The organism is Kitasatospora sp. P5_F3, from assembly GCF_054049135.1.
Genome location: NZ_JBFUMY010000016.1, coordinates 57,672 through 114,855, shown reverse-complemented (window position 1 = coordinate 114,855; position 57,184 = coordinate 57,672). Strand labels below are relative to the sequence as shown.

The window sequence follows — 57,184 nt, the reverse complement described above, 5'->3', positions numbered from 1 at the left end:
GGCCTCGCCCGCGAACGGCAGGTCCACCCGGATGGTGGCCACCGCGTGCCGGTCGACGGCGGGGCGGCCGGGGAAGCGCACCTTGAGCAGTTTGCGGACGGTCGAGCGGGCCCCGTCGCAGCCGACCAGATGACTGCCGCGCCACCAGGTGACGGCGTTGGTCTGCGAGTTGACGCTACGCGCGCTGACGCCGTCCTTGTCCTGCTCCAGCTCGACCAGCCGGGTGAGCGGGCTGAGCTGGATCAGCGGGGTGGCGGTGACCGCGTCCCGCAGACCGCGGTGCAGCCGGTGTTGCGGCAGGTGGGTGATCCCGTCCAGCGGCATCCTGAGCACCTCGGTGCGGCGGCGCCAGATGGTGAAGGCGTCCCAGCTCGCGGCGTCGGAGGCGGCCCGCTGGTAGCCGAGCCGGGTCAGGAAGGCGGTGCTGTCATGGGTGAGCACGACGCTGCGCGGGCCCTCGGAGCAGACCCCCGCGCCTTCGTCCAGGACGACGCTGGGCACGTCCTGCTTGGCCAGCGCGAGGGCCAGGGCCAGGCCGACCGGACCGGCCCCGACGATGATCACCGGGTCCACGGCGGGACCTCGCACATGGTCGGAGGAGCCGAAAGGGCGGCAGAGCCCGACCGCATATCCGGCCCGGGCATGCGGCCCGGATATGCAGTCAGGCTCTCAGAGGTCCCGGGTGGTGTCACGAAGAGCAATGCAACAGATCACCTGGGTGTCCGTCAAGCAGCGGCAGGTGTACGCCGGTTCGCGCCGCGGCGGCTCCGGCCCTCGAGCCACTTGGCGAGCGCCGTGAGAAGAAGGCACAGCGTGATGTAGATCGCGCCGATGATGATGGTGACCGGGATGTACGGATAACCGTCCGGAGTGGCCGTGGTGCCGGCGATCAGCTTCCCGACGTAGAGCAGCTCGGGGTAGGTGATGACGAAGCCGAGCGAGGTGTCCTTCAGGGTGACGACCAGCTGGCCGATGATGGCCGGCAGCATCGAGCGGACCGCCTGCGGGACCAGCACGGTGCCCATCACCTGGGTCTTGCGCAGGCCGAGCGCGAAGGCGGCCTCGCCCTGTCCGCGCGGCACGGCGTTGATGCCGGAGCGGATGATCTCGGCCTGGACCGCGCCGTTGTACAGGGTCAGCCCGATCACCAGGCCCCAGAACGGGGAGGTGGTGAAGAGCGACTGGTACAGCGCGAAGATCATGATCAGCAGTGGCATCGCCCGGAAGAACTGCACGATCGCCGTGCACACCGCCCGGACCGGCTTGTGGTCGGAGAGCCGGCCCGCCGCGAGCAGCGCGCCGAGGATCAGCGAGAGCACGGCCGCCGTGGCGAAGGCCTTGAGGGTGTCCAGCAGGCCGGTCAGGATCTTCTCCTGGGCCACCTTGTACTGGAACGGGTCCCACATCGCCGCGGTGAACTGGTTGGCGTCGGCCAGGCTCCGGTAGACGTACCAGAGCAGTCCGAGCAGACCGACACCTGCCAGCACCCCGAGGATCAGGTTGCGAGCCTTGGCCCGGGGGCCGGGGACGTCGTAGAGAACGCTGCTGCCGCTCATCGGGCCACCGCCAGTCGGGTCTCGAGGAAGCGGAAGATCAGGGCCACGCAGGCGCTCAGGAAGAGATAGGCAAGCGCCACCCAGAAGAAGATCAGGAAGATGCCGTAGCCGAGGTCGGTCATGGTCTGCTGGTAGTGGTACAGCTCCGAGACGCTGAACGCGCCCGCGATCGCCGAGTTGCGGGGGAGCGCGATGAACACACTGCTCATCGGCCCCAGCACCGTCCGGCCCGCCTGCGGCAGCACCACCTGGGTCAGGGTCTGACTGAACGTCATCCCCAGACTGCGGGCCGCCTCGGCCTGGCCGACCTGGACGGTGTTGATGCCCGAGCGGAGCACCTCGCAGACGAACGAGGCGGTGTACGCGGACAGGGCGATCACCGCGAAGGTGAAGTTGTCGAAGTGCACGCCCAGCCGGGGGAGTCCGAAGACCACCGCGAAGAACAGCACGGTCAGCGGGGTGTTCCTGAAGGTGTTCACCCAGACGGTGCCGAAGAGCCGCAGCACCGGGACCGGGGAGACCCGGAAGGCCGCCAGCAGGGTGCCCAGCAGCAGGGCGAACAGCGCACTCAGCGCGCTGAGTTCGACCGTCTGCAGGAAGCCGTCCCGGAACAGCGCCAAGTTGCCGTTCTCGAACAGTCTGCCCATACCGGCGGCCCTCCTTTCGTTACTGGACGGGTCAGTTGGTCAGGGCCGGGATCTCTGGAGCCGCAGCGCCCGAGAGACCGAGGGTGGCGTCGTACGCCTTCTTCCAGTCGCCGTTGTCCTCGTGCGCCTTCAGCGCGGCGGCCACGGCAGTCTGGAAGGCCGTGTCCTCCTTGGCGAGGCCGATGCCGTAGGGCTCCTTGGAGAAGGTCTTGCCGACCACCTTGAGCTTGCCGGCGTTCTTGGCGGCGAAGCCCTTGAGGATCGCGTCGTCGGTGGTGACCGCGTCGACCTCGTTGGTGAGCAGCTTGTCCACGCACTGGGCGTAGGTGTCGTACTGGGTGACCGGCTTGACCGGCTCGAACTCCTCGATCTTCTTCACCGAGGTGGAGCCGGTCGCGGAGCAGACCTTCTTGCCCTTGACCGACTCGGGGCCGGTGAACTCGGCCTTGTCCTTGAGCACCAGCAGGTCCTGGCCGGCGACGTAGTACGGGCCGGCGAAGGAGACCTTCTGCTTGCGGGTGTCGTTGATGGTGTAGGTACCGACGTAGTAGTCGATCTGGCCGCCCATGAGCGAGGTCTCACGGTTGGCCGAGTTGATCGTCTTGAACTCGATCTTGTCTGCCGCGAAGCCCAGGTCGGCCGCGATCATCTTGGCGATCTCGATGTCGAAACCCTCACGGGCGCCGGTGGCGGTGTTCTCGAAGCCCAGGTACGGCTGGTCGGCCTTGGCGCCGATGACCAGCTTGCCGCGCTTCTTGGCCTCGTCGAAGGTCTTCGAGCCCTCCACCTTGGCGTCGGTCTTCACCGTGTAGGTCGGCAGCTTGGCGGCGGTGTCGGCGGCCACGGGGGCCTCCTTGCCACAGGCCGCGACGGCGGTCAGGGCCAGCACGGACATGGCGGCAGCGATGGTACGACGAGTCCTCATGGAAGGAGCTCTCCTCTGGAATGGCCACGGAGTGTCCGGGCACGGGGAGTTCAGGGCATGACAGAAGACTGACGCTAGGTCAGTGGGGGCCTCAGTGGTGCAGGATCTTCGAAAGGAAGTCCTTGGCACGGTCGCTGCGGGGCGCGGTGAAGAACGCCTCCGGGGTGTTCTCCTCGACGATCTTTCCGTCGGCCATGAAGAGCACGCGGTTGGCGGCGGAGCGGGCGAAGCCCATCTCGTGGGTGACCACGACCATGGTCATCCCCTCGGCGGCCAGACTGCGCATGACCTCCAGCACCTCGTTGATCATCTCCGGGTCGAGCGCCGAGGTGGGCTCGTCGAAGAGCATCACCTTCGGGTTCATCGCCAGCGCGCGGGCGATCGCCACCCGCTGCTGCTGGCCACCGGAGAGCTGGGCCGGGTACTTGGCCGCGTGCGCTGCCAGCCCGACCCGCTCCAGCAGTGCGTGCGCGGTCTTCTCGGCCTCGGCGCGGGCGACCTTGCGCACCTTCACCTGGCCGAGCACCACGTTCTCCAGCACGGTCTTGTGCGCGAAGAGGTTGAAGCTCTGGAACACCATGCCGACCTCGGCCCGGAGCTTGGCCAGCTGCTTGCCCTCGGCGGGCAGCGGGCGGCCGTCGATCGAGATCGCGCCCGAGTCGATCGTCTCCAGCCGGTTGATGGTCCGGCACAGGGTCGACTTGCCGGAGCCGGACGGGCCGATAAGCACCACGACCTCGCCCTGGCGGATCTCCAGGTCGATGTCCTGGAGCACGTGCAGGGCGCCGAAGTGCTTGTTCACACCGCTCAGCACCACCAGCGGAGCGGCGGTGGAGTCACTGACGGTGGTCTCGGTCATCGCGCCTGGCTCCCTCGTGGGCGAACCCCTGAGGTTGTCCTCACAGGGGGCGGTGCTGATCCCGGGGGCTGTTCGCCGGCGGAGCTCGCAGCCCCCGGTTGGGCCGACCTTAGGGCGCTGACCAAGCCACGTCAGCCGATCTGAGGATTACTTGAGCATCACGATCCGGCCACGCTGTGTCGCCGACCGGTCCGGCCGTGACAGACGGAGCGGACTGGACAATACTCCGCAGGGATCGGACACCGAACGGAGGCCCAGGATGCGACTGCTGCTCGTCGAGGACGACGAACGGGTGGCCGCCGCGCTGGTCGCGGTGCTCGGCCGGCACGGCTTCCAGGTCAGGCACGCCCGCAGCGGGCACGAGGCGCTGGACGCGCTGGTGCCGGACGGCAGCGACCCGTACCGGGTGGTGCTGCTCGACCTCGGTCTGCCCGACCGGGACGGCTTCGAGGTGTGCAGCCGGATCCGTGCGCACAGCGGCGTCCCGGTGATCATGGTGACCGCGCGGGCCGACATCAGATCCCGGATCCACGGCCTCAACCTCGGCGCCGACGACTACGTCACCAAGCCGTACGACATGGGCGAACTGCTCGCCCGGATCCACGCGGTGGCCCGCCGCGGCCTCGCCGCCGAACCGGCCGAGCCGGTCAGCCAGGCCGGGCCGCTGGAGGCCCGCGGCATCCTGATCGACCGCGAACGCCGCCGGGTCAGTGTGCAGGGGCGCGATGTCCCGCTCACCCGCAAGGAGTTCGACCTGCTGGCGCTGCTCGCGCAGAGCCCTGGCGTGGTCTACCGGCGGGAGCAGATCTTCAGCGAGGTCTGGCGCTCCGGCTGGGAGGGCAACGGCCGGACCCTCGAGGTGCACATCGGTTCGCTGCGCACCAAGCTCGCGCTGCCCGGCCTGGTCGAGGCCGTCCGTGGGGTCGGCTACCGCCTGATCCCCGAACAGCCGGCCGGCTGATCCCCCGTGCGTACCCGTCTGCTCGGCATCCTGCTCTCCCTGATGACCGCCGTCCTGGCCGCTCTCGGGGTGCCGTTGGCGGCCGCGATGGCCGCTGCCGAGCAGAGCAAGGTGGTGGTCGACCGGATGGACGACGCCGCCCGGTTCGCCCAGAGTCTGCCCACCCAGGGTCGCCCCACCGCGGGCACCGCCGTCAAGGGCGACCCCACCCCCGTGGACGGCGACGGCGGCCGGCTGCACGCCCTGGTCGGCGAGGTCCAGCGCTACCACGAGCTGTACGGGATCAAGGTCGGCATCTTCCACCGGGACGGCAGCGCGGTGGCGGTGGCTCCCGCCGACTGGCAGGGCCCGACCACCGGCTCCGGATCACAGGCCTTCCAGGAGGCGGTGGACGGTCGCCGCAGCCAGAACCCGCCGCAGGCCTGGCCCTGGACACCCGACCGCACGCTCACCGTGGCCGCCCCGGTGGTCCGCGACGGTGACGTGATCGCGGTGGTGATCACCGAGTCGCCCACCGGGGCGCTGCGGCACCGGATCCTCTACCGCTGGCTCGGCATCGGTGCGGGTGAGTCGCTCGCCATGATCGCGGCCATCCTGCTCTCGATGCGGCTGACCGGCTGGGTGCTGCGCCCGGTCCGCACCCTGGACCGGGCCACCCACGACATCGCCACCGGCCGGATGAACGCCCGGGTCGCCCCCAGCAGCGGTCCCCCCGAACTCCGGCGGCTGGCCCGGTCGTTCAACGACATGGCGGACAACGTACTGATCTCCCTGGACCAGCAGCGGGCCTTCGTGGCGGACGCCTCGCACCAGCTGCGCAACCCACTGGCCGCCCTGCTGCTACGGGTCGAACTGCTCGGTCTCGAACTCCCGGAAGGCCACGATGCGGAGCTCGGCGCGGTCCGGGAGGAGGGCGTCCGGCTGGCCCGGGTGCTCGACGACCTGCTCGGCCTGGCCACCGCCGAACACGCCCGCCCCGAACCCGAGCACGTCGACCTCGCCGACCTCGCGCTGGCCCGGATCGACGCCTGGCAGCAGGTCGCCAACCAGCGCGGCATCCAGCTCGGTTGGGACGGTCCGGCCACCGCGGTCGGGCTGGCCGACCCGATCGGGTTCGGCAGCGCGCTCGACGCGGTGCTCGACAACGCGCTCAAGTTCACCCCGAGCGGCGGGGCCGTCCGGCTCGGCGTCGAGCGCGGCAAACGCGAGGTCACCCTCACCGTCTCCGATGCGGGCCCCGGCCTCACCGAAGAGGAACTCGCCCGGATCGGCGACCGTTTCTGGCGAAGCCCCCGCCACCAGAACGTCGACGGCTCCGGCCTCGGCCTCTCCATCGCCCGCACCCTCCTGCTGGCCGGCGGCGGCTCCCTCGACTTCGCCCCGGTCACCCCGACGGGCCTCTCGGTCCACCTGACGGTCCCTCGGCCGCGGTGACTTTTCGCAGGCGCTCAGCCAGCCACGGTCAGGGGCTCGGGGAACTGCGACGCCGACCCTTGCAAGGTGATCCGTACGTAGGTGGTCAGGAACTTTCGCAGGTGACCCCGGCGCCAGATCTCCTCGCAGTTCCCCGAGCCCCTGGGTAGTGCAACTTACGGTTTGACCGACAGGTAGTAGCGCCGGGCACCCTCGTGCAGCGCCAGCGGGTCCGTGTAGACGGCCGTGCGGAGGTCCACCACCTGGGCGGCGTGCACTTCGGCGCCGATCGCGTCGCGGCTGTCGATCACGGCCTGGGTCATCCGCTCCACCAGGGCCGGGTCGACGTCATCGCGGGTGATCAGCAGGTTGGGGACGGCCAGGGTCGCCACCGGCGTCGCGGCGGGGTGGGCCTTGGGGTAGGCGTCGGCCGGGATGGTGGCGGCGCGGTAGGCGTCGGCGCCGCCGCCCTCGCCGTGGCCGACCGACTCGGCCAGGTCGCCGAGCGGGACGATCCGGATCGCGAACTGGTCCGAGAGATCGCTCAGCGCGCTGGTGGGCAGCCCGCCGGACCAGAAGAAGGCGTCCAGCTGACCGTTCTTCAGTTGGTCGGCGGCGTCACCGACGCCGAGGTTCGCGGCGGCCACGTCCTGGTCCGGATCCAGTCCGGCCGAGGCCAGCAGACGCTTCGTCACCAGCAGGACGCCGGACCGGCTCTGCCCGACCCCGACCCGCAGGCCCTTGAGGTCAGCGGCCCGCTGCACCTTGGAGTCGGCGGGCACCACCAGTTGCAGGTAGTCGTCGTACAGCCGGGCTATCCCGCGCAGCCGGTCCTTGCCGTCGCCCCGGTAGCTGGCCACCGCGTCGGCGGTGGCGATCGCGAACGCGTCCCGGCCGGAGGCGACCCGGTCCAGGTTGTCGATCGAGCCCTGCGAGTTGTCCAGGCGCAGTTCGACCCCGGGCATCGCGGTGTGCAGGTAGCTGCGGAGCAGCTGTCCGTACCGGTCGTACACACCTCGCTGGACTCCGGTGGCGAAGCCGACCTCGCCGCGCGGGTAGTCCGTGTCGTCGGCCGCGGCCAGCCACCAGCCGCCCAGCCCGCCGATGACCAGCAGCAACGCGGCGGCCGTCCGGCCGAGCCGGCTGCGGGCCACTGCGTTCGGCAGGGCGTCGGGTCTCCAGGTCATGGGGTTGGATACTGCCAGGCCGGGCCCGGGAAAGGGAGAGGGTCACGGAGCCCGATCCGGTTCTCGTACTCTTGGGTCCGTGGGTACGAGCCAGGATTCCAAGAGCTACAAGGTCGTCACGTACGGCTGCCAGATGAACGTGCACGACTCCGAGCGCCTCTCCGGGCTGCTCGAGGACGCCGGGTACGTGAAGGCCGACCAGGAGGGTGATCCCGACCTGGTGGTCTTCAACACCTGCGCGGTGCGCGAGAACGCCGACAACAAGCTGTACGGCAACCTCGGCCAGCTCGCCCCGGCGAAGACCCGGAACAAGGACATGCAGATCGCCGTCGGCGGCTGCCTGGCCCAGAAGGACCGCGACACCATCGTGAAGCGGGCCCCCTGGGTCGACGTGGTCTTCGGCACCCACAACATCGGGCACCTGCCGGCGCTGCTGGAGCGGGCCCGGATCGAGCAGCAGGCCCAGGTGGAGATCCTGGAGTCGCTGGAGACCTTCCCGTCCACCCTGCCGACCCGGCGCGAGTCGGCGTACGCGGCCTGGGTGGCGATCTCGGTCGGCTGCAACAACACCTGCACCTTCTGCATCGTCCCCGCACTGCGCGGCAAGGAGGAGGACCGCCGCCCCGGCGACGTGCTCGCCGAGATCGAGGCGCTGGTCGGCGAGGGCGTCATCGAGGTCACCCTGCTCGGCCAGAACGTCAACGCGTACGGCTCCGACCTGGGCGACCGGGAGGCGTTCTCCAAGCTGCTCCGGGCGGCCGGGCAGATCGAGGGCCTTGAGCGGATCCGCTTCACCTCGCCGCACCCGCGCGACTTCACCGACGACGTGATCGCCGCGATGGCGGAGACCCCGAACGTGATGCACCAGCTGCACATGCCGATGCAGTCCGGTTCGGACACCGTGCTGCGCGCGATGAAGCGCTCGTACCGGCAGGACCGTTTCCTCGGCATCATCCGCAAGGTCCGCGAGGCGATGCCGGACGCGGCGATCTCCACCGACATCATCGTCGGCTTCCCCGGCGAGACCGAGGAGGACTTCGAGCAGACCATGCACGCGGTCCGCGAGGCCCGCTTCACCAACGCCTTCACCTTCCAGTACTCCAAGCGGCCCGGCACCCCGGCCGCCGAGATGGAGGGGCAGATCCCCAAGGCCGTGGTGCAGGAGCGCTACAACCGGCTGATCGCCCTCCAGGAGGAGATCTCCTGGGAGGAGAACAAGAAGCAGGTCGGCCGCACCCTGGAGATCCTGGTCGCCGAGGGCGAGGGCAAGAAGGACGACCGGACGGACCGGCTCTCCGGCCGCGCCCCCGACAACCGGCTCGTTCACTTCACCCGCCCCACCGAGTCGGTCCGCCCGGGCGACACGGTGACGGTCGAGATCACCTACGCCGCCCCGCACCACCTGCTCGCCGAGGGCCCCACCCTGGCCGTCCGCCGCACCCGCGCGGGCGACGCCTGGGAGAAGCGGCAGGGCCGACCGGCCCCGAAGCCGGCCGGCGTGATGCTCGGCCTGCCCACCATCGGGGTTCCGGCCGCGCTTCCGGTCGTGACCGGCTGCGGCGACTGACGTTCGGCAGACAGGGGCTCGGGGAACTGCGACGCCGGCCTCGGAAAAGGTGATCCGTGCGTAGGTGGTCAGGCACTTTCGCAGTGACCCGAACGCCAGATCTCCTCGCCCCGCGGCGGAGCCGCAAATCAACAGGGCCCCGAGCCCCTGGGTAGTGCAACCGAGCGCTCTGCAAAAGGCTCGGTAAGGTGATCGTCATGCTCGTTGCCGCTGCCGTCGTCCCCTGCCCGCCGCTGCTGGTCCCCGAGGTCGCCTCGGGTGCGGCGCCCGAACTGGAGCCGCTGCGGGCCGCCTGCCTGGCGGCGGTGCGGGAGTTGTCGGCCTCGGGGGCGGAGCTGATCGTGCTGGTCGGCGCCGGACCGGAGGCCGGGGTGTGGACCGAGGGCGGGGTGGGTTCGTTCCACCGGTACGGCGTGCCCCGGGTGGTGCGGCTGCCCTCGGGCGGGGTGGACGGTCCGGAGCTCGCGCCGTCGCTGGCCGTCGGGGCCTGGCTGCTGGAGCAGGCGGGGGCGACCACCCCCACCCACGCGTGTGCCGTCCCGGCCGATGCGCCGACCGAGCGGCTGCTCGGCCTGGGCGGCGGGCTGGCCGAACTGGCCGACCGGGTCGGTCTGCTGGTGCTCGGCGGCGGCAGCGCCTGCCGGTCGGTCAAGGCGCCGGGCTATCTCGACGACCGCGCCGAGGGCTACGACGCCGCAGCGGCCCGGGCCCTGGGAGCGGCGGACCTGACCGCGCTGGCCGCGCTCGACCCCGGGGTGTCGGCGGAGCTCCAGGCGGACGGACGGGCGCCCTGGCAGGTCCTCGCGGGAGCTGCTCAGGGCGCCGGGTTGAACGGGAGGCTGCGGTACGACGAGGCCCCGTACGGGGTGGGCTACTTCGTGGCCTCCTGGAGCTGACAGCGGGTCAGCTCCGACCCTCGTCCTTGGGCTTGGCGGCGAAGTGGTCGACCGCGCCCTTGGCCTTGCTCGTGCCGGTCTCGATCTTGTTGCTGTACTTGCCCTTGGTGGCCTTGTCCACGGCGCTGCCGGTCTTGTCGACCATGTGGTCGATCTTCTCGTTGTGCTTGCCCGCGAGTTCGCTGGCCTTGTCCTTGAGCTCCTCGGCCTTGCCCTTGAGGTTGTCCATCAAGCCCATGGTCCGTCGCTCTCCTTCGCTGGTCCGCCCGGCGGACGGAGAAAATAGGTCATACCGTTCATATCCTTCCCCAGAGTGACGACCCGAGACACGGCGCCACTCCCGATCTTTGCGAGACTTGGCCCGTGAGCAGCTCTCCCGTCATCCAGCCCCGCGTCGTCTCCGTGGTCGGTGCGACCGCCGCGGGCAAGTCCGACCTGGCGGTCGCCATCGCCACCGCGCTCGGCGGCGAGGTGATCAACACCGACTCGATGCAGCTCTACCGGGGCATGGACATCGGCACCGCGAAGCTCACCACCGCCGAGCGCGGCGGCATCCCGCACCACCTGCTGGACATCTGGGACGTCACCGAGGCCGCCAGCGTCGCCGAGTTCCAGCGGCTGGCCCGGGCTTCGATCGACCGGCTGCTCGCCGAGGGCCGGACGCCCGTGCTGGTCGGCGGCTCCGGGCTGTACGTCCGGGCGGCGATCGACGAGATGGAGTTCCCCGGCACGGACCCGGCGGTCCGGGCCCGGCTGGAGGCCGAGTGCGAGCAGCTCGGCAGTGGTGCGCTGCACCGGCGGCTGGCCGAGCTGGACCCGGCCGCCGCCGAGGCGATCCTGCCCAGCAACGGCCGCCGGGTGGTCCGGGCGCTGGAGGTCATCGCGATCACCGGCCGTCCGTTCACCGCCAGCCTGCCGACCAACACCGCCGTGTACGACACGGTGCAGATCGGCGTCCAGGTGGAGCGTCCGGAGCTGGACCGCCGGATCGAGCTGCGGGTGGACCGGATGTGGGAGGCCGGCCTGCCGGCCGAGGTCCGCGCGCTGGAGGCGCAGGGCCTGCGGGACGGGCTGACCGCCTCCCGGGCGCTCGGCTACCAGCAGGTGCTGGCCCACTTCGCGGGCGACTGCACCGAGGACGAGGCGAAGGCCGAAACCGTGCGGGCGACCAGGCGGTTCGCCCGCCGCCAGGAGTCCTGGTTCCGCCGGGACGACCGGATCCACTGGCTGGCCCGCCCGACCGGTGCGGACCCGACTGCGCTGCTGGAACGGTCCCTGGAGCTGATTGTCCGTCAGATCTGAGCGGTTTCCGGCCATCCGGCCGGTGCAGCTGCAAGTGCACGACCAACTGAGGGTTACAGGCGCATCACGTCCTGGCCACGGATCACCCGACGGCCCGATGGGACCCGCGTCGGCGGCACCGGACATGCCATTATCGAGAACAACCAGGGGTCGGCCGCGCGGGCCGCTCCTACACCCGCGAGTCCGTTGGCTCGTGTCGAACCGTCAGGGGAGGCCGCGTGTCCATGGGAACCGGCCCCGAAACCGAGGAACTGCCGAGCAGCGTCAGCGCCGAACTGGTGCTGTCCGAAGCCCAGATACCCACCTCGTACGCCCTGGCGCTGCCCGCCCTCGCCGACCTGGCCGCACCCGGCGTGGTCCACGAGCGGGAGATCCGGCCGCTCCGTCGGCTGCGCTGGTGGCAGATCCTGCCGATCGTGCTGGTCGGCGCCGCCGGTGCGCTGATGTTCGCCTTCCCGCTCGCCTTCGGCTCCGGGGACGGCGCCTCCGCGATGATCGGGATGCTCGGCCTGCTGCTCACCGCCGCCTCGGTCGGCTGGGGCGCGATGGCCGCCCGGATGGCCGGGTACAAGTGGCCCGGCGTCCCGCGCCGGGGCAGCGGCCTGCGGGCCGGTCGCAAGGCGATCGCGCTCTACACCCTGGCCGCCGCGGTAGCGGTCGGCCTCGCCGTCTGGCGTGTGGTCCACCTCGCCTCCTGACGGGGCGGCCTCAGTACCATCGGCTCTGTGAGCGCATCCAAGACCTTCGGTCTCCCCTTTCTCAAGGGCCACGGCACCCAGAACGACTTCGTGATCGTCCCGGACGGGGACGGTCTGCTCGACCTCGGCCCGGCCGAGGTCGCCGCCCTGTGCGACCGCCGGGCCGGTATCGGCGGCGACGGCCTGATCCGGGTGGTCCGGGCGGCGGCCGACCCGGCGGCGGTGGCCATGGCCGACCGGGCCGAGTGGTTCATGGACTACCGGAACGCCGACGGCTCGATCGCCGAGATGTGCGGCAACGGCAGCCGGGTCTTCGCCCGCTACCTGGTCGAGGCCGGGCTGGCCAAGCCGGGCCTGATCCCGATCGCCACCCGGGCCGGTGTGCTCACCGTGCGGGTCGCGGAGGACACCACCGACGGTCCGGGTCTGATCACGGTCGACATGGGCAAGGTCCGGCTGCCCGGTCCCGACGGGGTCGAGGTGACGGTCGGCGATCAGGTCTGGCCGGCGCTCAACGTCAACATGGGCAATCCGCACGCGGTCGCGTTCGTCGACGAGCTGGCCCAGGCCGGTGACCTGTTCACCGCACCCGGCGTCACGGCCGGTGTGTACCCCGAGGGGGTCAACGTCGAGTTCGTGGTGGAGCGCGGACCGCGGCACGTCGCGATGCGGGTGCACGAGCGGGGCTCCGGCGAGACCCGCTCCTGCGGTACCGGCGCCTGCGCGGTGGCCGTCGCGGCGGCCCGCCGCCACCACCTCGACCCCTCGGTCACCGGCCGGGCGGTCACCTATACCGTCGACCTGCCCGGCGGCACCCTGCTGATCACCGAGCACCCGGACGGCCGGATCGAGATGGCGGGGCCGGCGGAGATCGTCGCCACCGGGACGCTGCACATCTAGGCAGGCGCGGGTCACTGCGAAAGTGCCTGACCAGCTACGTACGTATCACCTTGTACGAGGTCGCGTCGCAGTTCCCCGAGCCCCTGGTGGTTGATGCAGTAGCAAAAAGGTGCGGCTGTACTTCCCCGTCGGGTGCGGAGCGAATCCCCCCGTTCGGGTGGAGTTGGTGACGGTGCGGGAGCAAGGGGTCGCGGAACGTGCTCTGCTCGGTAGCATGGACCATCGCTGCCGGAGGTGCAGATGACCGTCGATGCCGAGGCTGGAAAGCGCTCCCGGGGCAGACTCAACCGAGCCTCCCTGGGCCGGGCAGGCCGTGCCGCCGTACTGGCCACCGGCCGCGCCCCGCTCCCGGACGCGATCGAGCCGATCGTGGAGGCGCATCGGCGCCACCACCCGCAGGCGGACCTGGCGCTGCTCGGCCGGGCGTACCGGACGGCGGAGGCCAGTCACCGGGGGCAGACCCGGAAGAGCGGGGAGCCGTTCATCACCCATCCGCTCGCGGTGACCATGATTCTGGCTCAACTCGGGGCCGGGACAACGACCTTGGTGGCGTCGCTGCTGCACGACACGGTCGAGGACACCGAAGTGACGCTGGCTCAGGTGGCCGAGGAGTTCGGGCCCGAGGTGGCCTATCTGGTGGACGGCGTCACCAAGTTGGAGAAGGTGGACCTCGGTGCGGCGGCCGAGGCGGAGACCTTCCGGAAGATGCTGGTGGCCACCGGCGACGACATCCGGGTGATGGTGATCAAGCTCGCCGACCGGCTGCACAACATGCGGACCATCCGGCACATGAAGCCCGCCAGCCGGATCAGGATCGCCAAGGTGACCAGGGACGTGCTGATCCCGTTGGCCGAGCGGCTCGGGATCCAGGTGCTGAAGGCCGAGTTGGAGGACATCGTGTTCGCCACTCTGCACCCGGAGGAGTACGCCCGCACCGGTGCGCTGATCGCGGCGTACGACGAGCGGCCCGAGGAGCTGCTGCAGCCGTTCGCCGAGGCGCTGACCCGGCAGCTGGCCGAGTCCGGGGTGACGGCCACCGTCACCGTGCGGCCCAGGCACTGTGTGTCCGTGCACCGGGTGCTGCTCAAGCGGACCGCCGCCGCCGGGCTCGACGGTCTGCCGCAGGATCTCCAACCCGCCGACTTCGGGCGGCTGTTGGTGGTGGTGGAGGAGAACGCCGACTGCTACGCGGTGCTCGGCGAGCTGCACACCTGCTGGACGCCGCTGCCCGGGGAGTTCAAGGACTTCGTCGCGGCACCCAAGTTCAACCTGTACCAGTCGCTGCACACGGCGGTCGCGCTGCCGGCCGGCGAGGTGGTCGAAGTCCTGGTCAGGAGCCGGGAGATGCACCGGGTGGCCCAGTTCGGCGTGGTCGCCCTGGGCGATCCGCACCAGGACGGCCCCGAGGACCCGGAGCGGAACGACCCGGCCCGGCCCGGCTGGCTGAGCCGGCTGCTGGAGTGGCAGCAGGAGACCCCGGACCCGGACACCTTCTGGTCCGCGCTCACCTCGGACCTGTCCGACGACCGGGAGGTCACCGCCGTCACCGAGCAGGGCGAGACACTGCACCTGCCGTCCGGCGCGAGCTGCGTGGACGCCGCGTACCTGCTGGGGGAGGAGACCGGCCACCGCTGTCTGGGGGCCCGGGTGAACGGGCGGCTGGTCGCGCTCTCCACCACGCTCCGGGACGGTGACGTGCTGGCGGTGCTGACCGAGCAGGCCGCCGAGGCGTCCGGGCCGGCCGTCGAGTGGCTGGAGTACGTCCGTACCCCGGGGGCCAGGCTGGCGATCGAACGCTGGCTGGCCGACCGCCCGGCCGGGGCGCCTCAGCCGGATGCGGGGGCGGCCAAGCCGGCGCCCGCCGGTGTCCCGTCCGCCGGGCGGCGGCAGGCGCCGGTGACCGTGCCGGGACGCTCGGGCGGGGTGGTCCGGCTGTCCCGGTGCTGTACGCCGGTGCCGCCGGACGAGCTGACCGGCTACCTGATCCGGGGCGGGGCGGTGGCCGTGCACCGGACCCACTGTCCGGTGGGCGAGCAGCTGCGGGAGGCCGGCCGGGAGCCGGTCGGGCCGTGCTGGGTGCCGGGCGCCGCCCCTGCCGACGGCTTCCGGGCGACCCTGCGGGCCGAGGCGTTGAACCGTCCCCGGCTGCTGGCCGATCTGACGGCGGCGATCTCGGCCGAGGGTGTCGGCATCATTGCGGCCGAAGTGGAGCCGCCGCAGCAGCTGCGGGTCCGGCACAGCTACACGGTCGAGCTGCCGGCGGCGGCCACGCTGCCGCTGCTGATGCGGGCGATGCTGCGGGTCTCCGGGGTCTACGACGTCTACCGGCCCGGTCCGGAGCGGGGAAATCGGGATGACCCGGTCGGGGCGGGCGTGCGACCATCGTGGGGAATTCACGGCCGGTCCGTGGCGTTCACCGGACGTAGTGGTTCCGGTGCCGGCCGCGGCCTGCAGGGGTAGCTCGGCTCGCCACCTGGTATCGGGGCGTCAGACGGGGCACACTCCCAGGTGCGCATGGCGCACCGGCCCCTCCCGATCTACCTAAGGATGAGATTGACCTCCACGTTCGAGAGCCGCAGCAATTCCGACAGCCAGGGCAAGCGGCTGACGGACCTCCGGGCGGAAGCCCTGATGGACGAGGACCTCGCGGCGAACGACGAGGCCTTCGACCGATATGACGGGGAGCAGTACGACCGGAGCGAGCGCGCCGCGCTGCGCCGGGTCGCCGGTCTCTCCACCGAACTGCAGGACGTCACCGAGGTCGAGTACCGCCAGCTCCGCCTGGAGCGCGTGGTGCTCGTCGGTGTCTGGACCGACGGCACGGTCGAGGAGGCGGAGAACTCGATGGCCGAGCTCGCCGCCCTCGCCGAGACCGCTGGCTCCGAGGTGCTCGACGGCGTGATCCAGCGCCGCGACAAGCCCGACCCCGCGACCTACATCGGCTCCGGCAAGGCGCGGGAGCTGCGCGACATCGTCGCCTCCACCGGCGCCGACACCGTGGTCTGCGACGGTGAGCTGACCCCGGGTCAGCTGATCCAGCTGGAGGACGTGGTCAAGGTCAAGGTGGTCGACCGGACGGCCCTGATCCTCGACATCTTCGCCCAGCACGCCAAGTCCCGGGAGGGCAAGGCGCAGGTCTCGCTCGCGCAGATGCAGTACATGCTGCCGCGGCTGCGTGGCTGGGGTGCCTCGCTGTCCCGGCAGATGGGTGGCGGTGGCTCCGGTTCCTCCGGTGGCGGTATGGCCACCCGTGGTCCCGGTGAGACCAAGATCGAGACCGACCGTCGGCGGATCCGCGAGAAGATGGCGAAGCTCCGCCGGGAGATCGTCGACATGAAGAAGGGCCGCGACACCAAGCGCCAGGAGCGCCGTCGCAACCAGGTCCCCTCGGTCGCCATCGCGGGCTACACCAACGCGGGCAAGTCCTCGATCCTCAACCGCCTGACCGGCGCCGGTGTCCTGGTGGAGAACTCGCTGTTCGCCACCCTGGACCCGACGGTCCGCCGGGCGCAGACCCCGAGCGGCCGGGTCTACACCCTGGCCGACACGGTCGGCTTCGTCCGGCACCTGCCGCACCACCTGGTCGAGGCGTTCCGTTCGACCATGGAGGAGGTCGCCGAGGCGGACCTCATCCTGCACGTGGTGGACGGTTCGCACCCCGAGCCGGAGACCCAGCTGGCCGCCGTCCGGGAGGTGATCGTCTCGGTCGAGGCACAGAACGTGCCGGAGATCGTGGTGATCAACAAGGCCGACGCGGCCGACCCGCTGGTGCTCCAGCGGCTGCTCCGCCGCGAGCCGCACGCCATCGTGGTGTCGGCCCGTTCGGGGCTGGGCATGGAGGAGCTGCTGCAGCTGATCGACAGTGAGCTGCCGCGGCCGGCCATCGAGGTGCAGGCGCTGATCCCGTACACCCGTGGCGACCTGGTCTCCCGGGTGCACGCGGAGGGGGAGCCGATCTCCACCGAGCACACGGGTGAGGGCACGCTGCTGCACGCCAAGGTGGCGGCGGAGCTGGCGGCCGAGCTGGAGAAGTACGCGGTGGTCACGCAGAGCTGAGTTCAGCCATTTACGGTCCAGGGGCTCGGGGAACTGCGACGAGATCTGGCGTGCGGGTCACAGGCGAAAGTGCCTGACCGTGCACGCGGGAGAGACCTTTTACGAGGTCGGCGTCGCAGTTCCCCGAGCCCCTGATGGTTTCCGGGAGAAGTAGTCCAGCGCCTGGCGGGCGACGTCCTCGAGGTACGGGCCGTTCAGGGCCGTGTGGGCCAGGTTGCCGATCGAGGTGTTGCTGACCAGGGCCTCGCGGCCGTCCGGCATGGTGGCGAACCAGCCGCCGCCGCTGGAGCCGGCCGTCATGGTGCAGCCGGCCGAGAGCATCGGTGGCCGGGTCGCGTCGAAGGACAGCCGGGCCGGGCGGCCGGCGTCGCAGCGGTACAGTTCGCGGCCGTCGAACGGTTTGGCGGAGGGGTAGCCCCAGACCGAGACGGCGAGCTGCTCGCGCGGGGCGTCGAACCAGACCGGGACGGCGGTGCCCACGGTCTCCTCCAGCGAGCGGCCGCTGCCGTCGGGGTTGTGCACCTTGAGTACGGCGAAGTCGTACTGGTTGGCGGCGTTGCCGCTGTGGCCGCCCTCGGCGATCCACTGCGGTGAGCTGATCACGTTGTCCGCCCACCACTGCCCGAGCGGGGCGACCTCGGCCAGCGTGGCCTTCTTCCCGGCGGCCGCGCCGGAGCTGTTGTAGGCCGGTACGAAGATCAGGTTCTTGAACCAGCCGCCGCCGCTGCCCTCGTGCACGCAGTGCCCGGCCGTCCAGACCAGGTTGCTCCGCCCCGGGTGGGCCGGGTCGGCCACCACCGTGGCGGAGCACTGGCCGGTGCCACCGCCCGGTGCGGTGGAGAACACCTTCCCGGAGGCCGGGTAGCGGGTGTACGGCCGGGGCACCGGGACGGCCTGCACCGGGCCAGGCTCCACCTCGGGGGGAGCGGCGGTGGGGGACGGCGCCGGGACCGGCTGCTGCGGTGGGGCGTCGACCATCCGTTCCGGACCCCAGAGGTCCCGGACCACCGGGTTCTCGAACAGGTGCTGCTTGGCCCAGCGGTCCCAGTCCTCGTCCCGCCAGGTCTTCAACTCCTGCCAGCGTTGGGCCAGTTCGCCCCGCCACTGGGTCGGTACGGCGGTCGGCAGCCGCCAGTCCTCCGGCGGTGCGTCGCTGCACCCGGTCAGCAGCACCAGCCCGAGCAGTACCGCCGCCGTGCTTCTGGATATCGACCGCATGACTCCCAGCCCCCCTGTGTCGAACGCCGATTCTTCCACCGACGGGCGGCCCGGTCCGCCTGCGGTGCCCGTGTCGATCCGGAGCGGACCACTCCAACGGGTGAGTGATCCGCAGGGATTCACCACAACGAGTGAGCTGATCTTGTGATCACCCGTCAGTGGCCAGTTCCCTTGGGCTGTCTGACCTGTCGGCGCCCTCGGTCTCGCGAGTCACGGCCATCCCCCCAACTCCCGGCGCCCGCACCCTCGCTCGCCCCAAGGAGCAGCCTTGAGCACCGTCGCCCTCGCTGGAGTCCCGCCCGTCGTCCATCCACAGCCCCAGGACAGACTGCTCGACGCCGACCCGGCGGTGGCCGCCGAACAGGCCGGGGTGGAGAGCCTGCTGCGCTGCTGGGCCCGGGAGACCGGGGCCCGGCCAGGACCGGACGGGACGCTCCGGGTGCCGGTGCTCGGCGGTGCGGTCGAGCTGACCGCGGTGGTCCGGTACTGGTCGCCGACCGGCTGGCACCGGTTCGGCGAGGTCACCCTGGCCGGGCTGCCGGTGGACGTGGTGACGGTGGCCACCCTGGTCGCGGGCGCCACCGCCGAACGGCCCGAGGCCGGTCAACTGACCGACCTGGCCGCCCGGGTGGCCGACTCGGTGCTGCGCACCGCCGAGGTGCTGGAGCGTCGCCGGACCGCCGCCGGCCCCGACTGGCCCTTCCTGGCGGGGGAGCAGGCCCTGCTGCTGGGCCACCCGCTGCACCCCACCCCGAAGAGCCGCGACGGCCTCGGCCCGGCGCAGAGCGCCGCGTACTCGCCCGAACTGCACGGGTCCTTCCGGCTGCACTGGTACGCCGTCGACCGGGACCTGCTGGCCTCCGGCTCGGCGGTCGGCGTCCCGGCCGAGCAGCTCACCGCCCGGCTGCTCGGCGACCGGGTCGCGCTGCCCCCCGGCACCGCCGCACTCCCGCTGCACCCCTGGCAGGCCCGCGAGCTGGCCCTGCGCCCCGAGGTGGCCGGGCTGCTGGCGGACGGCGCGTTGCACGACCTGGGCGAGCACGGCGAGGAGTGGCACCCGACCTCCTCGGTACGGACCGTCTGCCGCCCCGGCACGCCGTGGATGCTCAAGCTCTCGCTCGGCCTGCGGATCACCAACTCCCGCCGGGAGAACCTGCGCAAGGAGCTGCACCGGGGCCTGGAGGTGCACCGGCTGCTGGAGGCCGGGCTGAGCGCCGAGTGGCGGGCCGCCCACCCCGGCTTCGACATCGTCCGCGATCCGGCCTGGATCGGCGTCGACCTGCCCGGCGGCGCCGACCCGAACGGCCTGGACACCGTGCTCCGCCAGCAGCCGTTCGGCCTGCGCGAACGCGCGTTCTGCGTGGCGGGCCTGGTCGCCGAGCAGCCGTTCGGCGAGCGGGTCGACTCGCTGCTCGGCCGGACCGTCCGGAGGCTCGCCGAGCAGTGCGGGCGCCCGGTGCACACCGTCGCGACCGAGTGGTTCCTGCGCTACCTGGACGCCGTGGTGCTCCCGGTGCTCTGGCTGGACGGCCGGGCCGGGATCGCCCTGGAGGCGCACCAGCAGAACAGCCTGGTCCTGCTGGACGAGGCGGGCTGGCCGGTCGGCGGCCGGTACCGGGACAACCAGGGCTACTACTTCCGCAGTTCGTTCGCTGACCGGCTGGACGCCCGGCTGCCAGGTGTCGGTCAGGCCAGTGACACCTTCGTCGCGGACCGGGTGATCGACAAGCACTTCGCCTACTACCTCGGCATCAACCACGTGCTCGGCCTGATCGGCGCCTTCGGCTCCCAGCGGCTGGCCGACGAGAGCGTCCTGCTGGCCGCCCTGCGCGGATTCCTCGGCAGCCGGCCGGCCGCCACCACCGGCTCCGGGCTGCCCGCCCTGCTGCTGGACAGCCCCGAACTGCACTGCAAGGCCAACCTGCTGACCCGGCTGAACTGCATGGACGAGCTGGTCGGCCCGGTCGCCACCCAGTCCGTCTACGTGGACATCCCCAACCCGCTGGCGGTCCGGTGAGGACCTCCGCAGGCGAGTTCGAGCTCCGGGAGGTCGACCTCGCCACCGACCTCCCGCTGCTGGCCGAGTGGATGAACGACCCGGCGGTGGCGGCGTACTGGGAGCTGGCCGGGCCCCCGGAGACCACCGAACGGCACATCGCCCCGCAGCTCGGACCCGACAGCCCCAGCTGCCCGCTGCTCGGGCTGCTGGACGGCATCCCGATGAGCTACTGGGAGCTCTACCGGGCCGACGCGGACCGGCTCGCCGGGTACTACCCCGCCGGGCAGGGCGACCTCGGGCTGCACCTGCTGCTCGGCCCGCCCGGCCACCGCGGCCGGGGGCTCGGCACCGTGCTGCTGACCGCGCTGGCCGACCGGCTGCTGACCGAGCCCGACTGCGAGCGGCTGGTCGCCGAGCCAGACCTGCGCAACACCCCGTCGCTGCGGGCCTTCCGGCGGGCCGGGTTCGACCTGGTGGCCGAGCTGGAGCTGCCCGAGAAACGGGCCGCCCTGATGCTGCGTCAACAATGAACCCGTCAACGCGAACGCTAGGACGAAATGGACAATCCGCAGCCCGAGCCGTCCGACGATCAGCCCGAGGCGTACGACCTGCTGGGCGTCGGCCTCGGCCCGTTCAACCTGTCCCTGGCGGCGCTGGCCGACCGGGTCAGCGGGCTCGACTCGCTGTTCTGCGAGGCCAGGCCGGAGTTCCGCTGGCACCCGGGGATGCTGGTGGACGGGGCCCGGATGCAGGTGCCGTTCCTGGCCGACCTGGTCTCGCTGGTCGACCCGACCAACCCGTGGTCCTTCCTGAACTACCTGCGGGACCAGGACCGGCTGTTCCCGTTCTACTTCGCCGAGCGCTTCCAGCTGGCCCGCCGGGAGTACGACCACTACTGCCGCTGGGCGGCCGAACGGCTGGTCAACTGCCGGTTCGGGGCCGCCGTGACCGAGCTGCACTGGCACCCCGGGCACCGGCTGTTCCGCGCGCTGGCCGGCGGCACCGAGGTCTGGGCGCGGAACGTGGTGCTCGGCGTCGGCACGGCTCCCGTGCTGCCGGAGGCGTTCGCCGCGCTGCGCGGCCACCCGCAGGTCTGGCACTCCGCCGAGTACCTGGACCGCAGGGCGAGCCTGGACCGGGCCAGGGACATCACCGTGGTCGGCTCCGGGCAGTCCGGCGCCGAGATCTTCCTCGACCTGCTGCGCAACCGGGGTGACGACGGCACCCGGCTGCGCTGGCTGACCAGGACCAGGGCGCTGGCCCCGATGGAGTACTCAAAGCTCGGGCTGGAGCACTTCACCCCCGACTACACCCGCCACTTCCACGGCCTGCCCCCCGCCGTCCGGGACCGGCTGGTGCGGGAGCAGTGGCAGCTGCACAAGGCGGCCAGCGCCGAGACGCTGGCCGAGATCCACGACCTGCTGTACGAGCGGACCATCGGCCGGCCGATGGATGCCGACCCGGTGGAGATCCGGCCCGGCACCGCCGTCACCGAGGCGCTGGCCGGGCCGTGCGGCGGCTTCGAACTCGCCTGCCGCCAGGTCGACTCGGGCGTCGAGCAGGTGGTCCGTACCGACGCCGTGGTGCTGGCCACCGGCTACCGGGCGGTCCGCCCGGCCCTGCTCGACCCGGTCGCCGAGCTGGTCGACTGGGACGAGCAGGGCCGGTTCCGGGTCGGCCTGGACCACCGGGTGGCCACCAGGCCCGAACTGACCGGCGGCCTGTACGTGCAGAACGCCGAACTGCACACGCACGGCGTCGGCACCCCCGATCTCGGGCTCGGCGCCCACCGGGCCGCCGTGATCCTCAACGCGGTGACCGGCCGGACCGTCCACCGGCTGCCCAGCCGGACGGCCTGGACCAGCTTCGCCCCGCCTGCCCCCACCGCTCCCGCCTTCCCGCGCCCGCAGGAGGGCACCCGTGCCACCCCAGTCACCCGCTGAACTCCTCCGGAGGGCCACCGTGCCGCAGCCTCCCGCCGAGCTCCACCTGCCACCCCAGCTCACGGCCGCGCACTGGCGGCGGGCCCGCCGGGCGATGCTCGCCAAGATGCTCGGCGAGTTCGCCTACGAGCAGCTGCTCACCCCGGTGCCGGACGGCGCCGGCTACCGGCTCGACCTGCCGGACGCGGTCTACCGGTTCACCGCCCGCCGTGGCGCGTACGGGAGTTGGCAGGTCGACCCGGACTCGGTGGACTGCCAGGCCGACCCCGACGGGGACCCGCTGCGGCTGCTCCAGCTGGCCCGGGAGGTGCTCGGGCTGCCCGGCGACACCCTGGGCCACCTGATCCGCGAGCTGACCGCCACGCTGCTCGCCGACGCCCGCCAGCTGGCCACCGAACTGACCGCCGCCGAGCTGGCCGACCTGGACCACGTCGCCCTGGAGGGACGGCAGACCGGGCACCCGTGGATCGTCCCGAACAAGGGCCGGCTCGGCCTGTCGGCCCGCGACCTGGCCATCTGGGCCCCCGAGGCCCGCAGCCCGCAGCGGCTGCCGTGGCTCGCGGTGCACCGGCGGCTGGCCGAGTTCCGGGGCCAACCGGATCTCTATGAACAGGAGTTGAGCCCGGAGTTCCGGGCCGGAGTGGGGGCGGACTACCTGCTGCTGCCGGTGCACCCCTGGCAGTGGGACGAGGTGATCCTGCCGCTGTTCGCCCCCTGGATCGCCTCCGGCGAGATCGTCCCGCTGCCCAGCGACGGCGATCTGCGGCTGCCGCAGCAGTCCGTCCGCAGCTTCTTCAACCTCAGCAGGCCCGAGCGCTGCACCGTCAAACTGCCGCTCTCGGTGCTCAACACCCTGGTCTGGCGCGGCCTGCCGACCGAACGCACGCTGGCCGCCCCCGCCGTCACCGCCTGGATCCACGGCCTGCGGGACGGCGACCCGTTCCTGCGCGACGAGTGCCGGGTGATCCTGCTCGGCGAGATCGCCTCGGTCACCGTCGACCACCCGCTCTACCGGGACCTGCCGGAAGTCCCGTACCAGTACAAGGAGTTGCTCGGCGCGATCTGGCGTGAACCGCTCGGCCGGTACCTCGCCCCGCACGAGCGGGCCCGTACCCTGGCCGCGCTGCTCCAGGTCGGCTCGGACGGCCGTGCGCTGGTCGCCGAGCTGGTCGGCCGCTCCGGCCTGCCCGCCCGGGACTGGCTGCGCCGGCTGTTCGCGGTGATGCTGCCGCCGCTGCTGCACTTCCTCTACCGGTACGGCACGGTCTTCTCCCCGCACGGCGAGAACGCCATCGTGGTCTTCGACCAGCACGACGCGCCCGCCCGGCTCGCGGTCAAGGACTTCGTCGACGACGTCAACATCAGCGACCGCGACCTGCCCGAACTCGACGGCCTCCCGGCCGAGGTGAGCGAGGTGCTGCTGCGCGAGCCGCCCGAGTACCTCTGCCAGTTCCTGCACTCCGGTCTGTTCGTCGGGGTCTTCCGCTACCTGGCCCCGCTCTTCGACGCCCAGCTCGGGGTCTCCGAGGCCGAGTTCTGGGAGCTGCTGCGCGAGCGGATCACCGCCTACCAGCGGCGCTTCCCCGAGCTCGGCGAGCGCTTCAAGCTCTTCGACCTCTTCACTCCACAGATCGACCGGCTCTGCCTGAACCGCAACCGGCTGCTGCTGGACGGCTACCGGGACCGCCCGCACCGCCCGCACGCCGCCGTGCACGGTGAGGTGGACAACCCGCTGCACTACGGCGGGACGACCGGGCTGCCACCGCAACAGAGCCGGATTGTCACCCCCACGTCGTAGGCTGGGCGGGCCATGACGAACGACTCCGCACCCCAGGCCCTGCCCGGCACCGCCGAGGCCCCGGCACCTGTCTCCCGCGCCGCGCTCCCCGAGCTGCTGCACGCCGCCGTGACGGCCGTCGGGGGCGTCGAGCGCCCCGGCCAGGTCGCGATGGCCGAAGCCGTCGCCGACGCGGTCGGCAGCGGCGAGCACCTGCTGGTCCAGGCCGGCACCGGCACCGGAAAGTCCCTCGCCTACCTGGTCCCCGCGCTCGCGCACGGGGACCGGGTGGTGGTGGCCACCGCCACCCTCGCGCTGCAACGCCAGCTGGTGGAGCGGGACTTGCCCCGGACGGTGGACGCGCTGCACCCGGTGCTGCGCCGCCGCCCGCAGTTCGCGATGCTCAAGGGCCGGTCCAACTACCTCTGCCTGCACCGCGCCCACGAGGGCACCCCGAGCGACGAGGGCGAGGGCCTGTTCGACCCGGTGGACGCGCTCGGCGGCCCGACCGGCAAGCTCGGCCAGGACGTGATCCGGCTCCGCGAGTGGGCCGACGAGACCGAGACCGGCGACCGGGACGACCTCTCGCCGGGCGTCTCCGACAAGGCCTGGGCCCAGCTCTCGGTCACCTCCCGGGAGTGCCTGGGCGCAGCCAAGTGCACCTACGGGCAGGAGTGCTTCGCCGAGGCGGCCCGCGAGCGGGCCAAGCTGGCCGACGTGGTGGTGACCAACCACGCGATGCTGGCGATCGACGCCATCGAGGGCACCCCGGTGCTGCCCGACCACGGCCTGCTGATCGTCGACGAGGCCCACGAGCTGGTGAACCGGGTGACCGGCGCCGCCACCGCCGAGCTCACCGTCGGGGCGGTCAACCGGGCGGTCAAGCGCGCGGCCCGGCTGGCGAACGAGAAGTCGGTGGACGCCCTCCAGGCCGCCGCGGAGAACTACCACGGCCTGATGGAGACCGCCCAGCCCGGCCGGGTCGAGGGCGAGCTGCCCGAGTACCTGGCCTACGCGGTCACCGCGATCCGGGACGCCGCCCGACTGGTCATCACCTCGCTCGGCGAGACCAGGGACAAGGCGCTCACCGACGAGGACGCGGCCCGCAAGCAGGCGATGGCCTCGGTCGAGTCGCTGCACGAGACCGCCGACCGGCTGCTCACCGAGTCCGCGTACGACGTGATCTGGATCGAGCGCAGCGACCGCTTCGGCCCCGGCACCGCCTCGCTCCGGGTCGCCCCGCTGAACGTCTCGGGCCTGCTCAGGGAGAAGCTCTACAACGAGCGCTCGGTGGTGCTCACCTCCGCCACCCTCAAGCTCGGCGGCGACTTCAACGGCGTGGCCGCCTCGGTCGGCCTGCCCGGGGACGGGCGGCTGCCGGACGAGCGCAAGCCCGACGAGCCCGAGCTGGTCCAGAACGAGGACACCCCGCCGTACTGGCGCGGCATCGACGTCGGCTCGCCGTTCGCCTACCCCAAGCAGGGCATCCTCTACGTCGCCCGGCACCTGCCCGACCCCGGCCGGGACCCGGAGCGCCCGGAGATGCTGGACGAGCTCACCGAGCTGATCGGCGCGGCCGGCGGCCGCACGCTGGGCCTGTTCTCCTCGATGCGCGGGGCGAAGGCGGCCGCCGAGGCGCTCCGCGAGCGGCTGGACCACAAGATCCTGCTGCAGGGCGAGGACACCCTGGGCGAGCTGATCCGGGAGTTCGCCTCGGACGCCGGTACCTGTCTGTTCGGCACGCTGTCGCTCTGGCAGGGCGTGGACGTCCCCGGCTCGGCCTGCCAGCTGGTGGTGATGGACAGGATCCCGTTCCCGCGCCCGGACGACCCGCTGATGAGCGCCCGTCAGAAGGACGTCGAGGAGCGCGGCGGCAACGGCTTCATGGCGGTCGCGGCCACCCATGCCGCGCTGCTGATGGCCCAGGGCGCCGGCCGGCTGGTCCGCGCGGCCGAGGACCGGGGAGTGGTCGCGGTGCTCGACCCCCGGGTGGCGACCAAGCGGTACGGCAGCTTCTTCAAGTCCTCGATGCCGGACTTCTGGTACACCGACGACCGTAACCAGGTGCGCCGCTCGCTGGCCGCGATCGACGCCTCGGCGGCGCCGGTCCGCCCGGTGCCCAAGCGCGGCTGAGGCGCCGTCAATGGGAAAGGGCCACCCCTCGGGGTGGCCCTTTCCCAGTTGTCCGTACGGTGCGTCAGAGGCGGCGGAGCACCGCGACGACCTTGCCCAGGATGGTCGCGTTGTCGCCCGGGATCGGGTCGTAGGCCGGGTTGTGCGGCATCAGCCAGATCTTGCCGTCCTCGCGCTTGAGCCGCTTGACGGTGGCCTCGCCCTCGATCATCGCGGCCACGATGTCGCCGTTCTCGGCCACCGGCTGGCGGCGGACGGTGACCCAGTCGCCGTCACAGATGGCGGCCTCGATCATCGAGTCACCGCGCACGGTGAGCGCGAACAGCTCGCCCTCGCCGACCAGCTGACGGGGCAGCGGGAAGACGTCCTCGACCGTCTGCTCGGCCAGGATCGGACCACCGGCGGCGATCCGGCCGACCAGCGGCACGTACGAGGTGGAGGGCCGCCCGGCCGCCTCGGCGGTGTTCGGACGGGCCACCTCGACGCCGCGCACCTCGTAGGCGCGCGGGCGGTGCGGGTCGCGCCGCAGGAAGCCCTTGCGCTCCAGCGCCATCAGCTGGTGCGCGACCGAGGAGGTCGAGCTGAGGCCGACGGCCTGGCCGATCTCCCGCATCGACGGCGGGTAACCCCGGCGCTGCACCGAGTCCCTGATGACCTCGATGACCCGGCGCTGGCGCTCCGTCAGCCCGGCCTCGTCGGTGCGGATGCCCGGCGGCCGCCCCGCCATGGAGCGGGTCGGGGTCGGCTGGCCGAGGACGTCGTCCTGGGCGGCGGAGTGCTCGATGGGCTGGCTCCGGCTCATGGTGGGGTCCACGCTCTCCTGCTCAGCGGTGCGCGCGGGGCGCTCCTGCACCGGGATGGAGGTCTTGGCTTCGACGGTGTTCACGGCGGTCCTTCCGACAGGTCTCCCTTTGCCCAGCTCAACTGGTGCCCCTATCGAAAGGTTGCGCCAAACACACGTTCGAGTGAATTTATTCGAGTCGGGCTGACTCGATCAAGACTCTGGGTGTACATCGCTTAAGTGTTCGACTTGCGCAGTCTATTTCACGGCTCGGAGAAATTTCACCCGGTAGCGGCGCGTCGGCTCCACACCACTACATGTAGGGGCCTAGGTTCTCCGGTGGGCCCACCCCTAGTGGTCCGTGTAGAGTGTGCGAGTCCGTTGCGATGTTGTCAGAGAGGGAGTCCCCCGGTGCACTGCCCCTTCTGTCGGCACCCGGACAGCCGCGTGGTCGACTCCCGGGCCAGCGACGACGGAAGTTCGATCCGTCGCCGCCGCCAGTGCCCCGACTGCGGCCGTCGATTCACCACGGTCGAGACCGCCACTCTGATGGTCATCAAGCGCAGCGGCGTGACCGAGCCGTTCTCCCGGTCGAAGGTGATCAGCGGAGTCCGCAAGGCCTGTCAGGGTCGCCCGGTCACCGAGGACGCCCTCGCCCAGCTCGGCCAGCGGGTCGAGGAGTGCGTCCGGGCTTCCGGTAGCGCAGAGCTCTCGACACACGACGTGGGTCTGGCCATACTCGGCCCACTCAAGGAACTGGATCTGGTCGCGTACCTGAGGTTCGCCTCGGTGTACCGCGCCTTCGACGATCTCGAAGACTTCGAGGCCGCCATCGCGGAACTCCGCGGTGAGCGTCCTCTCCCCACCGAGGACGCTGTCGCCGTCCTCTCCACCGCTACCTGACCGACCGGCCCGTGCCAGTCGTCCGGGGCGGTCCGGCGTGCCCGAAAACGGCCCGCTGAACACTGTCGTCCGCCTTCGGTGCCCACGCATACTGGGATATTGAGGGATTTGCGCAAGAGGAGAAGCGAGAAGTGACCGACACCACGAGCGGGTCTGCACGCGGGTCGAAGGCTGCCAAGGGGGCCGGCAAGGCTCCCAAGGGCGGCCTCCGGATCGAGCGCATCCACACCACTGCGGGCGTGCACCCCTACGACCAGGTCAGCTGGGAACGCCGCGATGTCGTGATGACCAACTGGCGTGACGGCTCGATCAACTTCGAGCAGCGCGGCGTCGAGTTCCCCGACTCCTGGTCGGTGAACGCGGTCAACATCGTCACCTCGAAGTACTTCCGCGGCGCGGTGGGCACCCCGCAGCGCGAGTGGAGCCTCAAGCAGATCATCGACCGGGTGGTGCTGACCTACCGCGCCGCCGGCGAGAAGAACGGTTACTTCGCCACCGCGGACGACGCCGAGGTCTTCGAGCACGAGCTGACCTACGCCCTGCTCCACCAGGTCTTCAGCTTCAACTCGCCGGTCTGGTTCAACGTTGGTACCAAGCAGCCGCAGCAGGTCTCCGCCTGCTTCATCCTGGCCGTCGACGACTCGATGGACTCGATCCTGGACTGGTACAAGGAAGAGGGGATGATCTTCAAGGGCGGCTCCGGCGCCGGCCTCAACCTCTCCCGGATCCGCTCCTCCAAGGAGCTGCTCTCCTCCGGCGGCAACGCCAGCGGCCCGGTCTCCTTCATGCGCGGCGCCGACGCCTCGGCCGGCACCATCAAGTCCGGTGGCGCCACCCGCCGCGCGGCCAAGATGGTCGTGCTGGACGTGGACCACCCGGACGTCGAGGCCTTCATCGAGACCAAGGTCAAGGAGGAGGAGAAGATCCGCGCCCTCCGCGACGCGGGCTTCGACATGGACCTCGGTGGCGACGACATCACCTCGGTCCAGTACCAGAACGCCAACAACTCGGTCCGGGTCTCCGACGAGTTCATGACGGCGGTCGAGAACGGCACCGAGTTCGGTCTGCGGGCCCGGATGACCGGCGAGGTCATCGAGACCATCGACGCGAAGAAGCTGTTCCGCAAGATGGCCGAGGCGGCCTGGGCCTGCGCCGACCCGGGCATCCAGTACGACGACACCATCAACCACTGGCACACCTGCCCGGAGTCGGGCCGGATCAACGCGTCCAACCCGTGCTCCGAGTACATGCACCTGGACAACTCCAGCTGCAACCTCGCCTCGCTGAACCTGATGAAGTTCCTCCGCGACGACGACTCGTTCGACGCCGAGCGCTTCGCCAAGGTGGTCGAGCTGGTCATCACCGCGATGGACATCTCGATCTGCTTCGCCGACTTCCCGACCGAGAAGATCGGCGAGACCACCCGCGCCTACCGCCAGCTCGGCATCGGCTACGCCAACCTCGGCGCCCTGCTGATGGCCACCGGCCACGCGTACGACTCCGAGGGCGGCCGCGCGCTGGCCGGCTCCATCACCTCGCTGATGACCGGCACCGCCTACCGCCGTGGCGCCGAACTCGCCGGTGTGGTCGGCCCGTACGACGGCTACGCCCGCAATGCCGCCCCGCACCAGCGGGTCATGCAGCAGCACGCGGACGCCAACGCCGTCGCGGTCTCGTACGACGACCTGGACGCCCCGATCTGGGCCGCGGCCACCTCCACCTGGGCCGAGGTGCTGACCCTCGGTGCGCAGAACGGTTTCCGCAACGCGCAGGCCTCGGTGCTCGCCCCGACCGGCACCATCGGCCTGATGATGGACTGCGACACCACCGGCGTCGAGCCCGACCTCGCCCTCGTCAAGTTCAAGAAGCTGGTCGGCGGCGGCTCGATGCAGATCGTCAACAACACCGTGCCGCGCGCCCTCAAGCGCCTCGGCTACCAGCAGGAGCAGGTCGAGGCGGTCGTCGCCCACATCGCCGAGCACGGCAACGTGGTGGACGCGCCCGGTCTGAAGCCCGCGCACTACTCGGTCTTCGACTGCGCGATGGGCGAGCGGGTCATCTCCGCGATGGGGCACGTGCGGATGATGGCGGCGATCCAGCCGTGGATCTCGGGGGCCATCTCCAAGACGGTCAACATGCCGTCCGTGGCCACCATCGAAGAGGTCGAGGAGATCTACTTCGAGGCGTGGAAGCTCGGCGTCAAGGCGCTCGCCATCTACCGCGAGAACTCGAAGGTCGGTCAGCCGCTCTCGGCGAAGAAGACCAAGGAGGAGGAGAAGGCCGCGGCCGCTCCCGCCCCCGTGGTCGAGTACCGCCCGGTCCGCAAGCGCCTCCCGAAGGGCCGCCCCGGCATCACCACCTCCTTCACGGTGGGCGGCGCCGAGGGCTACATGACCGCCAACTCCTACCCGGACGACGGTCTCGGCGAGGTCTTCCTGAAGATGTCCAAGCAGGGTTCCACCCTCGCGGGCATGATGGACGCCTTCTCGATCGCCGTCTCGGTCGGCATGCAGTACGGCGTCCCGCTGGAGACGTACGTCTCGAAGTTCACCAACATGCGCTTCGAGCCGGCCGGTCTGACCGACGACCCGGACGTGCGGATGGCGCAGTCGATCGTCGACTACATCTTCCGCCGCCTGGCGCTGGACTTCCTGCCCTTCGAGACCCGCTCGGCGCTCGGCATCCACTCGGTCGAGGAGCGTCAGCGCCACCTGGACACCGGCTCCTACGAGCCGATCGAGGCCGAGGACCTGGGCGTCGAGTCACTGGCCCAGTCCGCCCCGATCGCCACGCCGGTTCCCGTCCCGGTGGCCCCCAAGGCCGCCGCGCCGGCCCAGGCGCACAACTCCACCGAACTGATGGAGATTCAGCTCGGCCTCAACGCCGACGCCCCGCTCTGCTTCTCCTGCGGCACCAAGATGCGCCGTGCGGGCAGCTGCTACCTCTGCGAGGGCTGCGGCTCCACCAGCGGCTGCAGCTGACCCCACGCGGGTAGCTGAGCAGTAGCGCACGAAGGGGRCCGGCCGTCGGCCGGKCCCCTTCGCCGTGCCCGTGAGTTGCAGCTCACCCGCCGCGAGTCAGGACCGGGAGCGTCAGGATTCGGCGCTCCGGCGGAACCGCTTGGCGAGTGCCGGGTCCGCCTCCCACCACAGACCGCTCCCACCGTCGTTCTCCGCACCGGCCACCGTGTTGGAGCGTGTGTGGTCCTTCGTGATGACCTTAAGCGTGTGAGTGCCGACGAGCCCGTTCGATCTCGTTGATGTGGGTCTCGGTCCACTGTCGGAGTGCGGTGATCGGCCCGGCCAGGCTGCGGCCGAGCTCGGTCAGGTCGTACTCGACCCGGGGTGGGATGGTCGGGTAGACGGTGCGGGTGACGAAGCCGTCGGCCTCCAGGGCGCGCAGGGTCTGGGTGAGCATCTTCTGCGAGACGCCTTCGATGCGTCGGCTCAGGTCGGTGTAGCGCATGGTGCCTTGGAGCAGCGCGTCCACGACCAGGATCGTCCACTTGCCGGAGATGTGGTCAAGTACCTGGCGGGTCGGGCACTTTGCGGAGTAGACGTCGGCCGGCAGGCCGGAGGATTCCACTACGGTCTTCATGTCCGGGGAGAGTAACGCACTTTTAAGTGCTCTCTTCCTGATGGAGAGTCACTCCCCAATAGTTAGCGGCATGACACTTTCGGTCGCAGACGCCATCCGCACCCGCCGTACGATCCGCCACTACCGGCCCGACCCGATCCCGGCGGAGACCCTCACCTCGCTGCTGGCCCTCGCCGTCGAGGCGCCCACCAGCTGGAACCTGCAGGACCGTTCGATCGTCGTGGTGGCGGACGCCGAGGGCCGCGCCCGGCTGGCCCGCGCCACCGGAGGTCAGCCCCAGCCGCAGGAGGCCCCGGTCGTCCTGGTCTTCGTCGCGGAGCCGCAGGCCTGGCGCGAGGATCGCGTGGATGTCTACGACCAGGCGCGCCGCAACGGTGCGTGGAGCGACGAGTTCATCGCCGGGTTCTCCGCCGAGTCGACGGTGTTTCAGGAGGGCCTGGAGAAGCGAGGGCTGCTCCGCGAGTACGCGGTCAAGGACGCGATGATCGCGGCCTCCTTCCTGATGCTTGCCGCCACCGAACTCGGCCTGGCCACCTCGCCGATGAACGGCTGGGACGAGGCGCAGGTGAAGCAGGCGATCGGTATCGGCGACCGCGACGACCTCGCCATCGCCCTGCTGGTCTCGCTCGGCCACCCGGCGGAGTACCGCCCTCACCCGGGCCGCCGCGCCCCGGACCGCAACATCTTCCGCGAGCGCTACGGCGCGGCAGGACTGTCGGACCTGACCGGTTGAATAGCACCATGACGAGCGGCTCCCGCACCCGTGGCCCTCGGCAGCCGCCGGCCGTAGACATCACTGCTGAAACGCTGATCTGGTGTCCGGCATGCCAAGTCGAGCATCCGGCCTCGGAGTTCCAGCGAAACGCCGGCAGGCCGAGCGGCTTGCACAGTGAGTGCAAGAGTGCCGCGCGCCGACGGGCGCAGGTGCCCGATACCCGTGCAGCTCGGAACGCGGAGCCCAGAGCAGCCTGGCAGCGGCCCGAGGTCAGAGCGATCGCACTGGAACGGCAACAGGCGCGGCGGGCGCGACTGGGGGTCAACCATGACCTGAGCAGGTCGCGGCGGCGGCTCCAAGTCGTCTGGACGACTGGAAGCAGAGTGGGTGTGTCGACTGTGGGTACCGCGATATCCGGGCGTTGGACCCTGACCACTTGGACGCTTCGGAGAAGGTCGGCACTGTGTCACGGCTGGTTCAACTCTGTGTGGCGATGGACCGGCTGGTGGCAGAGCTGGCGAAGTGCGCAGTGCGGTGTGCACGTTGTCACCGTGCCCGAACCATGTTGCAACGGCCGTCGTTGAACCGCGAGGCGGAGCGGCTACCACCCTCCTGGCAGCGGCGTATTGAGCTGCAGGACCGAAACGATCGGCTCAAGCTAAGCCAGGGGTGCACGGATTGCGATTGGCGCGACTGGGCCAGGGGGCTCGACTGGGATCACGTGCGTGGCGTGAAGGTTGCGACGGTCTCACAGTTGGTCGCCGACCGTCGGCCGTGGTCCGAGATTGAGGATGAGATCGCCAAGTGTGAACTGGTGTGCGCCAACTGCCATCGGATCAGGACGTGTGAGCGCCGATCGCATGGATCCGGCAGCGAGCATCATGGCTGACCAGTCGCGGGGGCGAAGGTGCTGGTCGACTCAGTAGCGGGGCGGCTCAGGCGGTGGCGACCAGGAGAGTGGTCAGGGCCAGCAGGCCGAGGGACGCGAGCAGGCAGTCGATGGCGGCGCGGATCAGGCGGAACTTGTGGGCGGCCAGGGCCGCCATGAAGCGTAGGTGGTCGACCTTGTAGCCGACGACGAGCCGGGCGTGGAGCTGATCGTTGGTCAGGCGGGGCCAGGTGGTCCAGCCGCTGCCCTGGAGGCTCGGGCGGACGGCCAGGAGCAGGAGGGCGGTTGCGGCGAGCAGGGCTGCGGTGCAGAGAACGGCGGCGATGGTGGCGGGGGCCGTGGGGTGGAGGTGGGAGGCGGTCGAGGCCAGGGCGACCAGGGCCGCTCCGGACAGGGCCAGCAGGAGGCCCGCCTTGGCGTCGGCGCGGGAGAGGTCGGACTGCAGGGTGGTCACGACTCCGGCGATCCGGGTCTGCTGCTCGGGCGTGGTGGGTTCCATCGCGATTCTTGCTCCCAACGGGGCTCGCCGAATGGGCTGTTGGGAGATAGAACGTGGTCGTCGGAGGTGCGGTTCCGGCGGCGCTACGGTGGGCGGATGAGTGACGCCTGGCAGGTAGAGAGTGTTGCGGCTGCCGTCCGGGCGGCTGGTGCGGGGGCGGGGGTTGTGGCCGCCCGAAGTGGGGTGGGAGCAGCGGTGGTTGCGGTGGCCGGACAGCGGTGGTTCGTTGCTCGGGCTGCATTACCTGGCACGTAATCGACCCAGGGGCGGCGGACCGGCAGGCTGGGTGCAGGCCGCCGGGGAGGACCCCGGGAGGGCCCACCGACCACTCGGAGGTTGTTCGTCATGGCTGTGAACTCGCTTGCCGGTGCTGTCCGTTCGACCGACGCCGGGCAGGGTTGGCTGCGGAAGGTGCTGGCGCTGGACGCCGTGGTGACCGGCGGGAACGGGCTCGCCTACCTGGCGTTCTCGGGGCCGCTCGGGGAGCTGCTCGGGATCGACCGGATGGTGCTGCTGGACATCGGGGCGTTCCTGCTGCTGTTCGGCGCCGGGGTGGGGCTCCTGGCGAGCCGGCGGCAGCCGGCGGTGCCGGTGGTGAAGGGGCTGGTGGAGGCGAACCTGGCGTGGGCGGTGCTGAGCATCGTGGCGATGCTGGTGTGGTTCGAGCCGAGCACCGCCGGGATGGTGTGGATCCCGATGCAGGCCGCCACCGTCGCGGGCTTCGCGGTGCTGCAGTGGCGGGCGCTGCGTCCGGCGGCGCGCTCAGAGCGCTAGCAGGCCGGCGGCCGTCGGCCGGAATCCGCACCGGGCGTAGAAGGACTCCAGCTGCGGTTCGTAGTCGACGTGCAGCCAGTGGGCCCCGTGTTCGCGGGCCTGCTCGGCTGCGGCCCGTACCAGTCGCACCCCGAGGCCGAGCCGTTGCTCCTCGGGGTGCACGGTGGTGTCCAGGATGAAGGCGTGCGCCCCGCCGTCGCCCGCCACGTTGACGTATCCGACCAGTCGGGTGCCCCGGTGGGCGGCGATCCAGGCCAGGCTGCGGGCGAGTACCGGCGCGAAGGTGGTCGGGTGGTGCTCGGGCCAGGCGGCGGTGAACAGCTCGTTGAGGGCCTGGTCGGTCAGCGGTGGGCACACCGAGAGCGTGACGGTCACGGCAGCACCTCGCGCAGGTAGGACGCGGTCTCCGGGTCGGCCGGGAGGAAGGTCTCCATGGCGAGCTCGGAGACTGTCACGTCCATGGGGGTGTTGAAGGTCGAGATGGTGGAGAGGAACGACAGCACCCGCCCGCCGTGTTCGAACCGGAGCGGGAGGGCGAACGGGAACAGGGCGGAGGCGTCCTGCGACTCGTCCTCGGCGGGGGCGGGGTAGGCGCGGACCTCCTCGTAGAGCGCGCGCAGCGGTTCGGAGCGGACCAGGGCGATCTGGCGCTCCATCTGTTCCAGCAGATGGGCCCGCCACTGCCGCAGGTTGCGGATCCGGGGGGCCAGGCCCTGCGGGTGCAGGGTGATTCGCATGGCGTTCATCGGCGGGGTGAGCAGGGCGGGGTCGACGTCGTCGAGCAGCAGGGCGATACCACGGTTGGCGGCGAGTACGCGGTAGGTGCCGTCGACGATCAGCGCGGGGTAGGGCTCGTGGGCAGCGAGCAGCTGTTCCATGCCGGAGCGCAGGGCGTCCAGCGAGGGGTCGTCCAGCGGGGTCTCGGCGTAGTGCGGGGCGTAACCGGCGGCCAGCAGCAGGGAGTTGCGCTCGCGGACCGGGACGTCCAGGTGTTCGGTGAGCCGGAGCAGCAGGTCCTGGCCGGGGCGGGCCCTGCCGGTCTCGATGAAGCTGATGTGCCGGGCCGAGGAGTCGGCGCCCAGGGCGAGTTGGAGCTGGCTGAGGCCGCGCCGCTCCCGCCAGTCGCGTAGCAGGGCTCCGGCGCCGGTCTCGGTGGGCGTGGTGGTCATGGCACGACCGTAGCGGGTGCCGCCGAGCGTCAACTTTGGTTGACAAGCTGGAGATGTCAACCTATGTTGACGCTATGAGCGACACCAAACAGCTCGCGGCAGCCGCGAGCAGTCGTGACCCGGCGGTCGGCCTGCGCGCCGTCCGCGCCCTGCGCGACCTGGCGGACCGACTGGAGGACCTCCAGGTCGGGAACGCACGCGGCCAGGGCTGGTCCTGGCAGGACATCGCGGTCTGTCTGGGCGTCAGCAGGCAGGCCGTACACAAGAAGCACGCCAAGCGGGACGGAGGCTGAGGGATGTTCGAGCGGTTCACGGTGGCGGCGCGGCAGGTGGTCGTGCAGGCCCAGGTCGAGGCACGGGAGTTGAAGCACGACTGGATCGGCACCGAGCACCTGCTGCTCGGGGTGCTGGCCGATCCGTCCGACCCGGCGGCGGCACTGCTGGTGACGAAGGGGCTGGATCACGCGACCGCCCGGGCCGGACTGGCCCGGCGGCTCGGGCCCGGGCCGGGGAGTGATGCGGAGGCGCTGGCCTCGATCGGGGTGGATCTGGACGCCGTCCGGGCAGCGGTGGAGGCCGAGTTCGGCGAGGGGGCGCTGGCCGGGGCGCGCGAGGAGCCGCGCCGGCGCGGCTGGTTCAAGGGCGACCACCGGCCGTTCACGCCGGGCGCCAAGAAGGTGCTGGAGCTCTCGCTGCGGGAGGCGCTGCGGCTGAAGGAGAAGGAGATCGGCGTCCGGCATCTGCTGCTCGGTCTGCTCCGTGCGGGCGAGGGGCCGGCGGTGACGCTGATCACGGAGCAGGGGATCGCTCCGGACGGTCTCCGGCGGGAGCTGGAGGCGCTGTCGGGCCGCTGACAACTGTCGTTCGGGCACCGTCTGTTGCGTCGTCACGGACGGTGTCCGAAAGTCGGACAGGGCGTCAGATGTGGGGTTGAGTACAAGAGGTGAATAGATATGATCTGCTGACCGCGTGTACTGATCAACCACCCAGAGCGTGACGGGTGGTGCGCCGTCGTCCGCCTCCCGCAGCCCTCCGCCCCCGAGGATCAGACTGATGAGAGCTCGCACGCGCCCCGACCGAGGCGCGGCCCCCCGCCGTCCGTACGGCAGCACCGCCTGGTGGGCCGCCGTCGGCCTGCTGGTCGGAGCCGGCGGTGGCGCGGCCGCGGTCGCGCTGGCCCCGACCGCACAGCAGTCGGCCGTGGCCGGCACCGTCGGCGGGGCGCTGCTGCTCTGGTGCGGGCTGCTCGTGCTGGCCTGCCGCCAGCTCGACCGGGCCCGCCGGAGCGCCGAGGAACTCGACGCCGCCCGCGCCGAGTTGGCCGCGACCACCGGCCACGCAGCCACCCTGCACGCCGAGTTGAGCGCCGCGCACTACGCCGCCGCCGAGCTGCGGGCGGTGCTGGCCACCACCCGGGCYGAGGCCGACGCGGCGCACGCCGAACTCCGCGCCGCTGAGGCAGAATTGGCGGCCTTTCGGGTCGAGGCCGAGGAGCTGCGCGAGCACGCCCGACAGGCGGAGGCCGACCGGGCCGCCCTCGACCGGCTGTCTGCCGAGGTGCTGCCCGAGGTGGTCGGCCGGCTGCGCTCCGGCGGTTCGGTGGAGACCGTGCTGGCCCCGCACCGCGAGCTGCCGCACGCCGCGCTGCTGCGCACCGTGGCGACCGAGATCGGCCGGGGCGAGCGGCAGCGGGCCGCCGCGCTGGCGGTCTGCGCGACCGCCGCGGGACGGGTCCAGGCGCTCGCCACCAGCATGCACGCGGAGCTGCGCGAGATGCAGCACCGGCACGGCGAGGAGGTGCTCGGCGACCTGCTGACGCTCGATCACGCCACCGCCCAGGCGGGCAGGATGGCCGACTCGATCGCGGTGCTCACCGGCGCCCGGTCCGGCCGCCGGTGGACCAGGCCGATCGGGGTGGAGTCGATCCTGCGCGGTGCGCTCGGCCGGATCGGCGCGTACCGGCGGGTCCGGCTGCACTCGGCCAGCACGGCCGCGGTGGCCGGGTACGCCGCCGAGGGCGTGATGCACGCGCTGGCCGAACTGCTGGACAACGCCGCCAACTTCTCCGCCCCGCCGGCCGAGGTGCACGTCTACGTCGAGGAGGTGCACTCCGGTCTGGTGATCACGGTCGAGGACGGTGGGCTCGGCCTCGGCGAGAGCTGGCTGAAGCGGGCCGAGGCCGCCGTCTCCGGCGATCCGCTGGACCTCACCGCGCTCTCCGCAGGCACCCGGCTCGGCCTGGCCGTGGTCGGCGTGCTGGCCCGCAAGCACGGGCTGCAGATCTCGTTCCGCCCGTCCGCCCGGGGCGGCACCGGTGTGGTCGTGCTGATCCCCGAACAGCTGATCACCCACCCGGCACCGGTTCAGGCCGAACCCCCGGAGCCCGCTCCCGTACACGAGCGACCGGAGCCCCGGCCGGCCGTCACCGAGCCTGCCGAGAGCACCGAGAGCACCGAGAGCGCCGAAACCACCGAGAACGGCCTGCCGCAGCGCCGCCGCGGCCAGACCCTGGGCACGGCCCACCCCGTAGCCGAGCCCGCCCCCGAGCCCGTACGCGCCGATGCGGCAGTGGCCGCCGCCCGGTTCGGCGCGTTCCGCCGGGCGATCCAGGCCGGCTCCGTGGCAAGCCCCGACGACGCTTCCCGGAAGGACGACTCCCGATGAGCAGCACCGACCGCGGTCTCGACTGGCTGTTGGAGAACCTGCTGGCCGCCACCCCCGGCGCCCGGTACGCCCTGGTGCTGTCGGCCGACGGCCTCAAGCTCTGCCACACCGCCGATCTGAGCACCGATCAGGCCGACCAGCTGGCCGCGATCGCCTCCGGGATCCAGAGCCTGGCGCACGGCGCCTCGATCGAGTTCGGCGACCGCACCGGCGGCGTCCGGCAGTCGATGACCGAGTTCCACGGCGGCATCCTGTGCATCGTCGCGGCCGGCGAGGGCGCCCACCTCGCGGTGGTCACCGACGAGAGCGCCGACGTCGGCGTGGTGGGGCACAACATGTACGGACTGGTCGAGCAGATCGGCACGTACCTGACCGCCCCGGCGCGCGAGTCGGCATGAGCACCCGCCGAGGCCTGCCGGGTCCTGACGATTCGCCGGACCGGCTCTACACCGTCACCAAGGGGCGCAGCCGCCCACCGGAGCAGGCCTTCGACCTGGTGACCCTGATCGTCGCCGAGCAGGAACCGACGCCCGGCATGCAGTCCGAGCACGTCCGGATCCTGGAGATCTGCGCCGACCCCACTGCCGTGGTCGAGCTGGCGGCCGAACTGGCCCTGCCGGTCAGCGTGGTGAAGATCCTGCTGGGCGACCTGCTGGAGGCCGGCCGGGTCACCGCCAGGCACCCGCGGTTCGCGCCCAGCAAGGCCCGGCTGCCCGACCTCGACACGTTGAAGCAGGTGCTGAGTGGACTCCAAGGGCTCTGACACCGCGCTGCTGCGGGCGAGGTCGGCCAGTCCGCTGCGCAGCACCGCCTCGGACGGGCTGAAGATCGTGGTGGTGGGCGGCTTCGGGGTCGGCAAGACCACCCTGGTCGGTTCGGTGAGCGAGATCCGTCCGCTCAACACCGAGGAGACCATGACCAAGGCGGGGGAGGGGGTCGACGACCTGACCGGGGTGGCCGAGAAGCGCTCCACCACGGTGGCCTTCGACTTCGGCCGGATCACCCTGGACGACCGGCACGTGCTCTACCTGTTCGGTGCCCCCGGCCAGGAGCGGTTCTGGTTCCTCTGGGACCGGCTGTTCGCCGGTGCGCTCGGCGCGGTGGTGCTGGTGGACACCCGGCGGCTGGCCGAGTCCTGGTACGCGATCGACCGACTGGAGCACCACGGCACTCCGTTCATCGTGGCCAGGAACAACTTCGGCGGCCCCGAGCACAGCCTGGCCGAGGTGCGCGCCGCACTCGACCTGCCCGAGCACGTGCCGCTGATCGACTGCGACGCCCGGGACCGGGACTCCGGCAAGCAGGTGCTGATCGGACTGGTCCGCCACATCCAGCAGTTGGCCCAGAGAGCCCTTGACGAGGAGACCCCGTGACCGAGCCCGCGACTACCCCGCCGCCGCCGGGCTGCCCGGCGCACGCGGGCGCCACCCCGCTGTACGGGCCCCGGTTCCAGACCGACCCGGGCCAGCTCTACCAGGAGCTGCGCCGAGTCCACGGCCCGGTGGCGCCGGTCGAGTTGGCCGGGGGAGTGCCCGCCTGGCTGGTGATCGGCTACCGCGAACTCCAGCTGATGACCGGTCAGCCCAAGTTGTTCGGCCGGGACTCGACCCGGTGGAACCAGTGGCCGGACATCCCGGCGGACTGGCCGCTCAAGCCGATGATGGCCCCCGTCCCGTCGATCCTGTACGCCGAGGGTGCCGAGCACCAGCGCCGGAAGACGGCGGTCACCGACGCGCTGGCCGGGGTGGACCAGTACGAGCTGAAGCAGCACTGCGAGGAGGTCGCCGACCGGCTGATCGACGGGTTCGCGGGCAAGGGCGAGGCGGAGCTGGTCGCCGACTACGCGCACCGGCTGCCGTTGCTGGTGCTCTGCCGGCTGTTCGGTCTGGACGAGGACGAGGCGCCGGTGCTGATCGGCGGCCTGGTAGCGATGCTGGACGGCGGCGCGGACGCCCAGGCCGGGGCGCAGCGCCTGCTGGACGTGATGCTCGGGCTGGTGAACCGCAAGCGCGCGGAGCCGGGCCCCGACATCACCTCCCGGCTGCTGGGGCACCAGGCCGGGCTGACCGACGAGGAGGTGATGCGCGACCTGCGGGTGATCCTGATCGCGGGTCACCAGCCCTGCGCGTACTGGATCTCCAACGCGCTGCGCCTGATGCTCACCGACGACCGGTTCGCCGCCTCGCTCTCCGGCGGTCGGCGGAGCGTCGGCCAGGCGCTCGCCGAGGCGCTCTGGGAGGACACCCCGACCCAGATCTTCGCGGGCCGCTGGGCGACCAGGGACACCCAGCTCGGCGGGCAGCGGATCGCGGCGGGGGACCTGCTGCTGCTCGGCCTGGCCGGGGCCAACACCGACCCCTCGGTCCGGCAGCTGGACGGCACCCCGGCCGAGGGCAACCGGGCCCACCTGGCCTACTCCTACGGCCCGCACAGCTGTCCGTTCCCGGCCCAGGAGACCGCCGAGGTGATCGCCACGACGGCGATCGAGGTGCTGCTGGACCGGCTGCCCGACCTGCGGCTCGCGGTGGCCGAGCACGCGCTGGTCTGGCGTCCGTCGGCCTGGGTGCGCGCGCTGATGGCGCTGCCGGTGGCCTTCACCCCTGGCTACCTGGCCGGCTGACCGGCCGTCACCTGGCTGACCGTCCGTCAAACGAAGGAGTACCTATGACCGCCCCGTTCCTGATGGACCCGCTGGCCACCGACAGCGCCGCCGAGGGTGCGCTGCTGCGCGCGGCCGGGCCGGTGGCCGCGGTCGAGCTGATGGGGGGCGTCAGGGCCTGGGCGATCACCCGGCACGCCGCCGCCAGGGCGCTGCTCAACGACGAGCGGCTGGTGAAGAACGCCCAGCACTGGGCGGCCTACCAGCGCGGCGAGATACCGAGGACCTGGCCGCTGATCGGCCTGGCGGTGCCGGGGCCGAGCATGGTCACCACCGACGGGTCGGAGCACCGGCGGCTGCGCTCGATCGTGGCGCAGGCGTTCACCCCGCGCCGGGTGGAGGCGATGCGGCCCGGTATCGAGGCGATGACCGCCGAGCTGTTGGAGAAGGTGGCGGCGGCCGGTCCCGAGGTGGACCTCAAGACAGTGTTTGCCTTCCCGCTGCCGATGTCCGTGATCGGGTCGCTGCTCGGCCTGCCCGAGGAGGACCACAGCCGGATCCGCGAGCTGTACGAGCGCTTCTTCAGCAGTGTGAAGGACCCGGCCGAGGTCCCGGCGATCATCGCGGCACTGAACGCCTTCGTGAACGACCTGGTGGCCAAGCGCCGGGCCGCGCCGGGCGAGGACCTGATCAGCGCGCTGCTGGCGGCCGACGTCGAGGGCGGCGCACTGACCGACGCCGAGGCGGCGGCCACCGTTCGGGTGATCATCGCGGCCGGGCACGAGACCACGGTCAACCTGATCGGCAACGCCGTCCGGGCCCTGCTCACCCACCCGGACCAGCTGGAGCTGGTCCGTAAGGGCGAGGTGCCATGGTCGGCGGTGGTCGAGGAGTCACTCCGGTGGACGCCGCCGACCAGCAACTTCCTGTTCCGGTTCGCCGCCGAGGACCTGCCGTACGGCGACGTGGTGATCCCGGCCGGGGACGCGGTGCTGGTCTCCTACAACGCGATCGGCCGTGACCCGGCCCAGCACGGGATCACCGCCGAGGTGTTCGACGTCACCCGGGAGCCGTCCAGGCTGCTCTCCTTCGGCCACGGCCCGCACATCTGCCCGGGGGCGTCGCTGGCGCGGATGGAGGCGCAGATCGCGCTGCCCGCGCTGTTCGAGCGCTTCCCCGGGCTTCGGCTCGCGGTGCCGGACGCGGAGCTCCGGCCGAGCCCGTCGATGGTGGTCAACAGCCTGAAGGCGCTGCCGGTCCTGCTCTGATCCGTCGCCGGGTGACCTGGTCGCGCAGCACGGCCAGGTCACGACTGCGGCACTGGCCGATGAAGGTCGAACGCACACCTTGGCTCGGGATGACGACTGGGTTAACGTCTTCGAGCCAGCCCGACGGGTTGGGACACTCTCCTTCTCTGGTTCAGCGCCTGTTGTTCCGTCTTACTGCTGGCATGTCATGCCCTGGCAAGGAGGACCCTCGTTGACCACCGTCCTGCTCGTGATCGAAGGCTGCCGATGACCCTCCGCCCTCGGCTGCTGGCCGTTCCCGCCGTCCTCGCCCTGGCTCTCACGGCGGCCTGCTCCAACTCCTCCAGCAGCGGTGGTGGCGGCGGCTCGGCCGCCCCGCTGACCGGCGACTGCGTCAAGTACCAGGCCTACGCGGGGCACTCCGGAACGACGGTGACGATGTTCGCCTCGATCCGCAGCCCCGAGTCGGACTCGCTGGAGAAGTCCTGGGCCGAGTTCAGTTCTTGTACGGGGATCAAGATCTCGTACGAGGGCTCGCCGGACTTCGAGTCGCAGATCCAGGTCCGGGTGACCGGCGGAAACGCGCCCGACCTGGCGATCATCCCGCAGCCCGGTGTGCTGGCCCAGATGGTGAAGACCGGCAAAGTGGTGAAGCCGCCGGCCCAGACCGAGGCCAACCAGGCCAAGTGGAGCCCGATCTGGAAGACCTACGGGTCGGTGAACGGGACCTTCTACGCGGCGCCGATGAGCGCCAACATGAAGTCGCTGGTCTGGTACTCGCCGAAGGCCTTCAAGGCGGCCGGCTACGAGGTGCCGAAGACCTGGGCCGAGCTGATGACGCTGAGCGGGAAGATCGCCGCCTCGGGCTCCACCAAGCCCTGGTGCGGCGGCATCGGCTCCGGCACCGCGACCGGCTGGCCCGCGACCGACTGGCTGGAGGAGGTCGTGCTCGGCACCCACGGTGGCGAGGTCTACGACCAGTGGGTGAGCCACCAGGTGAAGTTCGGTGACCCGAAGATCGCCGCCGCGATGCAGACGGTGGCGGGCTGGATGCAGAACCCGGCCTGGGTGAACGGCGGCATCGGCGACGTGAAGTCGATCGCCACCACCACCTTCCAGGATGCCGGGGCGCCGATCCTGACCGACAAGTGCGCGATGCTCCAGCAGGCCTCGTTCTACGCGGCGCAGTGGCCCAAGGGCACCAAGATCGGGGCGGACGGCGACATCTTCGCCTTCCAGTTCCCGGCGGTGAACCCCTCGGTGGGCAACCCGGTCGAGGGCGGCGGCGAGTTCGTGGCGGCCTTCTCCGGCAAGCCCGAGGTGCAGGCGGTGCAGAACTACCTGTCCAGCTCGGAGTGGGCGAGCAGCCGGGTCAAGGTCTCCAGCGGCTGGGTCTCCGCCAACCAGGGCGTGGACAAGAGCCTCTACACCGACCCGATCGACAAGCTCTCGGCGGCCGCGCTGACCGACCCGGCCGGGCGGCGCGGGTCCACCCGCCCGCGCCGCCCCAACTCCCTTGCCGGGAAGGACATCTGAATGCCTGCCACCCTGCACGTGGCCGCCTCCGCCGGGCCGCTGGCGGCGTCCGCCTGGACCGACGCCGGGATCAAGCTCGGCAACAGCCTGGGCGCGATCGCCGGGTTCCTGGGCATCCTGCTGCTGATCTTCTTCGCGGCGGGCCGGGCCACCGGCCGGTTCGCCAAGCCGCTCGCGGTGCTGGTGATGCTCGGCCCGGCCGTCCTGCTGCTGCTGGTCGGCCTGGTCGCGCCGCTGGTCCGGACGGTCTTCCTGAGCTTCTACAACGCCGACAGCGACCGCTCGGTGGGCCTGCGCAACTACGACTGGGCGTTCACCACCGACTCGATCCACACCGTGCTGCTGAACACCGCGCTCTGGCTGGTGGTGGCGCCGCTCACCGCGACCGGCCTCGGCCTGGCGCTGGCGCTGCTGGTGGAGCGGATGCGCTGGCAGGGGCTGTACAAGTCACTGATCTTCCTGCCGATGGCGGTCTCGCTGGTCGGCGCCGGGATCATCTGGAAGTTCGTCTACGAGTCCCGCGGCGCGGGCCAGCCGCAGATCGGCCTGCTCAGCCAACTGGCCGTCAGCCTGGGCTGGGAGGACCCGCCGAACTGGATCCTCACCCAGCCGCTGAACAACTTCCTGCTGATCGCGGTGATGGTCTGGGTGCAGACCGGCTTCGCCATGGTGGTGCTCTCGGCCGCGATCAAGGCGATCCCGGACGAGGTGACCGAGGCGGCCCGGCTGGACGGTGCGCGCGGCATGCGGCTGTTCTGGTTCATCACGGTGCCGATGATCCGCACCACGGTGGTGGTGGTGCTGACCACCGTCATGATCACCACGCTGAAGGCCTTCGACATCGTCCGCACCATGACCGGCGGCAACTTCGGCACCCAGGTGCTGGCCAACGAGATGTACGCGCAGTCCTTCACCCAGTTCGACGTGGGCCGGGGGAGCACCCTCGCGGTGATCCTCTTCCTCGCGGTGCTGCCGCTGGTGGCCTACAACATCGTCCAGCTGCGCAAGGAGCGTGAGACCCGATGAAGGGCTCCACCGCCGTCCGACGGTCCTTCAGCGGACCGCTCGGCTCACTGTTCGTCATCGTGGTGACAGTGCTCTGGACCATCCCCACCTTCGGCCTGCTGGCCACCTCGCTGCGGCCCAAGCAGGAGGTGGCGACCACCGGTTGGTGGGAGGTGTTCACCCACCCCGAGCTGATCCTGTCCAACTACCACACGGTGCTGTTCGAGGGCGGTTTCGGCGTCAGCGCCGGGATGATGCCGTTCCTGGTCAACTCGCTGGCGATCAGCGTGCCGGCCACCGTCTTCCCGCTGGTGATCGCGGCGATGGCGGCGTACGCGCTGGCCTGGGTGCGGTTCAGGGGCAGTGACACGGTCTTCTTCGTGATCTTCGCGCTGCAGGTGGTGCCGCTGCAGATGGCGCTGATCCCGCTGCTCCAGCTGTTCTCCGGCGGGGCCCACCTGGGCGGGCTGACCATCATCCCGGCGGTGGACCTGAGCGGGACGTACGCGCCGGTCTGGCTGGCGCACACGATGTTCGCGCTGCCGCTGGCCACCTTCCTGCTGCACAACTTCATCTCGCAGCTGCCGCGCGACCTGATGGAGGCGGCGATCATGGACGGCGCCTCGCACTTCAAGATCTTCCGGTCCATCGTGCTGCCGCTCTGCACCCCGGCGCTGGCCTCGTTCGCGATCTTCGAGTTCCTCTGGGTCTGGAACGACCTGCTGGTCGCCCTGACCTTCGCGGGCGGTACCCCCGAGGTGGCACCGATGACCGTCCGGCTGGCGCAGCTCTCCGGTTCGTTCGGCGGCCGCTGGGAGCTGCTGACGGCCGGGGCCTTCCTTTCGCTGATCATCCCGCTGATCGTCTTCTTCGCGCTGCAGCGCTACTTCGTCCGGGGGCTGCTGGCCGGGTCCGTCAAGGGCTGACCTGTCATGCCTCGGGAATGTGTGGGTTCTGCGTACGAGGGCTCTCGCCAAGCTGTACACCGGTAACGGCATTCCGCCAGTGATGTTGTTATCAGACACTTGGGGATGGGTGTGGGGTACAGAGAACGACTCTCGGGGCTGATGGTGGCCCTGCTCGCGGCGACGGCGCTGAGCGCCGGACCGGCGAGCGCGGCCGAGACGGCCAAGCTGGGCAACACCACGATCGGCACCGCCACCGACTCCGGCGACTCCAACCACCTCAACGCCTCCCGGTTCGTCACCGGCGCCAAGGGGGGCCAGGTCAGCAGCGTCAGCGCGTACGTCGGCTCGGTCGGGACGGCGCCCAACAACCAGTACCAGCTGGCGGTCTACCAGGACGCCAGCGGCAAGCCCGGCGCCCTGCTGGCCAACAGCGCGGCCGGCGCGCTGACCGCGAACAGCTGGAACACCCTGCCCGTCGCGGCCGCCCTGGCCCCCAACACCGCGTACTGGCTGGCCTACAACAGCAACGGCGCGAGCGGGGCCGTCAACAACCTGAAGTACAACGGCGGCGGCAAGGGCGTGTACAGCAACGCCGGTACGCCGTACGGCAGCTGGCCCGCGAGCTTCGGTGCCTCGACCACCACCTCGCTGGAGTTCTCGATCTACGCGACCTACACCCCGACCGGTGGCGGCAGCGTCACCCCGGGGGCCGGGCCCGGCGGGTCGGGTCCGGTGCTGCTGGTCACCACCGCGGCCAACCCGTACGGCAAGTACCTCGCCGAGATCCTCAAGGCCGAGGGGCTGAACCACTACCAGGTGGTCGACCTCTCGCAGGTCACCCCGGCGCTGCTGGCCCAGCACGACCTGGTGCTGCTCGGCGAGACCGCGCTGACGGACAGCCAGGTGACCGTGCTGACCGACTGGACCAACGGCGGCGGACGGCTGGTCGCGATGCGGCCGGACAAGAAGCTCGCCCCGCTGCTCGGCCTGACCGCCACGGCGGGCACCCAGTCCGACTCCTACCTGCGGATCGACACCTCGGCCGCCCCCGGGGCGGGGCTGACCGGGGAGACCATCGGCTTCCACGGCACCGCCGACCGGTACACGCTGAACGGCGCGACCGCGGTCGCCACCCTGTACAGCGACGCCTCCACGGCGACCGTCAACCCGGCGGTCTCGGTCCGCGCGGCCGGCTGGGGGCAGGCCGCCGCGTTCACCTTCGACCTGGCCAAGTCGGTGGTGCAGACCAGGCAGGGCAACGCGGCCTGGGCCGGGCAGCAGCGCGACGGCACCGACGGCTACGAGGCCAGCGAGATGTTCTTCGGCCTGAGCGGGCAGTCGAACTGGAACGACCTGGACAAGGCGCTGATCCCGATCGCCGACGAGCAGCAGCGGCTGCTGGCCAACCTGGTCACCCGGATGAACCTGGCGAAGACCCCGCTGCCGCGGTTCTGGTACTTCCCCCGGGACGTCAAGGCGGTGGTGGTGATGACCGGTGACGACCACGGCGTCGGCGGCACCTCGGGCCGCTGGGACTACTACATCTCGCAGAGCCCGCCCGGCTGCGTGGCGGCCGACTGGCAGTGCGTGCGCGGGTCCTCGTACCTGTACACCGGCGGCCCGATGACCCCCGCGCAGGCGCAGGCCTACTCGGACGAGGGCTTCGAGGTGGGCGTCCACATCACCACCGACTGCCGCCCCTGGGGCACGGCGGCGAACCTGCAGTCCATGTACGCGAGCCAGTTGAGCGCCTGGAAGACCAAGTACCCGGCGCTGCCCACGCCTTCGGGCAGCCGGACGCACTGCGTGGAGTGGGACGACTGGGCCACCCAGGCCAAGACCAAGCTGGCCAACGGCATCCGGCTGGACCACGACTACTACTTCTACCCGTCCTCCTTCGTGCAGAACCGGCCCGGCTACTTCAACGGCACCGGGATGCCGATGAGGTTCGCCGACACCGACGGCAGCCTGATCGACGTGTACCAGGCGACCACCCAGCTGACCGACGAGTCCGGCCAGTCCTACCCGGGCACGGTCAACACCCTGCTGAACGCCGCCTACGGCCCGCAGGGTTACTACGCCGCGCTGACCGCCAACATCCACACCGACTTCGCCAACTCCCAGACCTCCGACCAGGTGGTCGCGGCGGCCAAGGCCAAGGGCGTGCCGGTGGTCTCCGGACGCCAGTTGCTGACCTGGCTGGACGGGCGGAACGGCTCCGCCTTCACCGAGCTGGCCTGGAACGGTAGTTCGCTCACCTTCGAGATCACCGGCGGCACGAACGGGCTGCGGGCGATGCTGCCCGTGCAGTCCGCCACCGGGACGCTGACCGGGGTCAGCCGGGGCGGCCAGTCGCTGCCGTACCGGGTGGAGACCGTCAAGGGCGTCGCCTACGCGTTCTTCGACGGCGCGGTCGGCAGCTACACCGCGAGCTACGGCCAGGACACCACCGCGCCCACGGTGACCGGGACTTCGCCGGTGGCGGGCGCGCCTGCCGCGCCGGCCGGGAACCCGGTCCGGTTCTCGTTCAGCGAGCCGCTGGACGGGGCCACCGTGAACGGCTCGGCCGTCACCCTGCGGCCCACCGCCGGGGGAGCGGCGGTGGCGGGCACGGTCTCGTACGACTCGACCACCAGCGGGGTGGTCTTCACACCGGCGGCGGCGCTGGCGCTGAGCACCGGGTACACGGCGACGGTGCAGGACGTCCGCGATGTGGCGGGCAACCAGCTGGCCGCGCCGTACGTCCTCACCTTCAGCACGGCAGGTCCGCCGCCGCTGACCATCGGCAACAGCGAGATCGGCACCCAGATCGACGACACCGACTTCAACCACCTGAACGGCAGCCGGATCGTCACCGGCGCCGCCCCGGTGACGCTGAATCAGCTGAGCGTGCACGTCGGCGCGGTCAGCCCGGCACCGAACAACCAGTACCAGCTGGCGGTCTACACCGACGCGGGCGGTGCGCCCGGCACCCTGGTGACCACCACGGCGGCGGGGACGCTGACCGCCAACGCCTGGAACGCGCTGCCGGTGAACGTGACGCTGACCGCCGGGACCACGTACTGGCTGGTCTACAACACCAACGGCACCGGCGCGATGGTGAACAACATGCACTTCAGCACCGGCGTGTACGGCGACGGGGCGTACCAGGGTGCGGCGGTGCCGTTCGGGACCTGGCCGAGCAGCTTCGGTACGGCGACCAAGACGGTGCTGTCGTACTCGCTGTTCGGGTCCTACTGATCCGTCAGGTTCTGTCACAGCTCTGCGACAAGGAGGTCGCAGGGATGTTTTGAACCTGTTCAGAAGTGGCGTTCGACCCCTAGGGTCACGAGCGGCGCGGCTTCCCCGTCCGGAACCGCGCTGCTCGTCGAACTCTGAGGGAGCGTCATGTCCAGTCCTTCTGTGCCCGGTCCGCCGATACCGGGGCCTGCTGCCGGTGCCCGCACCGGTGCGAAGCCCGGTCCGGCCGCCGGTCCGGCCGGCCCCTGGCGGGCGCCGGCGGCACCGCCGAAGCCCGCCTGGGTGACCGCGACCGAACCGCGGGTGCCGGCCACGCCCCCGCTCCGGGTGCTGGGTGCGGCGGCGGGGGCCGGACTGCTCTCGGCGGTGCTGATGGCCCACGGCCTCGGCGTCAACCTGCTGCTGTTCGCGCTGGCCGCCGGTGTCGCCGCGGCCCTGGCCGCTCGGGCGGGCGGCCGCCGGGTCCGGCCGTGGACCGTGACGTGGGTGGTGGTCGCACTGGTGCTGGCCGCCGTCCCCGCCTTCACCGACGCGGGCTGGCCGGTCTTCCTGGCCGTCGCGGCCGCGCTCGGCGTCGCCTCGCTGGCCCTGCACGGCGGGACCAGGTGGGCCGGTGTGCTGCTCGGTCAGCTGGGCGTGTGGGCGCACTTCCTGCCCTCGCTGTTCTGGGCGGCCGGATCGGCCCGGGGCAGGTCGTACCCCGCCAAGGCGAAGGTGCTCCCGGTACTCAAGGCGGTGCTGGTCGCCGTGGTGCTGCTGGGGGTCTTCGGCGCCCTGTTCGCCAGCGCGGACGCGGCGGTCGCCGACCTGCTCGACGGACTCACCCCGAGCGCGGACCTCTCCGACCTGCCGGCCCGGTTGATCTTCTTCTGGGGTGGCCTGGTGCTCGCACTCGGCGCCGCCCACACCGCGGCCGCCCCGCGCCGCTTCGACCGACTGCCCGTCAAGCCCGGCCGTGAGCGCGGCCGGACGGAGTGGGCCGTCCCGATGGTCGCGCTCAACCTGCTGTTCGGCGCCTTCGTGGCGATCCAGGCCGTGGTGTTCTTCGGCGGCTACGAGGCCGTCATGAGCAAGCCCGGGCTGCTCCCCGCCGAGTACGCCAGGCAGGGCTTCTGGCAGCTGCTCTGGGTCACCGTGCTCACCCTGGTCGTGGTCGCCCTCGCCCAGCACTGGGCGCCCCGGAGCACTCCCGCCGACCGGCTGCTGTCGAAGAGCCTGATCGGTCTGCTCTGCGCGCTGACCCTGGTGGTGGTGGCCTCCGCGTACTACCGGATGCAGCGCTACGTGGAAGCCTTCGGGCTGACCCGGCTGCGGATCTCGGTCACCGCCGTCGAGGTCTGGCTCGGCGTCGTGCTGCTGCTGGTGCTGGTCGGCGTCCTGCTCGGGGCCCGGCGCTGGCTGCCCCGCGCGGTCGTGCTGAGTGCGGTGGTCGGGATAGCGGTCTTCGGGCTGATCCGCCCGGACGCGCTGATCGCCGAGCAGAACGTGGCCCGCCTGGAGGCCGGTGGCACCGGCGCCACCATCGACATCGACTACCTGAGAGATCTCTCCGCCGACGCGGTGCCCGCCCTGGACCGGCTGACGGGCGACCGGCGGACCTGCGCGCTCCAGCGGATCTCCACGTCGCTGGCCGGTGCGGACCAGTCCTGGTACGTGACCAGCCTGGCCGAGGCCCGGGCGGCCGAGATCCTGCGGGACCGGCCGGTCGAGATCGACCGGGGCGAGGCCTGCGCCCGGGTCCGGGGTTACTAGGGACCGGCTGCGCAAAGGACTTGGCGGTCGTGGGCGTGCCGGGGGGCACGTCCGCGACCGTCGGGACAGCAGCGGGGTTGTCGTAGGCTGAAGGCGTCAGACCTTCGCAGCCGGAATGGACCCCCGATGCCGTACGAGCCACCCACCCACTCGGTAGAGCGCTCGCTGCGCCGGGCGGGGGCGCAGGTGGTGGCCGGCCTCGACGAGGTCGGCCGGGGCGCCTGGGCCGGGCCGGTCACGGTCGGTGCGGCGGTGACCGGGCTGCGCAAGGCACCGGACGGGCTGACGGACTCCAAGCTGCTGACCGAGAAGCGCCGGACCGAGCTGGCCCCCGTGCTGGCCGACTGGGTCACCGCGTACGCGCTCGGCCACGCCTCGCCGGAGGAGTGCGACGAGCTGGGGATGACGGCCGCGCTGCGGCTGGCCGCGACCCGGGCCCTGGAGGCCCTGCCGGTCCGCCCGGACGCGGTGATCCTGGACGGCAATCACGACTACCTCGGTGGCCCCTGGCGGGTCCGGACCGTGATCAAGGGCGACCAGTCCTGCATCTGCGTCTCGGCCGCCTCGGTGCTCGCCAAGGTGAAGCGCGACGCGATGATGGCCGAGATCGGCCTGGACCACCCGGAGTTCGGCTTCGCCGACAATGCGGGCTACCCCTCGCCGGTGCACCGCGCGGCGCTGGAGGAGTACGGCCCGACCGGGCAGCACCGGCTCTCCTGGTCCTACCTGGACGCGCTGCCGAGGTGGAGCCACCTGAAGCGCAGCCGGTTCGACGAACCGGCCGGCGAGCAGCTCTCGTTGGGTTTCTGACTCTCACTCCGACCCCGACCCGACCCCGACTCGGGTCGCAGGCCCTCGCGTTGGCCCGGTGTTCGCCCGGTGTTCGGACCTGCGGTGACCGTTCGGGGTCCAATGATTGCCGGTCGGTTCCAACTGGTGGGGCGCCCGTGCGCATTCGACCGGCATTTGATAGACATCGGGCATGCCTGTCTTCCCCGAGGAGCCGGAGATTCACGAGAGTATCCCGGGCCCCGGCGTTCCCTTTCCGCGAGAGTCGGACGCACGAGCCCCCCGTACACCTGTCCCCGCCGGAGCCGCCCGCCCGGTGCCGGGCCCGCGTCCGGCCGCACCCCGGCCGGGGCCCCGCCCCGGACCGCCGCCCGCCCGACGACCCGGCACCCCGGTCCAGTTGGTGCCCTCGACCACGCGCGGCGCGGTCGACCGTGCCGACGACACCGTCGACCGGCTACTGGAGTCCGGTCGGCGCCCCGGCACCGTCCTGGTCCTGACGGTCGGTGAGCCGCACCCCTGGCAGCAGCACGAGATCGGCTTCGGCGAGGAGCGCTACTGGGCGCAGCTCACCGACGGCGGCGACGTCTTCTACGCGGACGCCGCCGCGACCCGTACGGTCGGCCGCGAGGTGGTGGTGCTGGTGGTCAACTCCCCGGTGCCTGCCGACCGGTTGGCCCAGGCTGCCCGGGCCGCGCACGCGCTGGCCACGCCGCCCCACTGGGGCGCCCCCTGCCGGGGTCGCCACAGTCCTGGGCCTGGTGTCTCAACTCCCGGTGGCTCAGCCGATGGTGATCCGGAGGAGCTTGTCCGCTCCGTCGGCCGCCCCGCCGTTGTTGTCGGCGTTGGTGGTGGTCAGCCAGAGCTGGTCCGCGCCGGGCACCTTGCTGACCGTGCGCAGCCGGCCGTAGGTGCCGACGTAGTAGGAGGTCGGCGTACCGACGGTCTCGGTGTCGCCGTTGATCGGGATCCGCCACATCCGTTCGCCGCGCAGCGCCGCCATGTAGACCACGTTGCGGACGATCGCGATCCCGCTGGGGGAGGCCACGTTGACCGCCCAGCTGGCCTTCGGGTTGGTCATCCCGGCGGTGCTGCAGGTGCCCTCGCAGGTCGGCCAGCCGTAGTTGGCGCCGGGCTTGATCAGGTTGAGCTCGTCGTACGTGGCGTTGCCGAACTCCGCCTCCCAGAGCCGCCCGTTGCGGTCGAAGGCCAGGCCCTGCGGGTTGCGGTGGCCGTAGCTGTAGACGTAGTTGTTGAACGGGTTGCCCGGAGCCGGCTTGCCGTCGGTGGTGAGCCGCAGGATCTTGCCGTTCAGCGAGTTCTTGTTCTGCGCGTTGGCCGAGGTCTGGGCATCCCCGGTGGTGGCGTACAGGTACCCGTCGGGGCCGAACGCCAGCCGCCCGCCGTTGTGGTAGCGGTTCTTCTGGATGCCCTGGAGCAGCACGGTGTAGCCGCTGAGCGTCGTGCCGTCGTAGTTCATCCGGACGATCCGGTTGCCCTCGCTCGCGGTGTGCATGAAGTAGACCCGGTGGTTGGTCGACCAGTTGGGGTCGACGGCGACCCCGAGCAGCCCGCCCTCGCCGTCGGTGGTGACGGCGTTGGGGACGGTGCCGACCTGGGTGCGGACCCCGGCCAGGGTGGTCCTGAAGACCTTGAAGCTGTCCCGCTCGGTCACCAGCGAGGTCTTGCCGTCGGGCATCCAGTACACGCCCCAGGGGATGGTCCACCCGCTGGAGAGGGTGGTGGGCGATCCGGGCACACCGCCGTCGGCCGAGCAGGCGCCGGTGGTGAACGACACCGGTGCGGACGGCACCGAGTAGCCGCCCGCGGTGTCCTGGGCCACCACGGTGAGGGCGAACGGTGCGTCACAGGCCAGGCCGGTGACCGCCGTCGAGGTGGCGGGAGGCGTGCCGGTCACGGTCTTCACCACGGCGTTGCCGCTGCGGATCTCGTACGCCACGACGCCCTGGTCGTCGGTCGAGGTGGCCCAGGTCAGCGTGGCGCCGGTGGAGTTGATGCCCGAGACGGTCGGCGTGCCGGGCTGGCTGGGCAGCGGGTCGGTGCCGGCCAGGGTGGTGCAGTCGACCGGGGTGCTGGCCGCCGAGGCGTTGCCGGAGGCGTCCCGCGCGATCACCGTGAGGTTGTAGGTGGTGCTCGGGGTGAGGCCGGTCAGCTGCTTGACGGTGGTGTCGCCGGGCGCTTCGCCGATCTTGTTGCCGTGCTCGTAGATGTCGTAGGCACTGACGCCGACGTTGTCGGTCGAGGCACCCCAGGACAGCGTGAGGCTGTTCGCCCCGACGGCCGAACAGCTGGGCGCCCCGGGCCTGCTGGGCGCGCTGCTGTCGGCGCCGGTGCCGACCTGGAGCCGGTCCAGGTTGGGCCCGCCGTTGGCGGTGGTGGCGGTGGCCCGCACCTTGTTGGTCCCGGCGAGGAGGGCGGCGTTGACGGTCTTGCCGGCCCAGGTGTCCCAGTTCGCGGTGGGCGGGAAGCTCACCCCGGTGGCGACCACGGTGCCGTTCACCGCGATGTCCATCGGCCGGTCGGCCGTCCCGGCGTTGGCGTACCGGAAGGCGAGCGCGGCGCTGCCCGCGGTGGCGGCGCTGACCGTGAACTCGACGTAGCTGCCCGCGATGTTGGTGTAGTCGACGAAGCCGGTGCCGGTGTAGCCGGTGTGGTTGGTGGCCACCGCGGCCTGGCCGGTCGCCGCGTCCTCGGCCTGGTAGTCGGTGGTCGGGGCGGTGATGTCGAGGTCGAGGGCGTCGAGGTTGGGCAGGCCGGTCGCACTGGTCGAGGTGAGCCGGATCTTGTTGGCCCCCGCGTTGACCTGGGCGGTGACGGTGGAGGTGGCCCAGTCGTCCCACGTCCCGGTGGAGGGGAAGGAGCGGGCCGCCGAGACCACCGTGCCGTTCACGGTCAGATCGCCAGGGCGGTCCAGCGTGGTGCCGTTGGCGTACCGGATCGCGATCGCCGCGGTGCCCGCCGATGCGGCGTTCACCGTGAACTCGACCCAACTACCCACCACGTTGTCGCCGTTGACGAACCCGGTGCCCGAGTACCCCGTGTGGTTGGCCTCCACCACGCCGAGCGAGACGGCCGCGTTCTCGGCCTCGTACCGGGTCGGAGCGGCCGAGGCGGTCGGTACGGTGACCGCCCCGACCAACAGAGCTGCGACGGCCAGGCCGCCGACTGCCTTGAATGGACGCATGGTTGCTCGCTTCTTGGGTCTGGTGCGGGGGAAGTGCCGGGCGTTGCGCCGGACTTGAGGGCACCGTTCAGAATCGAGCCGTGAGCGCGAGGGGTCAAGGGCTTTGGTTAGGAAAGTTTCCGATTGGTCTGGCGGGTCAACTCGGCGTGGCGGGTTGGGCCTTGAGTCGGACTCGGCTCGGCGTAGTGGTCGTCTCCCAGGGCGGGGTATGACGTTCGGTCAGCCTGTGGCGAACCGGTGCAGGGGGCGGACCGGTGCGACCCGGGCGGGCTGGGCCGTCTGCTCGGTCTGCGGTCGCGGCGGACGCGGGGCCAGCTCGGTGACGGTGTGCACCGGGCCGTCGGCCCAGGAGCCCGAGTGCGGGTTGCGCCCGCTGCGGCCGTCCCCGAGCGACTGCCAGCCGCTGGGCGTCAGGGCGATGTACGAGCCGCAGCGCAGCCCGTGCAGCGCGGCCGCGTCCCGCAGGGCCCACATCCAGGCACCGTCCTGCAGGGTCCAGCCCGCCGCGCCGTCACGGCAGCGCAACAGCACCGCCGTCCGCTTCGGCTGTGCCAGCCGGAGGTCGTGCGGGGTGACCTGGCGGAGGTGCGTGAGGATCTCGTGCCGGTGCTGCCAGCCGTCCTCGCTGGGCCGGCAGGCGGCGAACGAGGCGGAGGCGGTGACCTGGTGCAGCGCGTCCAGCACCGCGACCACGGTGGTGCCCGGCGGCGGGAGGTGCCGTTGGTACAGCTCGGCGACGAACTCGCGCGGGTCGCGCAGCAGGGGGACGTCGGAGCTGCTCCAGCTCTCCAGGTCGAGAACGCGTCTGCCGGAGAACCGGTGTCGGTCGCTGCCGCTGATCACGATCCTCCTTCCCGGCCGCCGCCCCTGGTGTGCGAGGGCGTGCGGGTGCCTGCGTACGCCGAAGGCCGGGTCCGTCGGACCGGGCTCTGGGTACCTCCCAATTCTCAGCTCAGATGGGGGCGACGGCAACGATGAAATGACGAACGCCGCCCGAATGCCGATGGTCTGCCGGATATATTCCACCGTAAGCTGACTGCCATTCGGCTGACGGAGGGTCGGATGTGTCAGGTCGGCCTGGCCTGGATGGCCTGGCTCGGTGGTCAGGCTTGGGTGGTCAGGCCTGGACGGCGAGGGTGAGCGGGAGCACCGGGCCCGCACCGGCCTGGCGGAGCAGCCGGGCCGCCACCGTGACCGTCCAGCCGGAGTCGACCAGGTCGTCGACCAGCAGCACCGGGCCGGGGGCGGCGGCGATCGCCTCCTGCAGCGCGGGTGGCACCAGCAGGGTGCCGGCCAGCGAGTGCAGCCGCTGGGCGCTGTTGCTCCGGGCGCCGCGTGGCGGCTGGCCGCCCACGTACTCCAACTGTCCGAGCAGCGGGAGCCGGCCGACCTCGGCCAGCCGGGCACCGAGGCTGCCGACCAGCTGCGGTCGGCGGGCCGAGGCCATCGTGACCACCCCGACCGGGCGGGCCGACCGCTTGCCCTCGGCGTCCGCAGGACCGGCCCAGCCGCCCGGGCCGCGCGCCCAGTCGGCCAGCACGGTGACCATCGCGTCCAGCACCTCGGCCGGGACCGGGATGTCCGGTGCGTCGTCGGCGAGCAGGGCGCGCAGCCGGGTGCCCCAGCCGATGTCGGAGAGCCGCCCGAGCGCCCGGCCGGTCTCGGCCTGCTCGCCCGCCGGGATCCGGCCCTTGAGCGGGACGCCGATCGCCTCCATGCCGGTCGGCCAGAGCCGCCGGGGCTCGAAACTGACGCCGGGTCGGCCGAGTGCGGCCCGGGCCGCCGTGTCGGCCTCGGCCGAGATCTCGGCGGTGGGGCGGGTGCCGGCGCAGTTGTCGCACCGCCCGCACGGGGCGGCCTGCTCGTCGTCCAGCTGGCGGCGGAGGAACTCCATCCGGCAGCCGGTGGTGGCGGCGTACTCGCGCATCGCCCGCTGCTCGGCCTCCCGGGACTCGGCCACCTTGGCGTAGCGCGCCGCGTCGTACGCCCAGGGCTGCCCCGTCGCCGTCCAGCCGCCGCGCACCCGGCGGACCGCGCCGTCCACGTCGAGCACCTTGAGCATGGTCTCCAGCCGGGCCCGGCGGAGGTCGACCCTCGGCTCCAGTGCGGCGGTGGAGAGTGGCCGGCCGGCCTCGGCGAGCGCCGTGAGCGTCCGCCTGACCTGCTCCTCGGCGGGGAAGCCGAGCGAGGCGAAGTACCGCCAGATCGCCTCGTCCTCGCGGCCGGGCAGCAGCAGCACCTCGGCCCGGTCCACCCCGCGGCCGGCGCGGCCGACCTGCTGGTAGTACGCGATCGGGGAGCCGGGCGAGCCGAGGTGCACCACGAAACCGAGGTCGGGCTTGTCGAAGCCCATGCCGAGCGCGGAGGTGGCGACCAGGGCCTTCACCCGATTCGCCAGCAGGTCGGCCTCGGCGGTGCGGCGCTCGGCGTCCTCGGTGCGGCCGGAGTAGGACGCGACCGGGTAGCCGCGCTCGCGGAGGAAGGCGGTCACCTCGTCGGCGGCGGCCACGGTGAGGGTGTAGATGATGCCGGAGCCGGGCAGCTCGGCGAGGTGGTCGGCGAGCCAGGCCAGCCGCTGCGCCGGGTCGGGCAGCTGGAGCACGCTCAGGCTCAGGCTCTCCCGGTCCAGCGGGCCGCGCAGGACCAGTGCGTTGCCGTCGCCGTCTTCACCGGGCTGGCCGCCGGTGTCCGTGCCCGTGCCGGAACCGGTGCCGAGCTGGTCGGCCACGTCGGCGGTGACCCGGGCGTTGGCGGTCGCGGTGGTGGCCAGCACCGGGACGCCGGGGGAGAGCTCGGCCAGCATGGTGCGCAGGCGGCGGTAGTCGGGGCGGAAGTCGTGGCCCCAGTCGGAGATGCAGTGCGCCTCGTCGACCAC

At 71.5% G+C, this 57,184-nt stretch carries 48 protein-coding genes and 2 pseudogenes (2 of these 50 only partly in view); 33 read left to right on the top strand and 17 right to left on the bottom strand.

The genetic code is table 11. The features are described 5' to 3' along the window. The 5 genes from ACXJMZ_RS13760 to ACXJMZ_RS13740 form a co-directional block, all read right to left on the bottom strand. On the bottom strand, positions 1–573 hold the 5' end (the start) of the coding sequence (locus ACXJMZ_RS13760; protein WP_457030304.1) for an FAD-dependent monooxygenase. Its footprint begins 1,074 nt before the window's first position; 573 of the gene's 1,647 nt are visible here — the first part of the coding sequence; the start codon lies at positions 571–573; its stop codon lies beyond the left edge, outside the window. A 152-nt stretch (positions 574–725) separates the two neighbouring features. After that, entirely contained in the window at positions 726–1,556 is an 831-nt protein-coding gene (locus tag ACXJMZ_RS13755) for an amino acid ABC transporter permease (protein WP_457030303.1), read from the bottom strand. Further along, positions 1,553–2,203: an amino acid ABC transporter permease gene (locus ACXJMZ_RS13750; protein WP_457030302.1), complete on the bottom strand. Its 651-nt coding sequence runs from the start codon at positions 2,201–2,203 to the stop codon at positions 1,553–1,555. Before ACXJMZ_RS13750 ends, ACXJMZ_RS13755 begins: the two co-directional genes overlap by 4 nt. Before the next feature lie 31 nt (positions 2,204–2,234). Next, on the bottom strand, positions 2,235–3,128 hold the full coding sequence (locus ACXJMZ_RS13745; RefSeq protein ID WP_457030301.1) for a glutamate ABC transporter substrate-binding protein: 894 nt from the start codon (positions 3,126–3,128) through the stop codon (positions 2,235–2,237). Positions 3,129–3,219: 91 nt separating this feature from the next. Continuing rightward, positions 3,220–3,987 carry an amino acid ABC transporter ATP-binding protein gene (locus ACXJMZ_RS13740; RefSeq protein ID WP_457030300.1) on the bottom strand — a complete coding sequence of 256 codons (768 nt, stop codon included), beginning with the start codon at positions 3,985–3,987 and terminating at the stop codon, positions 3,220–3,222. Between the two features lie 259 nt (positions 3,988–4,246). Here ACXJMZ_RS13740 and ACXJMZ_RS13735 point away from each other — a divergent pair, with 259 nt between their 5' ends. Together ACXJMZ_RS13735 and ACXJMZ_RS13730 are read left to right on the top strand one after the other, a co-directional pair. After that, entirely contained in the window at positions 4,247–4,948 is a 702-nt protein-coding gene (locus ACXJMZ_RS13735; protein WP_057229433.1) for a response regulator transcription factor, read from the top strand. A gap of 6 nt (positions 4,949–4,954) precedes the next feature. After that, entirely contained in the window at positions 4,955–6,382 is a 1,428-nt protein-coding gene (locus tag ACXJMZ_RS13730) for a sensor histidine kinase (RefSeq protein ID WP_457030299.1), read from the top strand. 155 nt (positions 6,383–6,537) lie between these two features. Here ACXJMZ_RS13730 and ACXJMZ_RS13725 read toward each other — a convergent pair whose 3' ends face one another. Then, positions 6,538–7,548, bottom strand: coding sequence for a TAXI family TRAP transporter solute-binding subunit (locus tag ACXJMZ_RS13725; protein ID WP_457030298.1), 1,011 nt, complete (start codon positions 7,546–7,548; stop codon positions 6,538–6,540). 79 nt (positions 7,549–7,627) lie between these two features. Here ACXJMZ_RS13725 and miaB point away from each other — a divergent pair, with 79 nt between their 5' ends. Together miaB and ACXJMZ_RS13715 are read left to right on the top strand one after the other, a co-directional pair. Continuing rightward, entirely contained in the window at positions 7,628–9,115 is a 1,488-nt protein-coding gene (miaB, locus tag ACXJMZ_RS13720; protein ID WP_457030297.1) for a tRNA (N6-isopentenyl adenosine(37)-C2)-methylthiotransferase MiaB, read from the top strand. Between the two features lie 197 nt (positions 9,116–9,312). Beyond that, on the top strand, positions 9,313–10,011 hold the full coding sequence (locus ACXJMZ_RS13715; protein ID WP_457030296.1) for a class III extradiol dioxygenase subunit B-like domain-containing protein: 699 nt from the start codon (positions 9,313–9,315) through the stop codon (positions 10,009–10,011). A 7-nt stretch (positions 10,012–10,018) separates the two neighbouring features. Here ACXJMZ_RS13715 and ACXJMZ_RS13710 read toward each other — a convergent pair whose 3' ends face one another. Then, positions 10,019–10,249: an antitoxin gene (locus ACXJMZ_RS13710; protein ID WP_457030295.1), complete on the bottom strand. Its 231-nt coding sequence runs from the start codon at positions 10,247–10,249 to the stop codon at positions 10,019–10,021. A gap of 125 nt (positions 10,250–10,374) precedes the next feature. On the opposite strand from ACXJMZ_RS13710, the gene miaA reads away from it, so the two are divergent. From miaA to hflX, 5 genes are all read left to right on the top strand, one after another. Further along, the gene (miaA, locus tag ACXJMZ_RS13705; protein ID WP_457030294.1) at positions 10,375–11,313 is read left to right on the top strand and encodes a tRNA (adenosine(37)-N6)-dimethylallyltransferase MiaA; all 939 of its coding nucleotides are present in this window, start codon (positions 10,375–10,377) and stop codon (positions 11,311–11,313) included. A 224-nt stretch (positions 11,314–11,537) separates the two neighbouring features. Next, positions 11,538–12,011 carry a hypothetical protein gene (locus tag ACXJMZ_RS13700; RefSeq protein ID WP_457030313.1) on the top strand — a complete coding sequence of 158 codons (474 nt, stop codon included), beginning with the start codon at positions 11,538–11,540 and terminating at the stop codon, positions 12,009–12,011. A 27-nt stretch (positions 12,012–12,038) separates the two neighbouring features. Next, on the top strand, positions 12,039–12,911 hold the full coding sequence (gene dapF, locus ACXJMZ_RS13695; RefSeq protein ID WP_457030293.1) for a diaminopimelate epimerase: 873 nt from the start codon (positions 12,039–12,041) through the stop codon (positions 12,909–12,911). Positions 12,912–13,151: 240 nt separating this feature from the next. Then, positions 13,152–15,371: a RelA/SpoT family protein gene (locus ACXJMZ_RS13690; RefSeq protein WP_457030292.1), complete on the top strand. Its 2,220-nt coding sequence runs from the start codon at positions 13,152–13,154 to the stop codon at positions 15,369–15,371. Positions 15,372–15,464: 93 nt separating this feature from the next. After that, positions 15,465–16,967, top strand: a complete 1,503-nt coding sequence (hflX, locus tag ACXJMZ_RS13685; RefSeq protein ID WP_457030291.1) for a GTPase HflX — start codon at positions 15,465–15,467, stop codon at positions 16,965–16,967. A 99-nt stretch (positions 16,968–17,066) separates the two neighbouring features. Here hflX and ACXJMZ_RS13680 read toward each other — a convergent pair whose 3' ends face one another. Continuing rightward, on the bottom strand, positions 17,067–18,185 hold the full coding sequence (locus ACXJMZ_RS13680) for a trypsin-like serine peptidase (protein WP_457030290.1): 1,119 nt from the start codon (positions 18,183–18,185) through the stop codon (positions 17,067–17,069). A gap of 268 nt (positions 18,186–18,453) precedes the next feature. Here ACXJMZ_RS13680 and ACXJMZ_RS13675 point away from each other — a divergent pair, with 268 nt between their 5' ends. Genes ACXJMZ_RS13675 through ACXJMZ_RS13655 form a run of 5 tightly spaced genes read left to right on the top strand, consistent with a single transcriptional unit; the run spans position 18,454 to position 26,037 of the window. Continuing rightward, positions 18,454–20,202, top strand: a complete 1,749-nt coding sequence (locus tag ACXJMZ_RS13675) for an IucA/IucC family protein (RefSeq protein ID WP_457030289.1) — start codon at positions 18,454–18,456, stop codon at positions 20,200–20,202. Further along, positions 20,199–20,714, top strand: coding sequence for a GNAT family N-acetyltransferase (locus ACXJMZ_RS13670; protein ID WP_457030288.1), 516 nt, complete (start codon positions 20,199–20,201; stop codon positions 20,712–20,714). The genes ACXJMZ_RS13675 and ACXJMZ_RS13670 overlap by 4 nt, the downstream gene beginning before the upstream one ends. A 27-nt stretch (positions 20,715–20,741) precedes the next feature. Next, positions 20,742–22,127 carry a lysine N(6)-hydroxylase/L-ornithine N(5)-oxygenase family protein gene (locus tag ACXJMZ_RS13665; protein WP_457030287.1) on the top strand — a complete coding sequence of 462 codons (1,386 nt, stop codon included), beginning with the start codon at positions 20,742–20,744 and terminating at the stop codon, positions 22,125–22,127. 19 nt (positions 22,128–22,146) lie between these two features. Then, positions 22,147–23,925 carry an IucA/IucC family protein gene (locus tag ACXJMZ_RS13660; protein WP_457030286.1) on the top strand — a complete coding sequence of 593 codons (1,779 nt, stop codon included), beginning with the start codon at positions 22,147–22,149 and terminating at the stop codon, positions 23,923–23,925. Positions 23,926–23,937: 12 nt separating this feature from the next. Then, positions 23,938–26,037: an ATP-dependent DNA helicase gene (locus tag ACXJMZ_RS13655; RefSeq protein WP_457030285.1), complete on the top strand. Its 2,100-nt coding sequence runs from the start codon at positions 23,938–23,940 to the stop codon at positions 26,035–26,037. A 64-nt stretch (positions 26,038–26,101) separates the two neighbouring features. Here ACXJMZ_RS13655 and lexA read toward each other — a convergent pair. Beyond that, positions 26,102–26,776: pseudogene (gene lexA / locus ACXJMZ_RS13650) on the bottom strand (transcriptional repressor LexA); the annotation flags it as partial. A gap of 453 nt (positions 26,777–27,229) precedes the next feature. Here lexA and nrdR point away from each other — a divergent pair. Then, positions 27,230–27,721, top strand: coding sequence for a transcriptional regulator NrdR (gene nrdR / locus ACXJMZ_RS13645; RefSeq protein ID WP_457030284.1), 492 nt, complete (start codon positions 27,230–27,232; stop codon positions 27,719–27,721). Positions 27,722–27,852: 131 nt separating this feature from the next. After that, on the top strand, positions 27,853–30,702 hold the full coding sequence (locus ACXJMZ_RS13640; RefSeq protein WP_457030283.1) for a vitamin B12-dependent ribonucleotide reductase: 2,850 nt from the start codon (positions 27,853–27,855) through the stop codon (positions 30,700–30,702). A 238-nt stretch (positions 30,703–30,940) separates the two neighbouring features. On the opposite strand, the gene ACXJMZ_RS13635 is transcribed toward ACXJMZ_RS13640, so the two are convergent. Further along, positions 30,941–31,318 (bottom strand): winged helix-turn-helix transcriptional regulator, encoded by a 378-nt coding sequence (locus ACXJMZ_RS13635; RefSeq protein WP_457030282.1) that lies wholly within the window; start codon positions 31,316–31,318, stop codon positions 30,941–30,943. 70 nt (positions 31,319–31,388) lie between these two features. Here ACXJMZ_RS13635 and ACXJMZ_RS13630 point away from each other — a divergent pair, with 70 nt between their 5' ends. After that, positions 31,389–32,051 carry a nitroreductase family protein gene (locus ACXJMZ_RS13630; protein WP_457030281.1) on the top strand — a complete coding sequence of 221 codons (663 nt, stop codon included), beginning with the start codon at positions 31,389–31,391 and terminating at the stop codon, positions 32,049–32,051. Positions 32,052–32,968: 917 nt separating this feature from the next. Here the strand turns inward: ACXJMZ_RS13630 and ACXJMZ_RS13625 are convergent. Continuing rightward, positions 32,969–33,421, bottom strand: a complete 453-nt coding sequence (locus tag ACXJMZ_RS13625) for a Pycsar system effector family protein (RefSeq protein ID WP_457030280.1) — start codon at positions 33,419–33,421, stop codon at positions 32,969–32,971. A gap of 121 nt (positions 33,422–33,542) precedes the next feature. Between ACXJMZ_RS13625 and ACXJMZ_RS13620 the strand changes: the two are divergent. Both ACXJMZ_RS13620 and ACXJMZ_RS13615 read left to right on the top strand, forming a co-directional pair. Then, positions 33,543–33,635: pseudogene (locus ACXJMZ_RS13620) on the top strand (protein phosphatase); the annotation flags it as partial. A 131-nt stretch (positions 33,636–33,766) separates the two neighbouring features. Beyond that, positions 33,767–34,195: a hypothetical protein gene (locus ACXJMZ_RS13615; RefSeq protein ID WP_457030279.1), complete on the top strand. Its 429-nt coding sequence runs from the start codon at positions 33,767–33,769 to the stop codon at positions 34,193–34,195. Here ACXJMZ_RS13615 and ACXJMZ_RS13610 read toward each other — a convergent pair. Continuing rightward, positions 34,184–34,570, bottom strand: coding sequence for a GNAT family N-acetyltransferase (locus ACXJMZ_RS13610; protein ID WP_457030278.1), 387 nt, complete (start codon positions 34,568–34,570; stop codon positions 34,184–34,186). The two genes, ACXJMZ_RS13615 and ACXJMZ_RS13610, sit on opposite strands and share 12 nt — an antisense overlap. Beyond that, positions 34,567–35,364 carry a helix-turn-helix domain-containing protein gene (locus ACXJMZ_RS13605; RefSeq protein WP_457030277.1) on the bottom strand — a complete coding sequence of 266 codons (798 nt, stop codon included), beginning with the start codon at positions 35,362–35,364 and terminating at the stop codon, positions 34,567–34,569. Before ACXJMZ_RS13605 ends, ACXJMZ_RS13610 begins: the two co-directional genes overlap by 4 nt. A gap of 74 nt (positions 35,365–35,438) precedes the next feature. Between ACXJMZ_RS13605 and ACXJMZ_RS13600 the strand changes: the two genes are divergently transcribed. The 14 genes from ACXJMZ_RS13600 to ACXJMZ_RS13535 all read left to right on the top strand — a co-directional run bounded on the left by ACXJMZ_RS13600 (position 35,439) and on the right by ACXJMZ_RS13535 (position 51,125). Further along, entirely contained in the window at positions 35,439–35,657 is a 219-nt protein-coding gene (locus ACXJMZ_RS13600) for an RNA polymerase subunit sigma-70 (RefSeq protein WP_457030276.1), read from the top strand. A 3-nt stretch (positions 35,658–35,660) separates the two neighbouring features. Continuing rightward, positions 35,661–36,218: a Clp protease N-terminal domain-containing protein gene (locus ACXJMZ_RS13595; RefSeq protein WP_457030275.1), complete on the top strand. Its 558-nt coding sequence runs from the start codon at positions 35,661–35,663 to the stop codon at positions 36,216–36,218. A gap of 199 nt (positions 36,219–36,417) precedes the next feature. Beyond that, complete coding sequence (locus tag ACXJMZ_RS13590) at positions 36,418–38,028, top strand: sensor histidine kinase (RefSeq protein ID WP_457030274.1); 1,611 nt, start codon at positions 36,418–36,420, stop codon at positions 38,026–38,028. Beyond that, positions 38,025–38,426 (top strand): roadblock/LC7 domain-containing protein, encoded by a 402-nt coding sequence (locus ACXJMZ_RS13585; RefSeq protein ID WP_457030273.1) that lies wholly within the window; start codon positions 38,025–38,027, stop codon positions 38,424–38,426. The genes ACXJMZ_RS13590 and ACXJMZ_RS13585 overlap by 4 nt, the downstream gene beginning before the upstream one ends. Next, complete coding sequence (locus tag ACXJMZ_RS13580; RefSeq protein ID WP_457030272.1) at positions 38,423–38,791, top strand: DUF742 domain-containing protein; 369 nt, start codon at positions 38,423–38,425, stop codon at positions 38,789–38,791. The genes ACXJMZ_RS13585 and ACXJMZ_RS13580 overlap by 4 nt, the downstream gene beginning before the upstream one ends. Then, positions 38,772–39,401 carry a GTP-binding protein gene (locus ACXJMZ_RS13575; RefSeq protein ID WP_457030271.1) on the top strand — a complete coding sequence of 210 codons (630 nt, stop codon included), beginning with the start codon at positions 38,772–38,774 and terminating at the stop codon, positions 39,399–39,401. Before ACXJMZ_RS13580 ends, ACXJMZ_RS13575 begins: the two co-directional genes overlap by 20 nt. Continuing rightward, a complete protein-coding gene (locus ACXJMZ_RS13570; protein ID WP_457030270.1) occupies positions 39,398–40,648 on the top strand; it encodes a cytochrome P450 in 1,251 nt (416 codons plus the stop codon). Before ACXJMZ_RS13575 ends, ACXJMZ_RS13570 begins: the two co-directional genes overlap by 4 nt. A 44-nt stretch (positions 40,649–40,692) precedes the next feature. Continuing rightward, positions 40,693–41,895 carry a cytochrome P450 family protein gene (locus tag ACXJMZ_RS13565; RefSeq protein WP_457030269.1) on the top strand — a complete coding sequence of 401 codons (1,203 nt, stop codon included), beginning with the start codon at positions 40,693–40,695 and terminating at the stop codon, positions 41,893–41,895. Between the two features lie 246 nt (positions 41,896–42,141). Further along, positions 42,142–43,410 carry an ABC transporter substrate-binding protein gene (locus tag ACXJMZ_RS13560; RefSeq protein ID WP_457030268.1) on the top strand — a complete coding sequence of 423 codons (1,269 nt, stop codon included), beginning with the start codon at positions 42,142–42,144 and terminating at the stop codon, positions 43,408–43,410. Then, positions 43,411–44,436, top strand: a complete 1,026-nt coding sequence (locus ACXJMZ_RS13555; RefSeq protein ID WP_457030267.1) for a carbohydrate ABC transporter permease — start codon at positions 43,411–43,413, stop codon at positions 44,434–44,436. Next, positions 44,433–45,341: a carbohydrate ABC transporter permease gene (locus ACXJMZ_RS13550; protein WP_057229364.1), complete on the top strand. Its 909-nt coding sequence runs from the start codon at positions 44,433–44,435 to the stop codon at positions 45,339–45,341. The genes ACXJMZ_RS13555 and ACXJMZ_RS13550 overlap by 4 nt, the downstream gene beginning before the upstream one ends. Before the next feature lie 141 nt (positions 45,342–45,482). Next, positions 45,483–48,563, top strand: coding sequence for an Ig-like domain-containing protein (locus ACXJMZ_RS13545; protein WP_457030266.1), 3,081 nt, complete (start codon positions 45,483–45,485; stop codon positions 48,561–48,563). Between the two features lie 147 nt (positions 48,564–48,710). Next, positions 48,711–50,315, top strand: a complete 1,605-nt coding sequence (locus ACXJMZ_RS13540) for a DUF4153 domain-containing protein (protein WP_457030265.1) — start codon at positions 48,711–48,713, stop codon at positions 50,313–50,315. 126 nt (positions 50,316–50,441) lie between these two features. Then, a complete protein-coding gene (locus tag ACXJMZ_RS13535; protein ID WP_457030264.1) occupies positions 50,442–51,125 on the top strand; it encodes a ribonuclease HII in 684 nt (227 codons plus the stop codon). A gap of 436 nt (positions 51,126–51,561) precedes the next feature. On the opposite strand, the gene ACXJMZ_RS13530 is transcribed toward ACXJMZ_RS13535, so the two are convergent. The 4 genes from ACXJMZ_RS13530 to ACXJMZ_RS13515 form a co-directional block, all read right to left on the bottom strand. Next, positions 51,562–51,825: a hypothetical protein gene (locus ACXJMZ_RS13530; RefSeq protein ID WP_457030263.1), complete on the bottom strand. Its 264-nt coding sequence runs from the start codon at positions 51,823–51,825 to the stop codon at positions 51,562–51,564. Between the two features lie 60 nt (positions 51,826–51,885). Then, the gene (locus ACXJMZ_RS13525) at positions 51,886–54,309 is read right to left on the bottom strand and encodes a PQQ-dependent sugar dehydrogenase (protein ID WP_457030262.1); all 2,424 of its coding nucleotides are present in this window, start codon (positions 54,307–54,309) and stop codon (positions 51,886–51,888) included. 219 nt (positions 54,310–54,528) lie between these two features. Further along, on the bottom strand, positions 54,529–55,152 hold the full coding sequence (locus ACXJMZ_RS13520; protein WP_457030261.1) for a hypothetical protein: 624 nt from the start codon (positions 55,150–55,152) through the stop codon (positions 54,529–54,531). Positions 55,153–55,426: 274 nt separating this feature from the next. Continuing rightward, a protein-coding gene (locus tag ACXJMZ_RS13515) for a DEAD/DEAH box helicase (protein ID WP_457030260.1) crosses the window boundary here: on the bottom strand, positions 55,427–57,184 show its 3' portion. The gene runs 477 nt beyond the window's last position; 1,758 of the gene's 2,235 nt are visible here — the last part of the coding sequence; its start codon lies off the right edge, out of view; it ends in the stop codon at positions 55,427–55,429.

Bases quoted from the DNA above. Each gene is read 5' to 3' on its own strand.
- ACXJMZ_RS13755 (WP_457030303.1), bottom strand. From the start codon at position 1,556: ATGAGCGGCAGCAGCGTTCTCTACGACGTCCCCGGCCCCCGGGCCAAG.
- ACXJMZ_RS13750 (WP_457030302.1), bottom strand. From the start codon at position 2,203: ATGGGCAGACTGTTCGAGAACGGCAACTTGGCGCTGTTCCGGGACGGC.
- ACXJMZ_RS13745 (WP_457030301.1), bottom strand. From the start codon at position 3,128: ATGAGGACTCGTCGTACCATCGCTGCCGCCATGTCCGTGCTGGCCCTG.
- ACXJMZ_RS13740 (WP_457030300.1), bottom strand. From the start codon at position 3,987: ATGACCGAGACCACCGTCAGTGACTCCACCGCCGCTCCGCTGGTGGTG.
- ACXJMZ_RS13735 (WP_057229433.1), top strand. From the start codon at position 4,247: ATGCGACTGCTGCTCGTCGAGGACGACGAACGGGTGGCCGCCGCGCTG.
- ACXJMZ_RS13725 (WP_457030298.1), bottom strand. From the start codon at position 7,548: ATGACCTGGAGACCCGACGCCCTGCCGAACGCAGTGGCCCGCAGCCGG.
- ACXJMZ_RS13715 (WP_457030296.1), top strand. From the start codon at position 9,313: ATGCTCGTTGCCGCTGCCGTCGTCCCCTGCCCGCCGCTGCTGGTCCCC.
- ACXJMZ_RS13710 (WP_457030295.1), bottom strand. From the start codon at position 10,249: ATGGGCTTGATGGACAACCTCAAGGGCAAGGCCGAGGAGCTCAAGGAC.
- ACXJMZ_RS13700 (WP_457030313.1), top strand. From the start codon at position 11,538: ATGGGAACCGGCCCCGAAACCGAGGAACTGCCGAGCAGCGTCAGCGCC.
- ACXJMZ_RS13690 (WP_457030292.1), top strand. From the start codon at position 13,152: ATGACCGTCGATGCCGAGGCTGGAAAGCGCTCCCGGGGCAGACTCAAC.
- ACXJMZ_RS13680 (WP_457030290.1), bottom strand. From the start codon at position 18,185: ATGCGGTCGATATCCAGAAGCACGGCGGCGGTACTGCTCGGGCTGGTG.
- ACXJMZ_RS13665 (WP_457030287.1), top strand. From the start codon at position 20,742: ATGGACAATCCGCAGCCCGAGCCGTCCGACGATCAGCCCGAGGCGTAC.
- ACXJMZ_RS13655 (WP_457030285.1), top strand. From the start codon at position 23,938: ATGACGAACGACTCCGCACCCCAGGCCCTGCCCGGCACCGCCGAGGCC.
- ACXJMZ_RS13635 (WP_457030282.1), bottom strand. From the start codon at position 31,318: ATGAAGACCGTAGTGGAATCCTCCGGCCTGCCGGCCGACGTCTACTCC.
- ACXJMZ_RS13630 (WP_457030281.1), top strand. From the start codon at position 31,389: ATGACACTTTCGGTCGCAGACGCCATCCGCACCCGCCGTACGATCCGC.
- ACXJMZ_RS13625 (WP_457030280.1), bottom strand. From the start codon at position 33,421: ATGGAACCCACCACGCCCGAGCAGCAGACCCGGATCGCCGGAGTCGTG.
- ACXJMZ_RS13615 (WP_457030279.1), top strand. From the start codon at position 33,767: ATGGCTGTGAACTCGCTTGCCGGTGCTGTCCGTTCGACCGACGCCGGG.
- ACXJMZ_RS13605 (WP_457030277.1), bottom strand. From the start codon at position 35,364: ATGACCACCACGCCCACCGAGACCGGCGCCGGAGCCCTGCTACGCGAC.
- ACXJMZ_RS13600 (WP_457030276.1), top strand. From the start codon at position 35,439: ATGAGCGACACCAAACAGCTCGCGGCAGCCGCGAGCAGTCGTGACCCG.
- ACXJMZ_RS13595 (WP_457030275.1), top strand. From the start codon at position 35,661: ATGTTCGAGCGGTTCACGGTGGCGGCGCGGCAGGTGGTCGTGCAGGCC.
- ACXJMZ_RS13585 (WP_457030273.1), top strand. From the start codon at position 38,025: ATGAGCAGCACCGACCGCGGTCTCGACTGGCTGTTGGAGAACCTGCTG.
- ACXJMZ_RS13580 (WP_457030272.1), top strand. From the start codon at position 38,423: ATGAGCACCCGCCGAGGCCTGCCGGGTCCTGACGATTCGCCGGACCGG.
- ACXJMZ_RS13565 (WP_457030269.1), top strand. From the start codon at position 40,693: ATGACCGCCCCGTTCCTGATGGACCCGCTGGCCACCGACAGCGCCGCC.
- ACXJMZ_RS13560 (WP_457030268.1), top strand. From the start codon at position 42,142: ATGACCCTCCGCCCTCGGCTGCTGGCCGTTCCCGCCGTCCTCGCCCTG.
- ACXJMZ_RS13555 (WP_457030267.1), top strand. From the start codon at position 43,411: ATGCCTGCCACCCTGCACGTGGCCGCCTCCGCCGGGCCGCTGGCGGCG.
- ACXJMZ_RS13550 (WP_057229364.1), top strand. From the start codon at position 44,433: ATGAAGGGCTCCACCGCCGTCCGACGGTCCTTCAGCGGACCGCTCGGC.
- ACXJMZ_RS13545 (WP_457030266.1), top strand. From the start codon at position 45,483: ATGGTGGCCCTGCTCGCGGCGACGGCGCTGAGCGCCGGACCGGCGAGC.
- ACXJMZ_RS13540 (WP_457030265.1), top strand. From the start codon at position 48,711: ATGTCCAGTCCTTCTGTGCCCGGTCCGCCGATACCGGGGCCTGCTGCC.
- ACXJMZ_RS13535 (WP_457030264.1), top strand. From the start codon at position 50,442: ATGCCGTACGAGCCACCCACCCACTCGGTAGAGCGCTCGCTGCGCCGG.
- ACXJMZ_RS13525 (WP_457030262.1), bottom strand. From the start codon at position 54,309: ATGCGTCCATTCAAGGCAGTCGGCGGCCTGGCCGTCGCAGCTCTGTTG.